The 57,671-nt window shown below is 28.2% G+C and carries 58 protein-coding genes (2 of these 58 only partly in view); 39 read left to right on the forward strand and 19 right to left on the reverse strand.

The annotated features are described in order from the left end of the window. From EAH69_RS00550 to EAH69_RS00560, 3 genes are all read left to right on the forward strand, one after another. Nucleotides 1-267, forward strand: partial view of a DUF3467 domain-containing protein gene (locus EAH69_RS00550; protein WP_121933254.1) — the 3' portion only. 24 nt of this gene lie to the left of the window's left edge; 267 of the gene's 291 nt are visible here — the last part of the coding sequence; its start codon lies beyond the left edge, outside the window; it ends in the stop codon at nt 265-267. Between the two features lie 239 nt (nt 268-506). Then, nucleotides 507-1,826, forward strand: a complete 1,320-nt coding sequence (locus EAH69_RS00555) for a dihydrolipoamide acetyltransferase family protein (RefSeq protein WP_121933255.1) — start codon at nt 507-509, stop codon at nt 1,824-1,826. Nucleotides 1,827-1,914: 88 nt separating this feature from the next. After that, the gene (locus EAH69_RS00560) at nt 1,915-2,421 is read left to right on the forward strand and encodes a hypothetical protein (RefSeq protein WP_121933256.1); all 507 of its coding nucleotides are present in this window, start codon (nt 1,915-1,917) and stop codon (nt 2,419-2,421) included. Here EAH69_RS00560 and EAH69_RS00565 read toward each other — a convergent pair. Continuing rightward, entirely contained in the window at nt 2,405-2,887 is a 483-nt protein-coding gene (locus tag EAH69_RS00565) for a hypothetical protein (protein ID WP_121933257.1), read from the reverse strand. The two genes, EAH69_RS00560 and EAH69_RS00565, sit on opposite strands and share 17 nt — an antisense overlap. A 140-nt stretch (nt 2,888-3,027) precedes the next feature. After that, entirely contained in the window at nt 3,028-4,536 is a 1,509-nt protein-coding gene (locus tag EAH69_RS00570; RefSeq protein ID WP_121933258.1) for a Do family serine endopeptidase, read from the reverse strand. Between the two features lie 177 nt (nt 4,537-4,713). Between EAH69_RS00570 and dapF the strand changes: the two genes are divergently transcribed. Together dapF and mltG are read left to right on the forward strand one after the other, a co-directional pair. After that, nucleotides 4,714-5,490 (forward strand): diaminopimelate epimerase, encoded by a 777-nt coding sequence (dapF, locus tag EAH69_RS00575; protein ID WP_121933259.1) that lies wholly within the window; start codon nt 4,714-4,716, stop codon nt 5,488-5,490. Nucleotides 5,491-5,492: 2 nt separating this feature from the next. After that, nucleotides 5,493-6,512 (forward strand): endolytic transglycosylase MltG, encoded by a 1,020-nt coding sequence (gene mltG / locus EAH69_RS00580; protein WP_121933260.1) that lies wholly within the window; start codon nt 5,493-5,495, stop codon nt 6,510-6,512. A 725-nt stretch (nt 6,513-7,237) separates the two neighbouring features. On the opposite strand, the gene EAH69_RS00590 is transcribed toward mltG, so the two are convergent. The 8 genes from EAH69_RS00590 to panB all read right to left on the reverse strand — a co-directional run bounded on the left by EAH69_RS00590 (nt 7,238) and on the right by panB (nt 15,853). Then, nucleotides 7,238-9,958 carry a TonB-dependent receptor gene (locus tag EAH69_RS00590; RefSeq protein ID WP_121933262.1) on the reverse strand — a complete coding sequence of 907 codons (2,721 nt, stop codon included), beginning with the start codon at nt 9,956-9,958 and terminating at the stop codon, nt 7,238-7,240. Between the two features lie 18 nt (nt 9,959-9,976). Next, nucleotides 9,977-10,750: a GLPGLI family protein gene (locus tag EAH69_RS00595; protein WP_121933263.1), complete on the reverse strand. Its 774-nt coding sequence runs from the start codon at nt 10,748-10,750 to the stop codon at nt 9,977-9,979. A gap of 44 nt (nt 10,751-10,794) precedes the next feature. Further along, nucleotides 10,795-11,397 (reverse strand): bifunctional nicotinamidase/pyrazinamidase, encoded by a 603-nt coding sequence (gene pncA, locus EAH69_RS00600; RefSeq protein WP_121933264.1) that lies wholly within the window; start codon nt 11,395-11,397, stop codon nt 10,795-10,797. Between the two features lie 96 nt (nt 11,398-11,493). After that, complete coding sequence (locus tag EAH69_RS00605; protein ID WP_121933265.1) at nt 11,494-12,279, reverse strand: GLPGLI family protein; 786 nt, start codon at nt 12,277-12,279, stop codon at nt 11,494-11,496. A gap of 68 nt (nt 12,280-12,347) precedes the next feature. After that, the gene (locus EAH69_RS00610) at nt 12,348-13,340 is read right to left on the reverse strand and encodes a glycosyltransferase family 2 protein (protein ID WP_121933266.1); all 993 of its coding nucleotides are present in this window, start codon (nt 13,338-13,340) and stop codon (nt 12,348-12,350) included. Further along, nucleotides 13,337-14,209 (reverse strand): lysophospholipid acyltransferase family protein, encoded by an 873-nt coding sequence (locus EAH69_RS00615; RefSeq protein WP_121933267.1) that lies wholly within the window; start codon nt 14,207-14,209, stop codon nt 13,337-13,339. Before EAH69_RS00615 ends, EAH69_RS00610 begins: the two co-directional genes overlap by 4 nt. Before the next feature lie 24 nt (nt 14,210-14,233). Next, on the reverse strand, nt 14,234-14,920 hold the full coding sequence (locus tag EAH69_RS00620; protein WP_121933268.1) for an RluA family pseudouridine synthase: 687 nt from the start codon (nt 14,918-14,920) through the stop codon (nt 14,234-14,236). Nucleotides 14,921-15,037: 117 nt separating this feature from the next. Continuing rightward, complete coding sequence (gene panB / locus EAH69_RS00625) at nt 15,038-15,853, reverse strand: 3-methyl-2-oxobutanoate hydroxymethyltransferase (protein WP_121933269.1); 816 nt, start codon at nt 15,851-15,853, stop codon at nt 15,038-15,040. Nucleotides 15,854-16,265: 412 nt separating this feature from the next. Here panB and rfbB point away from each other — a divergent pair, with 412 nt between their 5' ends. The 17 genes from rfbB to EAH69_RS00710 all read left to right on the forward strand — a co-directional run bounded on the left by rfbB (nt 16,266) and on the right by EAH69_RS00710 (nt 33,145). After that, nucleotides 16,266-17,303 (forward strand): dTDP-glucose 4,6-dehydratase, encoded by a 1,038-nt coding sequence (gene rfbB, locus EAH69_RS00630; RefSeq protein WP_121933270.1) that lies wholly within the window; start codon nt 16,266-16,268, stop codon nt 17,301-17,303. A 75-nt stretch (nt 17,304-17,378) separates the two neighbouring features. Further along, a complete protein-coding gene (gene rfbA, locus EAH69_RS00635) occupies nt 17,379-18,239 on the forward strand; it encodes a glucose-1-phosphate thymidylyltransferase RfbA (protein WP_121933271.1) in 861 nt (286 codons plus the stop codon). A gap of 42 nt (nt 18,240-18,281) precedes the next feature. Then, on the forward strand, nt 18,282-19,136 hold the full coding sequence (locus EAH69_RS00640; RefSeq protein WP_121933272.1) for an ABC transporter permease: 855 nt from the start codon (nt 18,282-18,284) through the stop codon (nt 19,134-19,136). A gap of 5 nt (nt 19,137-19,141) precedes the next feature. After that, nucleotides 19,142-20,383 (forward strand): ABC transporter ATP-binding protein, encoded by a 1,242-nt coding sequence (locus EAH69_RS00645; RefSeq protein WP_121933273.1) that lies wholly within the window; start codon nt 19,142-19,144, stop codon nt 20,381-20,383. Continuing rightward, entirely contained in the window at nt 20,383-21,681 is a 1,299-nt protein-coding gene (locus EAH69_RS00650; RefSeq protein ID WP_121933274.1) for a glycosyltransferase, read from the forward strand. Before EAH69_RS00645 ends, EAH69_RS00650 begins: the two co-directional genes overlap by 1 nt. Before the next feature lie 19 nt (nt 21,682-21,700). After that, a complete protein-coding gene (locus EAH69_RS00655) occupies nt 21,701-22,570 on the forward strand; it encodes a formyltransferase family protein (RefSeq protein WP_121933275.1) in 870 nt (289 codons plus the stop codon). A gap of 2 nt (nt 22,571-22,572) precedes the next feature. Then, a complete protein-coding gene (gene rffA, locus EAH69_RS00660; RefSeq protein WP_121933276.1) occupies nt 22,573-23,724 on the forward strand; it encodes a dTDP-4-amino-4,6-dideoxygalactose transaminase in 1,152 nt (383 codons plus the stop codon). Beyond that, on the forward strand, nt 23,725-24,327 hold the full coding sequence (locus EAH69_RS14085) for an acyltransferase (protein WP_121933277.1): 603 nt from the start codon (nt 23,725-23,727) through the stop codon (nt 24,325-24,327). 6 nt (nt 24,328-24,333) lie between these two features. Beyond that, a complete protein-coding gene (locus EAH69_RS00670) occupies nt 24,334-25,212 on the forward strand; it encodes a glycosyltransferase family 2 protein (protein WP_121933278.1) in 879 nt (292 codons plus the stop codon). Then, nucleotides 25,203-26,129: a glycosyltransferase family 2 protein gene (locus EAH69_RS00675; RefSeq protein WP_121933279.1), complete on the forward strand. Its 927-nt coding sequence runs from the start codon at nt 25,203-25,205 to the stop codon at nt 26,127-26,129. The genes EAH69_RS00670 and EAH69_RS00675 overlap by 10 nt, the downstream gene beginning before the upstream one ends. Nucleotides 26,130-26,143: 14 nt before the next feature. Then, on the forward strand, nt 26,144-27,010 hold the full coding sequence (locus EAH69_RS00680; RefSeq protein WP_121933280.1) for a glycosyltransferase family 2 protein: 867 nt from the start codon (nt 26,144-26,146) through the stop codon (nt 27,008-27,010). Next, nucleotides 27,010-27,837 (forward strand): glycosyltransferase family 2 protein, encoded by an 828-nt coding sequence (locus tag EAH69_RS00685; protein WP_121933281.1) that lies wholly within the window; start codon nt 27,010-27,012, stop codon nt 27,835-27,837. The genes EAH69_RS00680 and EAH69_RS00685 overlap by 1 nt, the downstream gene beginning before the upstream one ends. After that, nucleotides 27,818-28,717: a glycosyltransferase family 32 protein gene (locus EAH69_RS00690; protein ID WP_121933282.1), complete on the forward strand. Its 900-nt coding sequence runs from the start codon at nt 27,818-27,820 to the stop codon at nt 28,715-28,717. The genes EAH69_RS00685 and EAH69_RS00690 overlap by 20 nt, the downstream gene beginning before the upstream one ends. Further along, entirely contained in the window at nt 28,717-29,592 is an 876-nt protein-coding gene (locus tag EAH69_RS00695; protein ID WP_121933283.1) for a glycosyltransferase family A protein, read from the forward strand. Before EAH69_RS00690 ends, EAH69_RS00695 begins: the two co-directional genes overlap by 1 nt. Nucleotides 29,593-29,615: 23 nt before the next feature. Then, complete coding sequence (locus EAH69_RS00700) at nt 29,616-31,397, forward strand: ABC transporter ATP-binding protein (RefSeq protein WP_121933284.1); 1,782 nt, start codon at nt 29,616-29,618, stop codon at nt 31,395-31,397. Between the two features lie 5 nt (nt 31,398-31,402). Further along, nucleotides 31,403-32,080: an NAD-dependent epimerase/dehydratase family protein gene (locus EAH69_RS00705; RefSeq protein WP_121933285.1), complete on the forward strand. Its 678-nt coding sequence runs from the start codon at nt 31,403-31,405 to the stop codon at nt 32,078-32,080. Beyond that, the gene (locus EAH69_RS00710; protein ID WP_121933286.1) at nt 32,081-33,145 is read left to right on the forward strand and encodes a glycosyltransferase family 2 protein; all 1,065 of its coding nucleotides are present in this window, start codon (nt 32,081-32,083) and stop codon (nt 33,143-33,145) included. It begins immediately after the preceding gene. On the opposite strand, the gene EAH69_RS00715 is transcribed toward EAH69_RS00710, so the two are convergent. Continuing rightward, nucleotides 33,087-34,088, reverse strand: a complete 1,002-nt coding sequence (locus tag EAH69_RS00715) for a glycosyltransferase family 2 protein (RefSeq protein WP_121933287.1) — start codon at nt 34,086-34,088, stop codon at nt 33,087-33,089. The genes EAH69_RS00710 and EAH69_RS00715 overlap by 59 nt on opposite strands. A gap of 75 nt (nt 34,089-34,163) precedes the next feature. Between EAH69_RS00715 and EAH69_RS00720 the strand changes: the two genes are divergently transcribed. After that, a complete protein-coding gene (locus EAH69_RS00720; protein WP_121933288.1) occupies nt 34,164-34,967 on the forward strand; it encodes a glycosyltransferase family 2 protein in 804 nt (267 codons plus the stop codon). A 39-nt stretch (nt 34,968-35,006) separates the two neighbouring features. Continuing rightward, nucleotides 35,007-36,176, forward strand: a complete 1,170-nt coding sequence (locus tag EAH69_RS00725; RefSeq protein WP_121933289.1) for a glycosyltransferase — start codon at nt 35,007-35,009, stop codon at nt 36,174-36,176. 54 nt (nt 36,177-36,230) lie between these two features. Here the strand turns inward: EAH69_RS00725 and EAH69_RS00730 are convergent, their stop codons facing one another. The 6 genes from EAH69_RS00730 to nusB form a co-directional block, all read right to left on the reverse strand. Next, nucleotides 36,231-36,926 carry a response regulator transcription factor gene (locus EAH69_RS00730; protein ID WP_121933290.1) on the reverse strand — a complete coding sequence of 232 codons (696 nt, stop codon included), beginning with the start codon at nt 36,924-36,926 and terminating at the stop codon, nt 36,231-36,233. Nucleotides 36,927-36,930: 4 nt separating this feature from the next. Further along, nucleotides 36,931-38,481 carry a sensor histidine kinase gene (locus EAH69_RS00735; RefSeq protein WP_121933291.1) on the reverse strand — a complete coding sequence of 517 codons (1,551 nt, stop codon included), beginning with the start codon at nt 38,479-38,481 and terminating at the stop codon, nt 36,931-36,933. Nucleotides 38,482-38,506: 25 nt separating this feature from the next. After that, entirely contained in the window at nt 38,507-39,103 is a 597-nt protein-coding gene (gene coaE, locus EAH69_RS00740) for a dephospho-CoA kinase (protein WP_121933292.1), read from the reverse strand. A gap of 65 nt (nt 39,104-39,168) precedes the next feature. Continuing rightward, entirely contained in the window at nt 39,169-39,513 is a 345-nt protein-coding gene (gene yajC / locus EAH69_RS00745) for a preprotein translocase subunit YajC (protein WP_121933293.1), read from the reverse strand. A 17-nt stretch (nt 39,514-39,530) separates the two neighbouring features. Beyond that, a complete protein-coding gene (locus EAH69_RS00750; protein ID WP_121933294.1) occupies nt 39,531-40,022 on the reverse strand; it encodes a DUF1573 domain-containing protein in 492 nt (163 codons plus the stop codon). A 46-nt stretch (nt 40,023-40,068) separates the two neighbouring features. Then, complete coding sequence (gene nusB, locus EAH69_RS00755; RefSeq protein WP_121933295.1) at nt 40,069-41,016, reverse strand: transcription antitermination factor NusB; 948 nt, start codon at nt 41,014-41,016, stop codon at nt 40,069-40,071. A 63-nt stretch (nt 41,017-41,079) separates the two neighbouring features. On the opposite strand from nusB, the gene EAH69_RS00760 reads away from it, so the two are divergent. Both EAH69_RS00760 and EAH69_RS00765 read left to right on the forward strand, forming a co-directional pair. Continuing rightward, nucleotides 41,080-42,837 carry an ABC transporter ATP-binding protein gene (locus EAH69_RS00760; RefSeq protein ID WP_121933296.1) on the forward strand — a complete coding sequence of 586 codons (1,758 nt, stop codon included), beginning with the start codon at nt 41,080-41,082 and terminating at the stop codon, nt 42,835-42,837. 117 nt (nt 42,838-42,954) lie between these two features. Then, nucleotides 42,955-43,344: a PUR family DNA/RNA-binding protein gene (locus EAH69_RS00765; protein ID WP_121933297.1), complete on the forward strand. Its 390-nt coding sequence runs from the start codon at nt 42,955-42,957 to the stop codon at nt 43,342-43,344. Between the two features lie 120 nt (nt 43,345-43,464). On the opposite strand, the gene sucC is transcribed toward EAH69_RS00765, so the two are convergent. Then, nucleotides 43,465-44,658, reverse strand: a complete 1,194-nt coding sequence (gene sucC / locus EAH69_RS00770; RefSeq protein WP_121933395.1) for an ADP-forming succinate--CoA ligase subunit beta — start codon at nt 44,656-44,658, stop codon at nt 43,465-43,467. Nucleotides 44,659-44,833: 175 nt separating this feature from the next. Here sucC and EAH69_RS00775 point away from each other — a divergent pair, with 175 nt between their 5' ends. The 5 genes from EAH69_RS00775 (at nt 44,834) to EAH69_RS00795 (ending at nt 49,317) form a co-directional block, all read left to right on the forward strand. Next, nucleotides 44,834-46,483, forward strand: a complete 1,650-nt coding sequence (locus tag EAH69_RS00775; protein ID WP_121933298.1) for an ArnT family glycosyltransferase — start codon at nt 44,834-44,836, stop codon at nt 46,481-46,483. Nucleotides 46,484-46,503: 20 nt separating this feature from the next. After that, complete coding sequence (locus tag EAH69_RS00780; protein ID WP_121933299.1) at nt 46,504-47,178, forward strand: ABC transporter ATP-binding protein; 675 nt, start codon at nt 46,504-46,506, stop codon at nt 47,176-47,178. Nucleotides 47,179-47,184: 6 nt separating this feature from the next. Further along, nucleotides 47,185-47,949: a TIGR02757 family protein gene (locus tag EAH69_RS00785; protein WP_121933300.1), complete on the forward strand. Its 765-nt coding sequence runs from the start codon at nt 47,185-47,187 to the stop codon at nt 47,947-47,949. 40 nt (nt 47,950-47,989) lie between these two features. Then, a complete protein-coding gene (locus EAH69_RS00790) occupies nt 47,990-48,568 on the forward strand; it encodes a helix-turn-helix domain-containing protein (protein ID WP_121933301.1) in 579 nt (192 codons plus the stop codon). Nucleotides 48,569-48,663: 95 nt separating this feature from the next. Beyond that, nucleotides 48,664-49,317: an alpha/beta hydrolase gene (locus EAH69_RS00795; RefSeq protein WP_121933302.1), complete on the forward strand. Its 654-nt coding sequence runs from the start codon at nt 48,664-48,666 to the stop codon at nt 49,315-49,317. A gap of 33 nt (nt 49,318-49,350) precedes the next feature. Here EAH69_RS00795 and EAH69_RS00800 read toward each other — a convergent pair whose 3' ends face one another. Beyond that, complete coding sequence (locus EAH69_RS00800) at nt 49,351-49,866, reverse strand: hypothetical protein (RefSeq protein WP_121933303.1); 516 nt, start codon at nt 49,864-49,866, stop codon at nt 49,351-49,353. 117 nt (nt 49,867-49,983) lie between these two features. Here EAH69_RS00800 and EAH69_RS00805 point away from each other — a divergent pair, with 117 nt between their 5' ends. The 8 genes in view from EAH69_RS00805 to EAH69_RS00840 are tightly spaced (at most 26 nt apart) and all read left to right on the forward strand, a layout consistent with a single transcriptional unit that may run on beyond the window. After that, nucleotides 49,984-50,850, forward strand: a complete 867-nt coding sequence (locus tag EAH69_RS00805) for a UbiA prenyltransferase family protein (RefSeq protein ID WP_121933304.1) — start codon at nt 49,984-49,986, stop codon at nt 50,848-50,850. Then, complete coding sequence (locus EAH69_RS00810; RefSeq protein WP_121933305.1) at nt 50,850-52,172, forward strand: FAD-binding oxidoreductase; 1,323 nt, start codon at nt 50,850-50,852, stop codon at nt 52,170-52,172. Before EAH69_RS00805 ends, EAH69_RS00810 begins: the two co-directional genes overlap by 1 nt. Beyond that, nucleotides 52,169-52,894: an SDR family NAD(P)-dependent oxidoreductase gene (locus EAH69_RS00815; protein WP_121933306.1), complete on the forward strand. Its 726-nt coding sequence runs from the start codon at nt 52,169-52,171 to the stop codon at nt 52,892-52,894. The genes EAH69_RS00810 and EAH69_RS00815 overlap by 4 nt, the downstream gene beginning before the upstream one ends. Further along, nucleotides 52,894-53,484, forward strand: a complete 591-nt coding sequence (locus tag EAH69_RS00820) for an HAD-IB family phosphatase (RefSeq protein WP_121933307.1) — start codon at nt 52,894-52,896, stop codon at nt 53,482-53,484. The genes EAH69_RS00815 and EAH69_RS00820 overlap by 1 nt, the downstream gene beginning before the upstream one ends. Nucleotides 53,485-53,510: 26 nt before the next feature. Then, complete coding sequence (locus EAH69_RS00825) at nt 53,511-55,019, forward strand: hypothetical protein (RefSeq protein WP_121933308.1); 1,509 nt, start codon at nt 53,511-53,513, stop codon at nt 55,017-55,019. Continuing rightward, nucleotides 55,019-56,140 (forward strand): glycosyltransferase, encoded by a 1,122-nt coding sequence (locus EAH69_RS00830; protein ID WP_121933309.1) that lies wholly within the window; start codon nt 55,019-55,021, stop codon nt 56,138-56,140. Before EAH69_RS00825 ends, EAH69_RS00830 begins: the two co-directional genes overlap by 1 nt. Before the next feature lie 5 nt (nt 56,141-56,145). Then, nucleotides 56,146-57,210, forward strand: a complete 1,065-nt coding sequence (locus EAH69_RS00835) for a glycosyltransferase (RefSeq protein WP_121933310.1) — start codon at nt 56,146-56,148, stop codon at nt 57,208-57,210. Next, nucleotides 57,210-57,671 carry the 5' portion of a glycosyltransferase family 2 protein gene (locus EAH69_RS00840; protein ID WP_121933311.1) on the forward strand. It continues 528 nt past the right edge of the window, so the window shows 462 of its 990 coding nt (coding positions 1-462); it begins with the start codon at nt 57,210-57,212; the stop codon falls past the right edge of the window. Before EAH69_RS00835 ends, EAH69_RS00840 begins: the two co-directional genes overlap by 1 nt.

Here is a 57,671-nt window from a genome sequence, read left to right on the forward strand (position 1 = left end):
GGATTAAACATCGAGTTAAACGAATTAGTAGCTCAAGGAGTTTATGCAACAGGAGCAATCATCAACCACTCAGCATCTGAGTTCGTTGTAGATTTCGTACAATTTATGCCAGGTGCAAGACCAAGCGTAAAATCACGTATCATTTTATCTCCATTACAAGCAAAACAATTAGCTTCTTCATTAGCTGAAAATGTAGCTACATTCGAAAACAATTTTGGTGAGATTAAACAACCTCAACAAAACGGTACAGCAAACTACGAAGCTTAATTAATTTAAAGCTTTTATAAGATAAGGCCGTTGGATTTATATCCAACGGCTTTTTTTATGCCTTTTTTACGATAATGACAATTAATTAGCTAAATCAATAAGTTGTTTTATTGTTTTCGTAATATTAATAAAGATGTATTGCTAATTCATTAAAAATTTAAATTACAGAATTTGAATGCTTTTGTGAAATCATTTAAAAAAATGATTAGATTTGTAGTACAAGCTAAATACATTATATAATGTCTGACTATAAATTAATTTTACCTTCTATGGGTGAAGGTGTAATGGAAGCTACTGTTACAAATTGGATTAAAAATATTGGTGATTCAATTACTGAAGACGAATCGGTTGTAGAGATTGCAACGGATAAAGTAGATTCTGATGTTCCATCTCCAATAGCAGGAATATTAAAAGAAATTTTAGTTCCAGTTGATGGAATTGCTAAAGTAGGTGAACCAATTGCTATATTAACTGTAGAAGGTGCAGTTACAGAACAAGAAGATGTTAAATCTGTAGAAACTGTAATCGAAACTCCTAAAGAAGTAGTTGAAGCTGCGAAAGAAATTCAACAAGAAATTAAATCTGTATTACCACAAAAAAATGATGATTTTAAATCAGATAAATTCTATTCTCCATTAGTTCGTTCTATAGCCAAAGAAGAAGGTATATCAGATACTGAATTAGATTCAATTTCAGGTACTGGAGCTTCAGGTCGAGTAACGAAAGAAGATATTAAAAAGTATTTAACTAATCGTGCAAACGGTGTACAGTCAATAAAAGTTGAAACTCCGAAGGTTAATACGCCTGTTGCTGCTACTCCAGTTCAACCACCTGTTGCTTTTATAGATGGTGAAGACGAAATTATCGAAATGGATAGAATGCGTAAATTAATTGCGCAAAACATGGTTTCGGCAAAACAAGTTGCTCCACACGTAACATCTTTTGTAGAAGTTGATATGACAAACGTAGTGTTATGGAGAGAAAAAAATAAAAAAGAATTCGAGAAAAAGCATGGAGAGAAAATTACTTTCATGCCTATTTTTATAGATGCAGTAACACGTGCAATACAAGATTTCCCAATGATTAATGTTTCTGTTGATGGTGATAAAATCATTAAGAAAAAAAATATTAATATTGGTATGGCAGCAGCTCTACCTTCAGGAAATTTAATTGTTCCAGTTATTAAAAATGCAGATCAGTTTAATTTAGCAGGTTTGGCGAAACAAGTTAATGACTTAGCTGTACGTGCAAGAGGAAACAAATTAAAGCCAACAGATATCCAAGGTGGTACTTACACTATTACAAACATTGGAACTTTTGGAAACGTATTAGGAACTCCAATTATTCCACAACCGCAAGTTGCTATCTTAGCAGTTGGTGCAATTGTTAAAAAACCAGCAGTTATAGAAACTCCTACAGGTGATGTTATTGGTATTCGTCACAAGATGTATTTATCTCATGCATACGATCATCGTGTGGTTGATGGTGCTTTAGGGGGTATGTTTGTAAAGCGAGTAGCTGAATACTTAGAGGCTTTTGATATTAATACTCCAGCTTAATAGATTTTTCTTAACAATATTTTCAAAACCTTTGATTTCGGTCAAAGGTTTTTTTATACCTTTAGTAAACCAAAGCTATTATTCATTTATGGGATCATTCATATCATTACTTATTATCTTATTAGGATTTATTATATTCTGTTCAATTTTCTTTTTTGTAGCTGTTTCGGATGCAAAAGTGAGAGAAAAAAGTACGTTAGAAATTTTAAAAGCGTTACCTAATAGCATTACGGATAAATGGGTAGTTAGATACAATATTGGTAGACCACAAGGAAGATTTTTAAAGATGAAAACTTTCCAAGGAAGTGGTGTGTTATATATTGATAAAAATGAAATTCATTTTGAAGATGTATTGGGAAATGAATCTCACGTTTTTCAATTAAATGATTGTAAAATTTCTTGGGTAGAAAATAAAATCAATGGGATTACAAATTCTTTCAAAATTGTAGATCCAAATCGTGCAATGTTTTTTTATGTAGAAAAAGGAATGTTTGTTGTTAATTCTATCGAAGAAAATGCTTCAACATCCGAATTGTATTCTTATCTAAAAATGCTTCGTAAATCTAATAAAAAGCAATCTAAAATAACTGAGTAGGAAGATGAATTGTTAATCCAGCACGGAAACCATTCATATCCTTAAAGTCTTCGTATTCTCTAAATTCAAATGCATATCCTGCATTAAACTCTAACAAACTTAAAACAGCAAAACCTACTTTTGGTGTAATTGTCCATGGAGAAATGTCAGCGCGTACTGTATAGAAAGCAGAACTGATATTACTTGAATAAGGATCTCCAGGATTATTTTTAAAGTTAAATAAATAACCAAATCCTACTTCAGGAATTACACGAAATTTATCTTTCATGTATCCTAAATTCACATTTGCATTAACTGTGAAAATATTGTCGTTTGGCTGAACTAAATATAAATCTGTTCCAAGTCGACCATAATTTCCATTCCAATATTCATATCCAGCATTTAGTACAAAATATGGAGTTGTTTTCTTTTGTGCATGAACAAAGAAAGAAGTCAAAACGAATAATAATGCAAATAATCTCTTCATGTTGTAAAATTACAATTTATCAGCTAAAGAATTAATATTTATAAGACTGATATTATTCAAAATAAAAATCGGACAATTGCTTTTAGTCAATTGCCCGATTTTTCCTCTGTATAAAAAATCTAAATTTGAATCGTATTTACTTAATCCATTTGGAAACCTTTAGTATAAATTCTACCGTAAAAATCAGCGAATTTAATACTTACACGACCTTTGTGGTTCTTTAAAATCTTCTCTATATCTTGTTGAGAAGAAACTTCTTTATCATTAATAGATAAGATGATAAATTCTTTTTGAACACCAGCTCCAGCTAATTTTCCATTTGGTTCGATATCCTTAACCATAACTCCATAATTAATACCGAAATTATCTTTTTGTCTTTCTGTTAATGGCTCAAAAGTAGCTCCTAAAACTTCAGCAGGAGTTAAATCAGCTTTACTTCTTGTAGAAGCATTTCCTTTAGCATCTTTTAAAGTTAAAGTGAAATCACGCTCTTTTCCATCTCTTAAAACAGTAACGTTTACTTTATCTCCAGGGCGTTTACTACCAATTTGGAAAGATAAGTTAGAGAATGTATTGATTGATTTCCCATCAATTCTTGTAATAATATCTCCATTTTTAATTCCTGCATCAATTGCAGAACCATTATTAGTTACATTTGTAACCATAACTCCTTTACCAGTTTTAATATTTTTCTTTTCCTGAGCATTGTAAGCTTTTACTGCTTGGTCATCAGATAAATCAAAACCTTGGATTCCTAAATATCCTCTTTGTACTAAACCGTATTTTTTAATATCCTCAACAACTTTCTTCACTAAGTTTGCAGGAACGGCAAAACCGTAACCAGCGTAAGAACCAGTTGGTGAAGAAATAGCTGTATTAATACCGATTAAATCTCCGTTTGCATTAACTAATGCACCACCAGAGTTTCCTGGATTAATAGCAGCATCCGTTTGGATAAATGATTCGATTGGAGAATCAGAGTTTTGTCTTAATAAATTGATACTTCTACCTTTTGCAGAAATAATACCTGCAGTTACAGTAGAATTTAAACCGAATGGATTACCAACAGCTAAAACCCAATCACCAACGTTAATTACATCAGAATCTACGAATTTGATGAACGGTAAACCTTTGTCTTCAATCTTTAATAAAGCAATATCTGTACTTGGATCAGATCCAATTAAATCGGCAGTATAAGTTTTTTGATTGTTTAATTTAACTTCAATTTTATTAGCACCCTTAATTACGTGATTATTTGTTACAATGTAACCATCAGCCGAAATAATTACCCCAGATCCAGATCCAGCTGGCTGATTTTCTTCTGATTGTTGTCCACGTCCTTGTTGTCTTTGTTCTGGGAAACCAAAGAAGAAATCAAAAGGATCCATTCCTCTTTGTTGTCTTTGAGACTGCGCTTGGTAATTGTTTACAGCAACAACAGTATTTACCGTTTTATTTGCTGCATCCACAAAACTTGGGGCATTGTAATTATAGTTACCTTTGTAGTCTACAAATTCGAAATCTCCATTTTGTTGATTTGCATTTGTAACTAAAGGATTTTCGATTTTATCTTGTAATAAATAGAAACCTCCTAAAGTAGTCATAGAACTCATAAGTCCTACTAACATGTAGTTTGTATATTTTTTCATTTTGATAAATTAAATTAATTGAGTTTAGTTTTATTGTTTTGTTTATTTCAAATTTAAGACCAAAACTTTAACATATACAACGTGTTTAACTCATATTTAACAATTTTGTCAATTTTATTAAATAATACTTAAGAGTGAAGAAAATTTGTTTATTTTGTAAAAATTAAGAAAAAAGAAGTGAAAATTAAATTCTATAAATATCAAGGGGCTGGAAATGATTTTGTGATGATCGATAATAGAGATGGCAATTTTCCAGTAAATAAAGATACTATTGAACATATTTGTGATCGTAATTTCGGAATCGGTGGCGATGGATTAATTTTATTACAAAACGATTCTGATACAGATTTCAGAATGGTTTATTTTAATTCAGACGGAAACGAAAGTACAATGTGTGGAAATGGAGGACGTTGTATTGTTCGTTTTGCACATGACTTAGAGGTTACAGATGAAAACATGACTTTTAATGCGATTGATGGATTACATCATGCAGTAGTTGATGGTGAAACGATTCGTTTACAAATGATCGATATTAAAGAAGTAGAAGATCACGACAAATATTTATTCATGAATACAGGTTCACCACATCACGTAGAATTTGTTGATAACGTTAAAAATGTTGATGTATATAAAAAAGGTAAAAAAATCCGAAACGGAGCACCATATTACGAAACTGGTTCTAATGTAAATTTTGTTGAAGTTTTACCAAATCAAACGTTAAAAATTAGAACTTACGAACGTGGAGTTGAAGACGAAACTTTAGCTTGTGGAACTGGAATTACAGCGGCTGCAATCGCTTCTTATATAAGAGGATTCGTAAAAGATAATAATATTAATGTAGAAGCTTTAGGAGGAAAATTATCTGTAAATTTTGACGAAAAAAATAATACCTTTGAGAATGTTTGGTTAAATGGACCAGCAAAAAGAGTTTTCGAAGGAGAAATTGAAATTTAAAAATGACTAAAAAGTTAATTTTATTAGCAATCATGTCAGTTTTTACACTGACAAGTTGTGATTTTATAAAAGGTTTTAAAGGAAATACAACAAAAGAGGGAGCAATTTTTATTCCTCGTGGTGCAGATTTTAACCAAGTATTAGACTCAATAAAACCTTATTTAAAAAACGTAGAAGAATTTAAAAAATTTGCTGAATCTGCAGATTATCCAGCGACTATAAAACCTGGAAAATATAAAATTTTAGCAGATGATAGCAGCAGTTCTATTATCGATCGTTTACAAGGAGGAGAACAAGAAGAAGTGAAGCTTCGTATCAAAAACGAACCTACTTTATATCATATGATAGGTTCAGTTTCTCGTCAAGTAAATGTAGATTCTACCGCATTAGCAACTTCTATTATGGAATGGGCTGCTGAAAAAGATACTGCGTTAAATGCAGAAACTGTTAAGCAATATTTTATTCCAGAAACATATTTTGTGTATTGGTCGTTAACGCCAGAAAAGTTTATTGAACGAATGGAAACGCAATACAACAAAGTTTGGAATGCAGATCGTTTAGCAAAAGCAAAAGCTATGAACATGACTCCGCTTGAAGTAACAATTTTAGCATCTATCGTTCAGTTAGAATCATCAGATCATGAAGAAGATCAAAAGCAAGTTGCAAGAGCTTATCTTAATCGTTTAGCGATTGATATGCGTTTAGAAGCCGATCCAACTTCAATTTATGCTCATAAATTAGAAAACGGATTTGATCAAAAAGTTCAACGTGTTTATAAGAAATTAACATGGTCTTCTAATGAGTATAATACATATCGTAATAAGGGATTACCGCCAGCCCCAATTTGTTTGCCAAACGTGCCAATGATTGATGCGGTTCTTAATCCAGCAGATCACGATTATATTTATTTTGCTGCAGATCCTGATAGACCAGGATATCATACTTTTGCAAAGACTTTTGAAGAGCATAAAGTAAATGCTGACAAATACCGAAAATGGGTTAAAGAAAACAATATCAAATAAGTAGAAAGCCACTCGTAGAGTGGCTTTTTTATGTTTATAAACAAGGTTATTAACAGTTGTTAATAATGTTGATAAGTTGATATTTTGTTAGCTAATTTGCAAAGCAAATTAGTTTTTCGAGTTCTTGCACCAAAGTATTTTGTATTAATAGCTTTATAGGAAAGCAATTAGTACAAAATAATCAGGTCATCGATTATGACCGACATCTAAATCTATGACGAATTAAATTAATTATAGAGCTTCCCTTTTTTGTAGAATGTTGTATTTAGTCACTTTAATAGAATCACGGCAATGTTCAATATTTCCTAAACAGATTGAACGATCCAATTGTATAATATGTATTTCTTTATTTTCTGAAAGTTTAATCTTCTCAATGATTTGATTGTTTGTTGGTATTTTTTGAAATAAAAATAAAATACTAAAAGAAATAGAAAGAATAGTGAGACTTTTTTTTATAATACTATTTTTTATATTTGTTATCACCCAGTTATAGAAGATTATTCCAAAAGATATAACCATTGTTAATAATTCTAACGAGTTTAATTCAACTTTTTGAAATTCCCAATTTAGAAATAGTATTTTCTTAAACAATAGAATTGTAAATAATAGAAGAGAGATTTTTGTGATTGTTATTTTCATATTATTAAATAGGTATTTAAAGATACGTTTTAAAATAAAAAAGCTCAGATTAATATCTGAGCTTATAAAGTTTTTATAAAGTTTTCTTAGAACTTATATCTTAAATTAACTAAGAAATATCGTCCTAAAACATCAGTAGTAGTTGTTTGACTAAAGTTATCGTTAAATGAGTTATTAACAATTACATTATTCCCTAAAATGTTACCAGCAACTAATGTGATGTATGTTTTCTTAAAAGCATTGTAGCGTAGAGATGCATTTAATTCTTTCGCTTCGTTGATTCTTTCGCCATCACGATTCTGAATTCTGTAAGAGAAATCTGATTGTAATAATAATTTATCAGTTACATTCCACGCGATATCTCCAAATGGTCTCCAGTTTGCAAATTCTTGCTCGAATTGCGATTCGAATTTCGAGAAAGAAGCATTTAATCCTGCTTTTAATTCTAACTTCTTTTTAATCGTAAATGTATTTGTTAACGTATAATTTTGGCTAAAACTTTTGTTGTTTACATTTACAAAATCAGTATTGTTAATACCTTTTATATAAGTGTATGAATTAGACCAAGAAATATTACCATTAAAACGAGCTTGATACCATTTCTTGAAACGTTTACCTAAGTTTAAATTCGCTCCATAACTTTCTTCTTCGTAATCTGAATTGATTAATGAATTCTCTTGAATTATAGAGAATGCATCCGGATTATTTTCGTCTAAGAAAACTCTGTCCATACGAGAAGCCGTTTGTATACTTTTATCACGTTTTGTGTAAGTTAATCCAGCAAAAACATTAAAGAAATTGAACGAATTAAAGTGATGGAAATTTAAAGATGAATTATGCGTTAATGCTTGTCTTAAATTTTGATTTCCTATAAATACCGAACGATAGTTTTGTAACGTGTAAGATTCTGTTAAATCCTTAGCATGTGGAAAACTATAGTTTTGATTGTAGTTAGCGAATACACTTGTCGCATTATTAAAATTATATTTTAAGTTCGCGTGTGGTAAAATTTTTGTTTCGTCGAATTTCACACTACTTCCATCAACAAAATTTGCCTTTTCATTAAAGAAAGAAACTCCAGCTCCTAAATCAGCCTGAAACTTTCCTAATTTCTTTGTAATCGTAGCATCAGCAAAAGTTTCGTTATAATCAAATTCTGTATCAGAAACCATTGGACGACCATTAATACTTTGAGTAACTAAATTTCCTAAATCATAAATTTTATTGTCAAAATCTTGCATAGAAAAATTAGTTCCAACTTTTAATTTCAAGTTGGTTGTATTGTTTATTAAATGGTTGTAAACAGAATAAATCTGGAAAGTATTTGTTACATATTTCTGATCTTGATTAAGTAAATAACGTCCAGTATTAGATGCTGTTGATTCGAAAATATTAAATATTTTTTCTTCAGAATCCATAAATAAATCTGGCGTTTCTTTTTGGTATTGATGTCTTAAATAGAAACCAATATTATGATCACGACCAACTTTACGGATATAAGATAACGTTTGGCTTAAGCTATAATTTTTACGATCTGTTAAGTTTTTATTGAAACCTGTAAACTCACCATTTCTGTAACGATCAACACCTTGTTCGTCATCATTACCTGTATAGTTTAAGTTTAAACGATATTTAACTTCACCTTTATTATTCGGATTCCAATCAATACGTAATCGACCCATTGCAGATAATAAATTGTTTTTATTTTCTGAACGATCTTCCTCTGTAAATCCATCATTGTATTTACGTTCTACAATGGAATTGTATCTGATATTATTAGTATTAACTAATCCAAATCCAGAAATTTTTAATGATTTCTTTGGTTCATATCCGAAGTGAGCAGCTCCATTGTAGGTATTCATTTCAGAGGCATTTGTATTTCCTCCAAAACTTAAAGCTGAATTTCCTCCACGTAAAGAGTAAATACTTCCTTCAGAACTAAATTCTGAAAATCCTCCGAAGAAGCTAAAGTAATCTTCACGGTCAAAAACTTCTTTTCCGTAGGTATTAAAATCATTGATGACAGTAGCATCCATTTTTTCGGAGAAGTAGAACATTTTTAATTGCGCATCGGCATGTTCGTCGGCATCACCACCAAGTGTTGCATTACCAAATACAAGACTTTTCATATCCTCTTTTAACTCAATGTTTAAAGAAGCTTGTTCGTCCTCTTGTAAAGATGAAGCAAATGGATTTGATTTGAATTTAGTATTCAATTGGATTTTTGAAACCGCATCTGAAGGTAAATTTTTGTTTAAAAGTTTCGTGTTTCCACCTAAAACCTCACGTCCACCAACTGTAATTGTAGTGATTTCTTTTCCTTTGTGGTAAACTTTTCCGTTTTCAACTTCGATTCCTGGAAGTTTTTTCAAGATATCTTCTAAAACCTCTTCGTTTCCAACTTTAAAAGAATCGGCATCATATTCAATCGTATCACCTTTAATTTTGATTGCTTGTTGCGCTTTGATAATTGTTTCTTTTAAAGAAATAGATTCAGAACCGCGAACTAATTTTATCTTTTCGGTTTTATTTCCGTTTAAATCAATTTTCTTGACTAAAGTTTCAAAACCAGGTTGTTCAATTTCAATTTCGTAAGGTTGATTACAAGGAAGATTTAATTCGAATTCGCCATTATTATTTGTGAAGACGAATCCTTTTCCATCATTTTTGGAATCAAATGCAGATACAGAAGCATCAGTAATAGGAATTCCATTTTCATCCAAAACAGTTCCTTTTAATTTACAATCTTGCGCATATGTAAACACAGTCGCAAATTGAAAAAGAATAAAGTAGAGTAAATTTTTCATTTAATTTGGTTGTATATTTTATTGGGTATCGACACCGCTACCCATCATTTCTTTGTATTGTTCTTGTAACTTTTTCATTTCTTCCATGAACTGAGCTTCTGTTACAACAGTACCTTTTGTAGGTAAATTAATTTTTAATTCTTTATCAGAGATTTTAAGATCTTTTAATGTGAAAATCATTTTAGCATTATTGACCTCATATTCCGCTTTTACAATTAAACCTGGTAAACCTCCCAAGTTTTGTGGACCATCTTTAAAAGTAATTTCTGGTGCATACCAAGCATCAACTTTGATAGAATCCATCATTACACCTTCAGCTTTTGTTACTTTATAACCAGCAATCTCAGCTTTTTCTCTTGTTATTTTCCAATTGAAGTTTGGTGCATCTTTAATTAAGTATTGTTTAACTCCCATATCAATTTCTTTGTAATATGAAATTGGAGTAGTAGTTAAATCTTTATAATATGGATTTTTGTCCATAGCAGTCATTTGTTGAACAATCATTCCGCCAGCAGATTGCGAATTTGAAATTTTTTGTTCTAGCTTGAATGTAGAAGTTTTACCATTACTATTTAAGAAATAATTCATAAAAATTCCTGCATCAATTTCAGCTTTTAACATACCTTCAACTTGTGAACGATAAGCTTGAGGTATTTGTTTCATTGTTTCCTCTAAATCAAGTTTCATTTCACAAACGTAAGTTGCTTCTATATTCTGATTTTTATTTTCTTGCGCAAAAGATAAAGTTGTTGTTACTAAGCCTAAAGCAAATGTTAATAATAATTTTTTCATAATTATAGTAATTTATATGGTTAGTAGTTCTTTGTATCAAAACGTTACAAAATATAAGAAGATATTTTTCCGCCTTTAGTCCTAAAATTATCTTTTAAATCAACAAAATTTATTGGATCAATTGCTTTAGTAGATTCGTCTAAAATTGTAGTCTCATATCCTAAAGATAATGCGTCTAATGCTGTATAATAAACACAAAAATCTGCAGCTAATCCACAAACGAAAACTGAAGTTACTTTGCGTTCTTGTAAATAACCATGTAATCCAGTTGCTTTTTTTCGTCCATTATCAAAAAATCCGCTGTACGAATCAATTTCAGGATTAGTACCTTTTCTGAAAATTGCTTCAATTTTGTTGGTATTTAAATCTTTATGAAATTCAGCTCCTTTTGTCGACTGAATACAGTGATCTGGCCAAAGCGTTTGTTGTAATCCATTTAAATCAATTACATCAAATGGATTCATACCATCATGCTGAGAAGCGAAACTCTTATGATTTGCTGGGTGCCAATCTTGTGTTGCGACTACGAGATCAAATTTTTTTTGAAGTTCGTTGATACGAGAAATAATTTTATCACCGTCCGTAACGGCTAAAGATCCTCCAGGAATAAAATCATTCTGGATATCTACAATAATTAGTGCTTTCATTGGTTTGTTTAAATTAATAATTAGGTACTATCAAAATAAAGTCCAATTTACTACTTAGAGTAATTGAACTTTATTATATAAACTATGAACTTAAAATTAATCTCTACGATTTACACCTTGATCACGCATTTGCTCGAATCGTTGGCGTTGCTCTTCTTGTAATTTTTTTAAATCAGCTTCTGTAATTGTAGCTTTTGCTTTTGGAGCTTCTATTGTTTTTGTATCATTTACAGTTTTAATATCTGTAATAGTAATCACTTTTTTTCCTTTGATTGGACCTTGCTCAATTTCTGTAGAAATTTCTAAAATTAATCCTGGTAAACCCCAATAATTTTCAGGACCTGTTTTTGCCGGAATTTTAGTTGTGTACCAAGCTACAATAGTTTGTCCATCAATTTCTGCAGTAGCTTTACGCGCATCATTTCCTAAAATTGTTTTCGTCTCACGCGTCATTTTCCAATCGTAGTTTGGTAATTCATCTTTCACTGTATACGATTTAGAAAACATATTCACTTCTTTCATATAAGATTTCGTCGAAATATCTTTGTATACATTATCTCCAGATCCACCAAAACGCATCATACGCATACCGCCACGACCACCTGGTCCATTTTGTTGATCGTTTGATATTTTTTCTATTGCTTTATAAGCAGATTGATCTCCAAAAATAGTTAATGTACTTTCCTGAGGCTCCTGAATTCTTTTCATCATCTGCTCTTGCATTTCTTTAGGCATTTGTCTACCGTTACCACCACCTGGAGGTTGAAATGTAAAATCTTCAGGAAGAATTAAACGTGAAGAATAAGTAACTTCAAACTTTTCAGTTTGAGCGAAAGAAAAAGCAGAAAGAGCAACTGCTGTTATAGTTATTAATTTTTTCATTTTAATAATTATGATTTTATAACTATAAGACAAAAAAAACTCCGATTAGTTTAATCGGAGTTTTAAAATTATTTTAAATCTTTAAAGTATTGTCTCTTTTTTACGAAATACTGAAACGGGATTAATTCTTTTGTTCCGTAATTTCTAATTTGATGATTTCCACGTTTTTTATACATTTTAGAGAAGTCTCTGTAAAAATGCATATGCGACATAAAGATTGCCCATAAATGTCCAAAACCTTCGTAGAACATAAATACAATAGCAGAAATTCCGTCTAAAGTTAATCTTGAGAAAATAATAGGAAATAACTGATCTTTTGGAAGATTTTTTAAATACATGTTTAAACTATTTCTGAAGTTTAAATACGTTTTTCTTGGATTATTTTTTTGTAAAGTTCCACCTCCTAAATGATAGACTGTAGATGAACCACAATAATAAATTTTACGATTTTCATTTTTCAATCGCCAACACAAATCAATTTCTTCCATATGAGCAAAAAAGTCTTCATCGAAACCTTTTTGACGGAAAAAATCTTCTTTACGAATAAATAAACTTGCTCCGGTCGCCCAAAAACATTCTACCGTATCATTGTATTGTCCTTTATCTTCTTCTAATGTCCAAAATACTCGACCACGACAAAATGGATAACCAAATTTATCCATGTAACCACCACCAGCACCAGCGTACTCGAAATGCGTTTTATTTTTATAATCTAAAATCTTTGGCTGAACAGCTGCGATTGATTGATCTTTTTGGAATAATTCCATAATCGGTTCAGTCCAATTTGCTGTAACTTCAACATCCGAATTTAATAAACAATAAATATCCGCATCAATATGTTTTAAACCTTCATTATAACCTTTTGCAAAGCCGTAATTTCCTAGGTTTTGAACAATTTTAACCGATGGATAATTTGCTTTTAAATATGATACTGAATCATCCATTGAGGCATTATCAATAACATAAATATCTGCATTTTTTGTATGTTGAATCACAAAAGGTAAAAATTCTTCTAATAACTTTTTACCGTTCCAGTTTAATATAGCTACTGCAAGTTTCACGAGAAATCTTCTTTTTTATATTTCCAACGTTTGTGGCTCCAAAGCCAGTTTGCTGGTTGCGCTTTAATCGCATTTTCTAACTTATGGAAAAATATATGTACAATTTCGTTTTCTTCGAATTTAATTCCGTTTTTAGGAGTTATTCTTTCGTAAGAAACGTGGTAATATCCACGACGAACTTTTTGCATGTTACAAAAAATCACACCCAAATCTTTTCGTGTAGCGATTTTATCAAAAGCATTAAAAACTGGAGTTTCTTGGTTTAAGAAATTTAACCAATAATGAATCGCTTGTTTTTTTGGACTTTGATCTGCAATAAATAAATACGCATGTGTTCCGTCATTTGGAGTACGCATCATATATCGCATTATATCTTTCATGTCTACAGCTTCAGTACCTAATCTTTCTCGCGTAAGATTAATTTTATCGTTCCAAAATGGATTTTTAATCTTGTGATAAACTGCTATATCATGTTCGTACTGCATATGTTCTGCTGTACCAGATAAAAATTCCCAATTGAACATATGGCCAGTCATTAACAAACAATCTTTACCTTCCGCTTTTACTTCTTGGAAAGCTTCAACATTTGTATAAGAAATTCGTTTATCGTATTCTTCTTGAGAAATAGACATCGATTTTAGTGTTTCAACTAAGAAATCAGAGAAATTTCTATAGAAATCTTTGTATATCTTATTGATTTCATTGTCCGATTTTTCAGGAAAAGAATTTTTAAGATTAGTTACAATTACTTTTCGTCTATAGCCAATTACGGTATGTAATAAAAAGAATAAAATATCAGAAAACACGTAAAGTACACTTAATGGTAAACGTGAAAATTGATAGATTATAAAATAGAATATATTATTCATTAATAATGAGATCTAATTGTAAAATTACGTATTAAATTTATTGGTTGCTTGCCAAATTTTATCATTCGGAACAGGAGCAATTACAGTCATTTCTTCTTTTTTAACAGGATGTTCAAAAGTAATACGATGTGCGTGTAAACAAATACTTCCATCTGGGTTAGATCTTTTTGCACCGTATTTTAAATCACCTTTAATAGGACATCCAACAGAAGATAATTGTGCACGAATTTGATGAGAACGACCAGTAAATAATTTTACTTCTACACAATGAAAACTATCCAAAGCACCTAAATAAGTATATTCTAAAATTGCTTTTTTGGCATCTCCAGTCGGTTTGTTGTAAACAGTTGTTTTATTATTTTTTGGATTTTTACGTAAGTAATGTTCTAATCGTTCAAAATTTTGAGGTGGTTTACTTTGGACAATTGTGCGGTAAATTTTGTCGATGTTTCTTTTCTGAAACATTTCGTTCATACGAGTTAATGCTTTCGATGTTTTTGCAAAAATTAAAACTCCTGAAGTAGGACGATCTAAACGATGAACCAAACCTAAGAAAACATTACCAGGTTTGTTATCGCGTTTTTTTATATAGTCCTTTAAACTATCGATTAAAGGGATGTCGCCAGTTTCGTCGCCTTGGGCTAATTCTCCGGCTCTTTTATTTATGATAAGAAGATGATTATCTTCGAACAAGATTTCTGGATTATTCATTGAATAAGTTCTGTGAAATAAAAAATGAGTTTTAGAAATTACTCATTTAAAACTTCTACAAAAATAGGAAGTTTATTACGAATAATCTCTAAAACTCAAATCTCAAAAACTTATATATTAGTATTGTTCGTTTGAATTAGGGAAATCTGTAGATTTTATATCGGCAACATATTGTCCAATTGCTTCAACTACTTGATCCTCTAAGTTTAAATATTTACGAACAAATTTTGGTTTGAATTCGTTGTTTAATCCCAACATATCATGTACAACTAAAACTTGACCATCGCATCCGTTTCCAGCTCCAATACCTATTGTTGGGATAGAAATAGATTCAGTTACTTTCGTTGCTAAACCAGCTGGGATTTTTTCCATTACTAAAGAAAAACATCCTAATTCTTCTAATAATTTAGCGTCATCTAACAATTTTTGTGCTTCAGCATCATCTTTTGCACGAACTTTATAAGAACCAAATTGGTAAATAGATTGTGGTGTTAATCCTAAGTGTCCCATTACAGGAATACCTGCATTTACGATACGACGAATAGATTCAGCTACTTCTTCACCACCTTCTAATTTAATAGCATGTGCACCTGATTCTTTCATAATACGAATAGCAGAATCTAAAGCACGTTGTGGATCTGATTGGTATGTTCCGAAAGGTAAATCAACTACAACTAAAGCACGTTTTGCTCCACGAACTACACATTGCGAGTGATAAATCATTTGGTCTAAAGTGATAGGTAAAGTAGTTTCGTGTCCAGCCATTACATTTGCAGCCGAATCTCCAACTAAAATTACCTCTGTACCAGCTTTGTCTACTAATGTAGCGATAGTGAAATCGTAAGCAGTTAACATTGATATTTTTTCACCTTCAAACTTCATTTTTCGTAAAGTTTCAGTAGTGATTCTTTTTATTTCTTTAGTTACAGACATTATATTGTTTGATTGTTTTTGCTAATTTAATTTAAAAATATTTTAATACTAATATTTGTACAGATATATTCAGTACAGTTTACTATTTTCATAATAAAACATTGATTATATTTATTATTTACTAGTATAAACATCTTAATGATAAAATTTAGTTAACTATGAATCATTAGAATGTAATAAATTTGTATGTTTTTGTTTTATTGATTTAAAGTTGATAATCCAAAAATATAGAAGAATATATAACTTATTTTTTTGACTTATAAGTTATTACTTGAAAGTATAATATAAAAAGTAGCTAAGAATATTTGAGTAAATTTAAGTTGTTTTAAATGCTTAGATTTTAAAAGATTAAGGTTATCTTTGAATTAAGAAATTTTATCCTAACAAATATTTCTTAGCCTAAACTTAAACTATGAAAACTATAATAATAACAGGTGGAGCCGGATTTATCGGTTCTCACGTGGTAAGGGAATTCGTATTAAATTATCCGGAGGTTAAAATTGTTAATCTAGATGTGTTAACTTATGCTGGAAATTTAGAGAATCTAAAAGATATTGAAGATAAATCAAATTATCATTTCGTAAAGGCTGATATAGTTGATGCTAAACAAATATTAGAAATTTTTGAAGAACATCAACCAGATGGTGTAATTCATTTAGCTGCAGAATCACACGTTGACCGTTCTATTACAAATCCATTAGATTTCGTAATGACAAATGTAATTGGAACAGTAAACTTATTAAATGCAGCAAAACACATTTGGAAGGATAATTTTGAAGGTAAACGTTTTCATCACGTATCCACAGATGAAGTTTTCGGAGCATTAGGAGAAACAGGTTTTTTTACTGAGGATACATCTTACGATCCACATTCACCTTATTCAGCATCAAAAGCATCTTCAGATCACTTCGTAAGAGCATATCACGATACATATGGTTTACCTATTGTTTTAACTAACTGTTCAAACAATTATGGACCTAATCACTTTCCAGAAAAATTGATTCCTTTATGCATTCATAATATTTTAAACAATAAACCACTACCAATTTATGGTGATGGAAAATATACACGCGATTGGTTATTTGTAATTGATCATGCTAAAGCGATTGATTTAGTTTTCCATGAAGGTAAAAACGGAGATTCTTATAATGTAGGAGGTTTCAATGAATGGAAAAATATCGATTTAGTAAAAGAATTGTGTAAACAAATGGATGAGAAGTTAGGTCGTGAGGCTGGAACTTCGGAACAATTAATCACTTTTGTAAAGGATCGTCCAGGACACGATTTACGTTATGCAATTGATGCAACTAAAATCAACAAAGAGTTAGGATGGAAACCATCTGTAACTTTTGAACAAGGCTTATCAAAAACAATTGATTGGTTTTTAGCAAATCAAGAATGGTTAGATAATGTTACATCTGGAGATTACCAGAAATACTACCAAACATAATATAATTAATAAAAAATAAGTACTGCTTTAAGAAACTTCTTGAAGCAGTATTCTATAGATTCAATATATAATTTTATGAAAGGAATTATTCTTGCCGGAGGATCAGGAACACGTCTTTATCCATTGACCATTGCAGTAAGTAAACAATTAATGCCAGTATATGATAAACCGATGATTTATTATCCTTTATCAACTTTATTATTAGCAGGAATAAAAGATATATTAATCATTACAACACCTCACGATTCGGAACCATTTCAACGTTTATTAGGAGATGGAGCTCAAATCGGATGTAATATTCAATATGCAGTTCAGCCAAGTCCAGATGGTTTGGCACAAGCTTTTATTATTGGTGAAGAATTTATCGGAGATGATTCTGTTGCACTTGTTTTAGGAGATAATATCTTTTACGGAACAGGATTAGAGCAATTGTTAGAAAGTAAAACTACTGTAAAAGGAGGTTGTGTTTTCGCTTACCAAGTTTCAGATCCTGAAAGATATGGTGTTGTTGATTTTGATGAGAATCAAAAAGCACTTTCTATTGAAGAAAAACCATTAGAACCAAAATCTAATTATGCGGTTCCAGGTTTATATTTTTACGACAATCAAGTGGTAGAAATTGCGAAAAATTTAGAACCTTCACCACGTGGAGAACTAGAAATTACTGACGTAAATAAAGTTTATCTTGAAAAAGGTGAATTAGAAGTAGGAATTATGGATCGAGGAACAGCTTGGCTAGATACAGGAACTTTTGAATCTTTACATGAGGCATCTGAATTTGTACGTGTGATTGAAAAACGCCAAGGTGTAAGTGTTTCTTGTATTGAAGAAATTGCGTACAGAAAAGGATTTATTAATAAAGAGCAATTATTATCTGCTGCTGATAAATATGGTAAAAGTGGATATGGAGCTTATTTGAAATCAATAGTGATTTAAATTTTCAAAACCAACCTAACTAACCAACCACTAAACTAACCTATGAATGAATTTAACACTAAGAAATGGACACATATAATACAATCTAAACATAATATTTTATCAATTGATTTTAAGGAGATATGGTATTATAGAGATTTAATTTATTTATTAGTTAAAAGAGATTTTATTATTTCTTTTAAGCAAACTATTTTAGGTCCATTATGGTTTTTTATTAATCCAATTTTAACAACAGTAATGTTCATTGTTATTTTTGGACGAGTAGCTAATTTATCTACTGATGGTGCTCCTATGTTACCATTTTATTTAGCAGGAGTAACATTATGGAATTATTTTTCTTCTTGTTTAACAAGTATTTCTACAGTTTTTAGGGGTAACGCATCTGTCTTTGGAAAGGTTTATTTTCCTAGATTAGTTATGCCTATTTCAATCGTTTTATCAAATCTTTTAAGATTTGGTGTTCAGTTTTTATTATTAATATTAATTGTACTTTATTATTATATAAGTGATGGTTCAGTACAGCCTAATATTTGGATATTAATTACACCTGTTTTGTTATTCTTAATGGCTTCTTTGGCAATGGCGATTGGGTTAATTTTTTCTGCTTTAACAACTAAATATAAAGATTTTAGTATGTTATTAGGTTTCGGTGTGTCATTAGCAATGTATATAACACCTGTGGTAATGCCAGCTTCGGCATTCCCTGATAAATATAAATGGATAATAAATCTAAATCCACTAACAGGAATTTTTGAATGTTTTAAATATGCTTATTTAGGATTTGGAGGATTCAATTTTATTATGCTTTTATATACTACACTTTTCACATTTATTTTTTTGGTCATTGGAATTTTAGTTTTTAATAAAACTGAAAAAACGTTTCTAGATACAGTTTGATTTATATGGCAGATAATACAGTTATTAAAGTTGAAAATGTCTCAAAACAATATAGATTAGGTGAAATTGGGACTAACACGCTACAACATGATTTTAAAAGATGGTATACGAGTATTTTAGGAAAGGAGAATCCATTTCTTAAAATAGGTGAAGAAAATGATAGAACGACCAAAGGTAATTCTGATTACGTTTGGGCACTGAAAGATATAAATTTTCAAATAGATAAAGGGGATGCTGTTGGTATAATAGGTAAAAATGGGGCAGGAAAATCTACTTTATTAAAGTTACTTTCAAGAGTTACATCTCCAACAACAGGTGTAATTAAATACAAAGGAAGAATTGCTTCATTATTAGAAGTTGGAACAGGTTTTCATCCTGATATGACAGGTAGAGAAAATATTTACTTGAATGGAGCCATTCTTGGGATGAGAAGATCCGAAATCACTCGAAAATTTGATGAAATTGTTGATTTTTCAGGAGTAGAAAGATATATAGATACTCCAGTTAAAAGATATTCTTCAGGTATGTATGTGCGTTTAGCATTTGCAGTAGCTGCTCATTTAGAATCCGAAATTTTAATTGTAGATGAAGTTTTAGCAGTTGGTGATTCCGAATTTCAGAAAAAATGTTTGGGTAAAATGGGGGATGTAAGAAAAGGAGAAGGAAGAACAGTATTGTTTGTTAGTCATAACATAGCAGCAGTAAAACAATTATGTGATAAAGGTATTTTAATGCATAAAGGGACTGTTTTAGATCAAGGTTTTATACAACCAATTTTAGAAGAATATGTTTATTTAGATTCTAAATCATCTGATTTTTTTACTTATCAAGAAAATTTAAATCTGATTGCACAGATTTATGAAGTAAAGTTGATTAATCAAAAAGGATTATTGACTAATAATTTTATGCATGAGGAAGATATCAATTTCGAAATCAAAATTAATTGTAGAGTATATGAGAAAAATATTAGAGTAAATATATCTGTTTTAGATATATATGATAATGTTGTTTTTATCAATAGATTCAATTTAACCAAAGGGATTAATGAATTTAAAGGATTGTTAAAAGGAAATGTTTTAATAAGTGGGGCATATAAATTATCAGTAGCGATTGATATTCCTAATGTTAAATTAATAGAAATAATTGTTGGTGGATTACGATTTGACATTGTTGATATTGGTAATGAATTAGCTTTAAAAGGTGATACAGAAAACGGAATAATAACTTCTCCTTTAATTTGGTTGTAATGAAGCATAAAATAGTAGTAATATCAACTGGTGACATAAATGGAGCTTATGAAGCAATGTATAAGGTTTCAAAAATTCTATTAGAGATGGATTATGAAGTTGTGATGTTAGTAAAAGATAAAACTAAATCAGATAACTTTATAAAACCTTATTTAAGAAAAAAACCTAAAAATAATTTCATAACTAAGGTTGTTAATAAAATAAATAATGTTTTTTTCTCCGAATCTTCTGTAAAAAAAATAGAAGCAAAATCAGAATATAGTTTTTTAGATGAAGATGAAAGTTCATCAAATATAGACGTTAACAATTTATTGAAAATTGTAGGTTTTATACCCGATTTCATTTTTGTAGGTATGACTTCTAATTTTATTAACAGCTCAGATATTTATAAGCTTTATAAAAAAACCAATGCCCAGATTTATAATATTACAGTCGATATGTCTTTTTTTACAGGAGGATGTCATTATTCATGGGGTTGCCAAGGGTATGTAAATGGTTGTGATGATAATTGTCCTGCAATTATAAATCAGAGTCAAAAATATATAGCGAAAAAAAACTTTGATACTAAATATAATAATGCTTTAAAGTCTAATTTTAAAGTAATAGCAGCCTCAGGTCTTACATTAGAACAATCAAAAGAATCTAAGATTTATAAAAATCAAAATGAAATATTAAATGTAAATAGTATGATAGATACTAGAGTTATGAACACATTTAATAAGGCTACGGCTAAAGAATATTTCGGTTTCGAAGAGGATAAATTTTATATTTTATCAGGTGCTCAAAATTTAAATGATCCAAGAAAAGGATTCAAATATTTAATAGAAGCTTTACAGATACTTTCAAAAAATTTAAGAGAATATGAAAAGGAGAAAATTATATTAATTTTAGTTTCAAGGGAAGTGAATGATAACTTTAATTCAATTGATTTTAAAACATTAAAAATTGATTATATAAAAGATTACAATAAATTATCATTATTGTATCAAGCTACAAATTTATTCATTAATACATCTATAGAAGAATCTGGTCCAATGATGGTTTCTGAAGCTTTAGCTTGTGGTACTCCAGTTGTTGGATTTGATACTGGTATTTTAGTAAATATGATAAGAAATGATTTTAATGGTTATAAAGTTCCATTAAAAGACAGTGTGTTATTAGCAAAAGCTATTGAAAAAATTATTAAATTGAATAAAGAGGATTATAATAATTTTTCTAAGAATAGTGTATTAATGGTAGAAGAAAATTCTTCATTTGAATATGCTAAAGAAGTATTTAAAAAAATATTGAATTCTTAATTGTAAATCGAATAATATTATGCTTACTATAGGATTATATCTTCTTGGACAAAAAGGCTTAAATGTATTAGAAAATCTATATATAAAATACTCTAATGAAATACTATTTGTTGTTGTAGGAAAGGATGAAAATGTTCAATCTGATTATAGTAAAGAAATAATAGAATTTTGTAATAATAATAGATTAAAATATTACAAAAGAGATGAAATTAATTTACCATTTACGACAATACAATTTGCAATAGGCTGGAAATGGTTAATTCCCGATAGTCAAAATTTAATAGTATTACATGATTCTCTATTACCAAAATATAGAGGTTATAATCCTTTAGTGACTGCATTGTTAAATGGAGATGAAGAAGTAGGAGTAACAGCCATTAAAGCAAATAAAGAATATGATAGAGGAAATATTGTAGGTCAAATTAAATTGAAAATAAACTATCCAATAAAGATAAAATATGTGATTGATGAAATAAGTGATTTATATACAGAATTAGTTTTAACAATTACGAGTAAATATATAGAAAGTGACATAAAGGAAGTTATTCAGAACGAATCTGAAGCTTCTTATAGTATCTGGCGAGACGAGGATGATTTTATTATTGATTGGAATAATGAATCAACCTTTATACACCGTTTTATAAATAGTGTAGGTTATCCTTATAAGGGAGCGAAAACGAAATTTGAAAATAGATTTATAAGAATCTTAGATTCAGAAATAATGACTGATTTAAATATTGTAAATAGAACTCCAGGTAAAATTTTTTCTATTGAAGATGGATTACCTATAATTATCTGTGGTCAAGGATTATTAAAAATTATTTCTGCAGTGGATGAAGATTCTAAACAATCTATTTTATTTAAAAAATTACGAATGAAATTTATTTAATTATGATCCCTTTCAATAAATCATTTATCATTGGTAACGAACTTCTTTATATAGAAGAGGCTGTTAAATCAGGTAAAATTTCAGGTGATGGTATTTTTACAAAAAAGTGTCAGAGTTTCTTTCAAGAAAAATATCAATTTCCTAAAGTATTATTAACTACATCTTGTACTGATGCCTTAGAAATGGCAGCAATATTATCTAATATAACTTCTGAGGATGAGGTTATAGTACCAGCATTTACCTTTGTATCAACAGCAAATGCATTTGTTTTAAGGGGTGCAAAAATAATATTTGCAGATTCATCAATTAAAAACCCAAATATTGATGTTGATAAAATTGAAAACCTAATAACATCAAAAACTAAAGCTATAGTGGTGGTGCATTATGCCGGAATAGCCTGTGATATGGAAAAAGTTATGGAAATAGCTAAGAAATATAATCTTTTGGTAATAGAAGATGCAGCTCAAGCTATAGATAGTTATTATGTGTTTTCAGATGGTACAAAAAGGGCATTAGGTTCAATAGGGCATTTTGCAGCATTCTCATTTCACGAAACTAAGAATATCATTTCAGGAGAAGGAGGAATGTTAGTAATAAATGATCAAAAGTATTTTGACAGAGCTGAAATAATTAGAGAAAAAGGAACAAATAGAAGTGCATTTTTTAGAGGAGAAATAGATAAATACGGATGGGTTGATATAGGCTCTTCATTTTTACCATCAGATATTATAGCAGCTTTTTTATTTGCACAATTAGAAAAATTTGATGTAATACAAAATAAGCGAATTACTATTTGGAATAAATATTTTCATGAATTAAAGGAGTTAAAAGACAAAGGTTTTATAGGAATACCTCAAATCCCAAAGTATGCAACAAATAATGCACACATGTTTTATATAATTTGTAAAGATGAAGCAGAACGATCAAATTTAATTGATGCGATGAAAAGTGTTGAGATATATCCAGTTTTTCACTATACAAGTTTAAATAAGAGTCAGTTTTATTTAGAAACAAATGAATCTATAGATTACATTAATGCTGAAAAATTTTCTGATCGATTATTGAGATTACCCTTTTTTTATGAACTAACTAATCAAGAACAAGAGCAAGTAATTTCAACAATAAAATATTTTTATTTTAAATCTAGAATCTAAATGTTTAAAAAGATAAAGTCAGTTGTATTAAATTATATTTTTGAAAACTTTGAAGAATATAAGAAGCTTAGAGAGGGTAAAGAATTAGAAACTATTAAAAATAAATTTAAAAATTTTGGATTAAATAGTAGAATAACACTACCAATTTTATCTAATGGATTAGAGAATGTTAGTATAGGAAATAATTTTTTTGCTTATGGATATTTAAGAATTGAAACATTTTCAGAATATCTAGATGATAAATTTAGTCCTGAACTTATAATTGGTGATAATGTTAATATAGAACAATATTGTCATATAGGTTGTATAAATAAAGTAATTATAGAAGACGGAGTTTTGATAGCAAGTAGAGTCTACATATCTGATCATTATCACGGAGATACATCATCCTCTAATTTAAGACCTGCTAAACGTAATTTAACATCCAAAGGACCTGTTGTAATTAAAAAAAATGTTTGGATTGGAGAAGGAGCTGTAATTATGCCTGGTGTAACAATAGGAGAGAATTCTATTATTGGAGCAAATGCAGTTGTAACAAAAAGTTTTCCGGATAATTCTATAATAGCTGGTGTTCCAGCTAAATTAATAAAAACCATCAACTAAATTATTATGGAATTGGTCTCAGTATGTATTCCTACATATAATGGTTCACAATTTTTAAAAGAATCATTAGAATCTGTAAAAAATCAAACCTATCAAAATATAGAGGTAATTGTTTCAGATAATTTTTCAACTGATAATACGATGGAAATTGTGAATCAGTTTAAAAAAGAGGTAGATTTTCCGGTTAAGATATTTTTAAAAAAAAGAAAAAGTATTGGTTCAAATTGGAACAATTGTATTAAAAAATCTTCAGGTGATTATATACAATTTTTATTTCAAGATGATATTTTGCTACCAAATTGTATAGAAGAAAAATTAAAATGTATAAAAAAAAATAATTTAAAAATAGTTTGTAGTAAAAGAGAAATAATAGATGATAAAGGTTCTAAAGTAAATTCAGGACCATGGTACGACTCATGTCACGATCTACAAAAATTAAATTTAGGTTTAGACATAGATAATTATTATTTACTTACCAAAAACGATTTAAAGAACATCAATTTTGATTGGTGTAGTACAAATATTTTTGGGGAACCAATATCATTTTTATACAAAAAAGAAATTTTTGAAGAACTAGGTTTATTTAATGTTGATTATGCACAACTTTTAGATTTAGAGTTTGGATATAGAGTTCTAAAAAAATATCCTATAGGTATTATAGGTAAGAAATTATTTAAATTTAGATTACATCAAAATCAAGCTACAAATGTTAATCTAAAGGATAAAATAGAGAGTAGACGAGAAGAGAACAAGATAAAAGAAATTTTAACTAATGATTTTTTAAGATATATGAGTTTTGAATTTCAAAAAAAATATTATTTTGAAAAATATCCAAGAATACATAAGAAATTGATACGTATAAAATATTTCAAATTATGGCTTTAGTATCAGTAATAATCCCAAATTTTAATCATGCTCCTTTTTTAAAAGAAAGAATTGATTCGGTTTTAAATCAGACTTATAAGGATTTTGAAATAATAATATTAGATGATTGTTCAACAGATAATAGCAGAGAAATTATAGAATCTTATAGAGGTAATGAAAAAATATCTAAGATAATATATAATCAAGAAAATTCAGGAAGTACATTCAAACAATGGACAAAAGGTATCAGTTATTCAGAAGGTGATTGGATATGGATAGCAGAAAGTGATGATTGGTGCTCAGAGTTTTTTTTAGAAAACTTAGTTAATGATTTAATTAAAGATTCTTCTATCGCATTTACTTATTGCCAAAGTTATATCTACGAGGAAAATAACACTGTAAGGGTAAATTGGCAGAAAGTTCCTTTTAAATTAAGAATTGAAAAAGAACAATTTTTTAATGAATTTATGCTAAAAGGTAATGCAGTTTATAATGCAAGTATGGTCATATTTAATAAAAAATTATACCATAAGTTAGATTCAAAAGAATACCTAAAATATAAATATAGTGGAGATTGGGTTTTTTGGACTGATATGAGTAGGATGGGGGATGTTATTAGATCTTCAGAAATTTTAAATAATTATAGAAAATCTCATAATTTAAATGTATCAAGTAAAATTATGAGCAACGGTCTAAATTTTTATGAAGACGTTAATGCATTGATTTATTTTGAGAAAAGAGATTATGGAAAAACAGACAGGATAATCAAAAATTATTATTTTGATTATAAACAATTAAAGAAAAAAATTCCTGAAAATTCGAGAATTATTATTGAAAATAATTTTAAAAAATACTTAGGAGTAAAAGACTCTTTAATTTGGGATTTAGAATATATTAAATATAAATTAGTGAATAAATTACATGTTTTGATGAAGTAAAAATTTTATACCTAATGACTAACCTTAAACCAAATTTATCAATCATAATAGCTAACTATAATAATGGACATTTTTTTAAAGACTGTTATACAAGCTTAGTTAACCAAAATGAGACAAATTGGGAAGCAATCGTAATAGACGATTGCTCCTCGGATACTTCAATAGATCTCATTTTACCTTTAATTGAGGGTGACTCAAGATTTCGTTTTTTTAAAAATGAAGTAAACGTTGGGTATCAGCAAACCGTTCGAAAAGCTATTGAATTATGCAGAAGTGATCTATTTGCAAGATTAGATCCTGATGATGCATTAATGCCTAACGCAATTGAAAAATCAATAAAGTTGCATAAAGAATTTCCAGAAGTTGGATTAGTATATTCTAATAACATTATATGTGATGAATATTTAAATCCTTTAACTAGATTAAATGGAAGTTATATCCGTCATAAAGGAAGACAATTAACCAATGAGAAATTTATTTTTGGTGAAGTTGGACATTTTGCAACCTTTAAAAAAAGTATTTATGATAAAACAGATGGTATAGATATTTTTAATAGAAGGGCAGAAGATCAGGATATATATATGAAAATATTTGAAATATCTCCCGTAAAATATATTGATGAAGAATTGTATCTATATAGAGTACATGACGGAGGTGTTTCTACGAATGAAAACAGTGACAAAGCTTTATTTTGGCATTGGGTTGCAATAATAAAATCAGCAGAAAGACAAGGAATAAATCCAGAAGAATTATTTTTTAAGCAATTTGTTCGTATTGAAATGTTAGATCGTGAAATTTACCATATTAATCTAATAAAAAAATCAAGATGGATGAAAATAGGAAGATTTTTAGGGTTTTTTAAACTATACAAAAATTTATAATGATATCTCCTAAAATATCAATTATAGTACCTTGTTATCAGCAAGCTCAATTTCTTGATGATTGTTTAAATTCAGTATTTATACAAACATTTCAGGAATGGGAATGTATTATTATAAATGATGGATCTAATGATAATACAGAAGAAATAGCAAATAAATGGATATCTACTGATAGAAGATTTAAATATCTCTCTCAAGAGAATAAAGGTTTACCTTATGCTAGAAATATAGGAATAACAAAAGCTAAAAGTGAATGGATTTTACCTTTAGATGCTGATGATATTATATCGGAAGATTATTTGGAACTAGCTCAAAGTGAATTTAATAATGGTTTTAAGCTAATTACATGCGTTGGTGAAAAATTTGGGATAGATTCTGGAATCATTAAAATGGAAAATTTTTCGTTAAAAAACTTAGCCACTTTTAATACATTTTTTTCTGCATGTTTCTTTAAGAAAGAGGATTGGGAACGAGTAGGTGGTTATGACGAAACTTTAATTTTTGGATTGGAAGATTGGGATTTTTGGATTTCTATTTTAAAAGATGGAGGAAAAGTTTATAAAATAAATAAAACTTGTTTTTATTATAGAATGAAAGAGCAATCCATGATTACTGAATTAGTCGATGAGAAACGAGTAAAAATGACTCGTATTATTTCTAAAAAGCACATAGATTTTTTTCATGAATATTTAGGTGATTTTCCTTCATTAGCATTAGAAATAAAAATTTTAAGACGAGAAAGGGAAATGTATTACAAAGCATACAAAAGCAAAAGGTATAAATTAGGAAATAGTATTGTTAGTTGGTATGAAAGATTTTTTAAATAAAGTATTTTATAGAGACAAGAATTTGCTCATACGATCAACTACTGATGAACTTATTATTTGGGAGAGTTTAAATTTTAAACAAAAAAAAATAAATAAGGATGTTCCTAAAATAATTTGGAGTTTTTGGTTTGATATAGAATATCCTAAAAGTATAGAAATTTGTTTAAAATCTTGGAAATATCATCATCCAAATTATCAGATTAATTTATTAAATAAAAATAATTTATTAGAATATTTACCTGATTTTAATTTTTCAATTTTTCAGCACCTTAATCATGCAAACTTAAGTGATATAATTAGATTAGAGCTTCTTTATAATTATGGAGGTATATGGTTAGATTGTTCTGTTTTCTTAAATGATAAATTAGATAATCATCTACTAAATTTTTCTAATAACGATCTTGATTTATTGTGTTTTGAAGGTTATAATCATAATAATAAATTATTACCTATAACTGAATCGTGGTTTTTAATAACTTATAAGAATAATCACTTTATTGAAGTATGGTTAGATTTATTAAAAAAATGTTTTATTGATTTTGACTATCAAAATTTTTTCAAAAAAAAATACAATAAAGAATATTTGATGATAGAAGAAAAAAATAGGGACTATCTTTATATTTACATGTCATCTCTAGTTATTTTAAAAGATGTTGAAAATCTAAAGATAGGATTATTAAACTCGAAAGTAAATGGTTTTTTTTATGATTACGAATTCAATTATAATTATGAAAAAATAGGGAAGTATTTTTTATTGAATGCGACATATTCTAATTTTCCTAGTATAATTAAGCTTACAAGTAAAAATAGAAATTCGATAGATGTTCTACTAAAAAATAATATGGTAAAAAAAAATAGCATGTTTGGTAAATATATATAATGATAACAGTTTTTACACCAACTTATAATAGAGCTTATATATTACCCGTTTTATTCAAAAGCTTGCAAAACCAAACAGATAAAAATTTTGAATGGATAATAGTCGATGATGGAAGCACAGATAATACTAAACATATTATTGAAGAGTTTTTGCAGATTGCTTTTTTTAAAATACATTATTTTAAAAAAGAAAACCAAGGAAAACATATCGCAATTAATTTTGCTGTAAATAAAGCAAAAGGTGATCTTTTTTTTATAGTTGATAGTGATGATTATTTAGCTAATAACGCAATAGAGTATTTAAATAGTAAATATTCTTTAATTAAAAATGATAATCTTATAGCAGGAATTGGGATAGCTTACAGATCAATAAAAAATAATAAAAAACTAATGTTGACAAAAGAAATTCCTAATGGCGAAATTTTATCAACATATAATAAATTAACATATAAACTAAATATAAAAGGTGAATTTGCTACAGCATTTAAAACTAGTATACAAAAAAAATACCCATACCCATATTTTGAAGGAGAAAATTTCTTTAGAGAATCATTTGTATATCGCCAAATAGGGAAAGACTATAAAACACTTTATGTAGATGAACCAATTTATTTTGCTGATTATTTATCAGATGGTTTAACAATTGAATCATGGAAAATTTTAAAAAAAAATCCACTTGGAGCATCGTTTTTTTTTAAGGAATTAAGTAAAGAAGATATACCAATCAAAGAAAAATTAATTGCTTTAAATAAATATTGGGATTTTGAATATAACGATATTGAATCTTCAGTATTTTCAAAATTCAAAGGAGTTTCTCTACTATTGTCTGTTATTGTTTTAATAAATAAAAAAATAAATTTTATTAATCTTCATTAATAAAAATAAAAAGTTGAAAATAAATGAAAAATAAACTTATAAATCCATTACAATATTTTCCTTATTTCTATAAATATTTAGGAAATAATATGATATTATTTATTTTTTTAAATATCATGGTTGGTTTATTAGATGGAATTGGTTTAGCAATGTTTATACCACTTTTAGCTATAGTAATGGGGTCTGAACTAGAAGGAGAATCTTTAGGTAAATTGAATTTTATTGTAGATTTTATTGAAGGTTTAGGATTTGGATTAAACATATACGTTGTATTAGCAATGTTAATATCTTTATTTACAATAAAAGGATGTATATATTATTTTAAAGTTATTTGTTTAATAAAATTAAGATTAACATTAATAAAGAAAATAAGATTATCATTAATTAAGAAATTAAGAAGTCTTTCATATGAAGGTTTTACTAAAATAGATCAAGGTAAAATACAGAATAATATGATAGGTGAGACTACAAAACTAATGAGTTCATGTAATCTATATTTTCATGTAATTCAGCATATAGTAATGTTGTTTACATATTTAGTACTTGCGATGTTATCAAATTGGAAATTTGCCTTAATGGTTGGTGTTGGGGGCTTATTAACTAATGTTATTTATAAATATGTAAATAGTAAAACTAAAGGGTTTTCACTGAAGCAAATAGGAGTAAGTAATGAGTTTAATGGATTTTTAATACAATCGGTTCATAATTTTAAATATTTGAAGGCGACAAATTATTTTGATAAATATGAACGAAAATTAACTGATAATATTGAACAGAGTTTAAATATTAATTACAGAATGGGAAAAGTTAGTGGTTTTGGAGAAAGTATTAGAGAACCATTAATTATCATAATTATTGCATCTGTTATTATGATAATGACACTTTTTTTTGAAGGAAATACAGCTTCTGTTTTAACAAGCTTACTTTTAATATATAGAGGTCTTGCTCATTTAGTGACAATGCAAGGATATTGGAATGATTTTTTACCATTATCATCTTCAATAGATTCTATAGAAGATATGTTAAGAGAATTTGATAACAATAAAGAAGAAGTAAATAGTACTATTATTCCTGCAATATCCGATATCAGTGTAGAAAATATAAGTTTATCATTTGGGAGTAAAAAGGTTATAGATGATGTATCACTTAATATATCAAAAAATAAATCAATAGCATTTATAGGAGAAAGTGGTGCTGGTAAAACGACTTTAGCAAATGTCATATGCGGTTTACAAAAACCAAGTGTTGGTACAATAAAAATAGGTAATTTGTCTCTTTATGATTGTAACTTAAATTCATATAGAGATAAGATAGGATACATTACGCAGGAGTCTGTTATTTTTGATGATACAATATATAATAATGTAACATTTTGGTCTGAAAAAACGCCTGAAAATATGGAAAAGTTTTATAAGACAATGGAAACAGTCTCCTTAATGAGTTTTATTAATAATTTAGAATTTAAAGAAGATACTGAATTAGGAAATAATGGATTATTAATTTCTGGAGGACAAAAACAAAGAATTACAATAGCTAGAGAATTATTTAAGGATATTGAATTGTTGATTATGGACGAAGCAACATCAGCATTAGATTCTGAAACTGAAAAATATATTAAAGAAAATATCGATTTACTTCAAGGTAAATGTACAATGATAATTATTGCACATAGATTATCTACAATAAAAGATGTTGATGAAATTTATTTAATGGATAAAGGGAAAATAAAAGAATATGGAAATTTTGAAGAGTTATATACTAAATCAGAAAAATTTAAAAATTTAGTAGAGCTTCAGAAGTTATAAAATATATGGTAATAGGTAACGGATTAATAGCAAATCAATTTTTTGATTATGATAATAATAATGTAATTTTTTTTGCATCAGGTGTTTCAAATTCTTTAGAGTGCGACAAACAAGAATTTTTAAAAGAACAAAATTTAATAGAGAAGACTATAAATAATAATCCTGATAAACTTATTGTTTATTTTAGTACATGTTCTATTTATGATTCATCTAAATATAAAAGTCCCTACGTATTACATAAATTACATATGGAAGAAATTATTAGGGAATCAAAAATAAATTATTTAATTTTTAGAGTAAGTTGTGCAGTAGGAAATGGAGGGAATCCAAATTTACTAATGAATTATCTAATTAATAAATTTAGAAAATCTTTACCGATAGTTATTCATAAAAACGCATCTAGAAATTTAATTGATGTTGAAGATGTGAGAAATATTACATTAAAATATATAGACAATCTGGTATATAACCAAATTGTTAATGTTGCTTATGTAGAAAATTTTCAAATAACAGAAATCATTGACAATATAGAAGAAGTCTTTGACCAGGATGTCACTAAGGAAGTATTAGACCTAGGAGAACATTATTCGATTTATATAAAAGATTTGAATTATAAATTTGAAATTTTAGATAAGAATAAATATTTAAGAAATATGATATTAAAATATTATATGGATAAATAAATGAAGATATCAATTATAGCAACTTTTTATAACTCTGTAGATTTAGGCGATTTTGTAAATAAATCTATGAACTGTTTGCTGAATCAAACTTATAAAAATATTGAATTTATTTGCATAAATGATGGTTCTAAAGATGATACATTATCACAATTAAAAGCTGTATCTAATAAGGATAATAGGGTAAAAGTTTATAACAAAGAAAATCAGGGTTCTGCTCAATATGCAAAATCATTAGGACAGGAAAAAGCTAGTGGAGACTTTATTATGTTCTTTGATCATGACGATATTATATCATTAAATGCAATTGAAGAGGCTGTAAAAGTTTTAAAAAATGATTCAGACCTTGATGCAGTTTCTATGTTAGTAAAAACATACAATTCAAATGGTGATCTAAAATCATTTAAAAATTTAGATATTAATATTTCGTCTGCTGTTCCTTTTGATTATAGAATTATGACTGGGTTAGAAATGTTAGAAAATACTGTAGGGAATTATACGGTGAATTTTAGAGGTTTAATAAGGAATAATATATTCAAATCGATTTCATATAATTTTTCTGAAAAATTGATAAATGCTGATGAAATTGTAGAAAGACTTATATTTTGTAACATTAAAAAAGTATCATCTTGTAAGGGAATTTACAGTCATTACATTTATTACAACTCTTCATTTAAATCATCAAATATTAATAGACTAGATATTATAAAATCAGATGTAATTTTAAGACAAATATTTATTAATTCAGGTGTTTATGAAAATCATAAACTAAAATTCGAATTGTCTGCTTTTAAAAATATTATAAGTAACATCAAGTTATATCATACCTTAAAAAGTAATCTTAATAAAAGTGAGCGAAAAGAGCAACTAAATAAAATAAAAAATGGTTATATTAACTTAAATAGATTTTTTTTATGGAAAAACATGAATTTTATTTATAAATGTTATCATGGATTGTCTTTATCTAGCTTTAACTTTCTAATTTTCTTTTATTCAATAAGAAAATATTTTAGGTGTATCTTGAGATATACCAATTCACACCAATTTTTATGGGTAAATTTTGCTTAATTAGTAATTTTTTTGATTTTAGGTTTAATCTATTATCGGTTAAATCTGAGACTTTAAATGGTATTATTTTTTTCATACGTAAATATATCTCAGAAACATACTCTTTATCGTTTAAATATACCTTTAATACCATAAGAATAATAGTGTTTTTTAAATAGATAACTTTCTCTTTAATAAGTTGTTTTATTATTTTAGATTCATTTTTTTTGTATGATATTTCAAAATATGAAAGTATAGTCAAATAATTTTCAAAATTAATTTTTGTTCTGTTAAATATTACTGATTCTGAATGTAAATAATAATGATATGTAATTTCATCAACTACAGCTAACGAATTTATTTTTTCCATTAAATGTAGCATCCATAGCTCATCTTGTGCATAAAGATTTGGAATAAAAAATAAATTATTTTCTATAATAAAATCTCTCTTAATTAACTTATTCCAAGAAACCGCAGGGATATTATCTTTAACATATTCTACAAAAATTTCATGATTATTATAAATGACTTTTTTTTTAGGTTTTACAGGAAATCCATATGCTTTTTCTGATTGATCAAATGTATTTATCCATTTGTTTTGTCCTACCACAACATCTACTTTTGTTGTAATAGCACAATTAACTAAACTGCTAATACAATCTGGTGTAATTACGTCATCGCTATCTAGAAAAAAAATATATTCTCCTTTAGAGTTCAATATTCCTGTATTTCTAACAGTTGATAATCCATAGTTTTTATCATGATGCAGTAACTTAATCTTTAGATTTGGGTTTCTGACTATGAAATCTTCAATAATAGAAATGCTATTATCCTGAGTAAAATCATTAACTAAAATTATTTCTAAATTATTATATAATTGATTTTTTACTGATAATAAGCATTTATAAATATGTTTTTCACATTTGTAAATGGGTATTGATATGCTTATTAATGGTTGATACATAATGTATTATGTTTTTAATTTACTTGTTAAATTACTTTAAATTAATAAATTTGTAAGAACCAATACGCCTTATTCATGAAATTTTCAATATTAATAGCTCATTACAACAATGATTTATTTTTTAAAGATTGTTACAATTCTATAATTAATCAATCTTATCAAGATTTTGAAGTTATTATTGTTGATGATTATTCTGAAGTTACATCAATTAAGGAGGTGAAAAATTTAATTAAAAATGATATTAGATTTAAATTTTTTCAAAATAGTAGTAATAAAGGTGTTGGGTATACGAAAAATAAATGTATCGAATTTGCATCAGGAGATATTTGTGGATTTGTAGATCCAGATGATGCTTTGAGAAATGATGCAGTTGAGAAAATGGTTGAATTTTTTAAAAAAAAAGATTGTGTAGCAGCATATTCTAAAATGATGTTATGTGATAATCAACTTCAACCAATTAATCCTTTTAATAGAACTAAACAAATTATTAATAGAGATAAATATTTTGTAAATATCAATAATAATATCACTCATTTTTTTTCTTTCAAAAAACATATTTATGATTTAACTGAGAAAATTGATCCTAATTTAAGAAGGGCTGAAGACCAAGATTTATATTTGAAATTATATGAAAAGGGTAGAATTCTTTTTATTGATGATTGTCTCTATAATTACAGGCTACATAAAAATGGTTTGACACAAGGTGAGGACAAGGGTAAGAGTGATTTTTTAAATGTAATTAAAAAAACTTTTAAAAGAAGAAAAATAAATAAATTTCAAAAATTTGAAGATGAAGATTTGTATAATAAACTAATTAAAAAAGAACAATCAATTAATAAGCGGATTATAAGATATTATTTGAATCATTTTATAATTTAATTTAACTAAACTAAACTAAACTAAACTAAACTAAACCTGATGAATTCCTCTAAAAATAAGGTAAATATACTTTTTAAACATCGCTCAATGGAAATGGGTGGGGTGGAAAAAGTGTTATTAAATTTATTAGAAAATCTAGATAAAAATCAATTCGAAATATCATTAGCGTTAAATTTAAATCAAGGTGAATTAAGGAATTTTATACCTTCGGATATTACTACTTATCGGTTAACAAAAGGTAAAGAAGATTTTCCTGAAAATTATATATTAAATAAATTTAACCTCTTTTTAAGAGGTATAAAATTGAAAATATTCAAGTTTTTTCCAATCATTCCTAACAAATTTTTAATTAATAATACTGCAGATATAGAAATTGCTTTAGGATTTACAATGTTTGATGATGTACTTAATTCTTCAAATAAAAATTCTAAAAAAATTGGTTGGTTTCATACAGAAATTTCTTACTTAAAAGATAAAAAATTAGCGATCAAATTATCAAATCAAATTGAACAATTTGATTACGTTTTTTTTGGTTCAATCCAAACATATGAAGATTTTATAAAGGAATTTCCAAATATTATTTTACCACCGAATCAAGTGATTAGAAATCCTATATTTAAAGAAGAAATTTTGAAGAAATCTGAGGAATTTATCCCCGATATTCTATCTAAAGATCTTGTGTTAGTTTCTGTGGGTAGATTAGATTCTCGTAAAGGTCATAATGTTTTAATAGATGTGCATTTAGGTCTCTTGAATAAGGGTATAAAAAATAAAATATATCTAATAGGAGATGGGATTGAAAAAGATAAATTAAATGCTAGAATAAAAGAAAACAAGATAAATGATACTTTTATTCTATTAGGTTCTTTACTTAATCCATATCCATATGTAAAAAATGCAGATATTTTTATATTACCATCTGAATCTGAGGGCTGGCCATTAATTTTAGCTGAAGCATTAATATTAAAAAAACATATTTTAGCTACTGATGTAGGTGGTGTTTCTGAATTAATAACCCATAAAAAAAATGGATATTTAGTTAATTACAATAATGAAGAAATACAGAAAGGAATAGAGGAATTAATAAATGATGAAATCTTATTTCAAAATATTAAGAATGAATTAGAAAATAAATCTGAAACATTTAATAATGAAGAAATTTATAATACAATTGAGGAAGTATTTTTAGATTTATTAAAAAAGAATTAAATAAAAAAACCACAACATTTGTTGTGGTTTTTCTATATAAAAGAATATAATTTCTTATTCCTGTACTAAAAGTCTAAAACCTTCACCGTGGATATTTACAATCTCAACAGCTGGATCTTTCTTTAAATACTTACGTAATTTAGCTATATAAACGTCCATTGAACGTGATGTAAAATAGTTATCATCATGCCAAATACGAGTTAATGCAATCTCACGAGGCATTAAGTCGTTTTTATAAACTGCTAATAAACGTAATAATTCGTTTTCTTTTGGAGATAATTTCTGAGACTTACCATCGTAAATTAATTGTCTTAATTTTGCGTTGAAAGTGAATTTTCCGATTTTGAAATCTTCTTGTTCAAATTTCTCATCTTCTCCAGAATTACGTTGTAATACAGCTTTAATTTTGTATAATAAAACTTCAGAATCAAATGGTTTTAACACATAATCATCTGCACCAATTTTATAACCGTTTAATACGTCTTCACGCATGTTTTTAGCAGTTAAAAATATAATTGGTTGTTCGCTTTTTAATTCTTTGATTTCTTTTCCTAATGTAAATCCGTCCTTTTTAGGCATCATTACATCTAAGATACATAAATCATAATCACTTTCCTTGAATTTTGTTAGACCATCCTCTCCGTCAATCGCGTGAGTTACGTCGAAATCATTTATTACTAAATAATCCTTTAATACACTTCCAAAGCTAGGATCATCTTCTACTAAAAGTAATTTTTGTTTATCACTCATTGATCTATGATTTTAAAGGAATTTTAATGTAAAAAGTACTGCCTTTGTCTGGTTGACTTTCTGCCCAAACTTCACCTCCGTGTAGTTGTACAATTTTCTTAACGTAGGCCAAACCTAATCCATGGCCTTTTACATTATGTATATTTCCTGTTTCTTCTCTATAAAATTGTTCAAATATTTTTTTCAATACAGTTGGCGACATACCAATTCCTTTGTCCTTAACTTCTACAACAAAGTGTTTATCTGTATTATAAGTTTTAACATAAACTTCAGGCTTTCCAGTTGAATATTTACGTGCATTGTCTAACACGTTTATTATGATATTTTCTAAGTGGAAAGGATCACCGTCTACAAAAACTTTATCTGCATTGTATTCTTCAAATATTGTACCATTTCTTTCTTCAACAATAAAACGTATAGGTTCTATACTTTTTTGAACTATACCATTCATGTTTACTTCTTCAATATTCAAGTCCATTTGATTTCTTTCCAGTTTTGCCATTCGTAAAACCATCTCCACGTGAGCGTTCATACGCTTATTTTCCTGTTTGATAAGGTCTGCGTAGTATTTTACTTTTTCTGGTTCAGAAATGATCTTAGAATTCTTTAAAGCATCCGATGCAATATTGATTGTTGCAATAGGGGTTTTGAATTCGTGTGTCATGTTATTGATAAAGTCTGTCTTTATTTCAGATATACGACGTTGCATTTGCATATAATAAATAGCTAAAGCAAAAACTGTCACTATAATCATTGTAAGTATAAATGTTAAAGAAACAATTGGAATAACATCACCTAAAATGACATAATTTTGATCCGGAAAATAAGCTGTCAAGTTGTATTCAGCATGATCATTTCTGTCATAAAATAAAGGAACAGTAAACTTGATGTTTTTTTCTTTGAAATTTTCAGATTTAATATTCGTTAACAAAGAATCTTTTGTTATAACACCAATTCTTGGTGTAGCTTTAATTCCATATTTGTTTAGTTCTTTTTTAAAGATAGAATCTAACATTTTATAAGAAATACGTTTGTCAAGTGGAGTAGTACCAGCATCCCAACGCGCCATATTTTCTATAGTGTAAGTTCCATCCCTCAAAGACTCTTCTAAATTTAGGTTTAAATTTCCTACACCTCTAGAAGCTGAATCTTTGTCAATTTTATAAACTTTTTCTTGTGTATAAATATTTGCTTTCGTTAAGCTGTCGTTATAAGTTCCAGAAATGGGAACCATAGATTTTTCAACAACATATTTTGTTACATAAGCATAAGTAACACCTAAAGAATCTTTAATAATTTGTGACGAAAATGCTTGTGGTTTATCAACACTTGCTTTTAAATCACTATTTATGTTATTTAATTTATAATAATATTTATCAATTTCGTATTTATTAACCTTAGTGGTTGTAGCATTCATTGCTTGATATACGCTGGTATTAAAATTTTCTAATCCTGATCGGAATGTTAAATTAAGCCAGTAAAATTGGATAATCATTAATCCTATCAAAGCAATACTCATGATAGCAATTAAGACTTTGTAAAATCCTTTTCTCATTTAATTGTATTATTATTCAAATTTACTATTTTTTGATGTTGTCAACAATATTTTTCACTTGTTGATATAAGTAATTTAAATCTTGACTATTATCAATAATATAATCTGAATATTCTTTTCTTTCTTCGTCTGTCAATTGATTCGCCATGCGATTAAGAATTTGTTCTCTTGTCAATCCATCCCTTTCAATAGTACGTGTAATCCTAATTTCTTTGTCCGCAACTACAGAAATAATTATATCACAATCCTTATAACTGCCACTTTCTATTAAAATAGCAGCTTCTTTTATAACGTAATCAGTATTTTGCTCTTCAATCCAAGTTTTAAAATCATTAAAAACAGCTGGATGAACAATTGTATTTAATTGCTTAAGCTTTTCTTTGTCGTTAAATGTTTTCGAAGCGATAAAAGGCCTATTCATACCTTCATCATTATAGGCTTCTTCACCAAATACATCTTTAATTTTCTGAATAACTTCAGGATTTTCGTTTTGAAGCTTTCTTGCTCTTAAATCCGAATTGTATAATGGAAATCCCAACTCCTCAAAATATTTTGCGGCTGTTGTTTTACCAGAGCCAATTCCGCCAGTTAGTCCTATAATTTTTGTGGTCGATTTTTTCATAGATTGAAGTTAAAATAAAATGCCGAGGAATTTCCTCGGCATTCTAAATTTTATGAAAGATTTAATTATTTCTTTTCTTCTTCAGTTTTTTCAACTTCTTTTGTTACGTTTTTGCTGTAACGAGCTAAAGTTAATTCTCTTGAAATTGCAGCTTTCTCAAATTTCATTTTTCCAGCTCCAGTTTCAATAATTACGGCATCATCATAGATTTCGTTAATTTTTCCGTGGATCCCAGATGTTGTAACAACTTGAGAACCTCTTTTAATTTCTGCTTGAAAAGATTTTTCTTCTCTTGCTTTTTTCTGTTGTGGACGGATCATGAAAAAGTACATAATCGCGAACATACCACCAAGCATTAAGATGGACATCATTCCACCACTTTCTGCTTGTAAAAATATTGTTTGAATCATTTTATTCTTTTATAAAATTATTGCCCAAATGCTTGTTGAGCATTTTGAGCAGGTTCAGAAGCACCAACAACATTTGCTGAAATGTTAAATTGCTCTGTTCCGTTAGCTGTGTTAGTTACTAAAGTAACTGTTTTTTGTTGTTTTCCGTTCATATTACCAGCAGTATATTCTACCTTGATAGAATCTGTAGCACCAACAGCAATAGGAGTTTTAGGGAATTCAGGTACTGTACAACCACATGTAGCAGAAGCGTCTTGAATAATTAATGGAGATTTTCCATTATTAGTAAATTTAACGTAAGCTTGTACTTTTTCATTAGCTTTAACATCACCAAAATCGTGTGTAGCTTCAGTTAAAGCCATAACAGGAGCAGTTGCAGGATCTACAACATTGCTTGCTTGTTCAGCAATTTCCTGTTCAGAGTATAAATCTGTAGCTTTTTCTTCTTTACAAGCTGTCGTAGACATAACTAATGCAACAGCACCTAATATAAATAATTTTGTTTTCATCTTTTTGATAAATAAGTTTCTCAAATTTAAAAAAAATAAAATTGATTTATAATAAACCTCTACCGTATTTTGGTAAGTTATTGTTCTCTTTTAACTCTTTTAAAGTTTTATCTAAGATTCCGTTAACAAATATCTTCGATTTTTCAGTCGAATAATTTTTTGCTAATTCGATATATTCATTGATAGTAACTTTCGCAGGAATATTAGGGAAGTATAAAAACTCAGTTAAAGCCATTTCTAAAATAATTAAATCGATTGTTGCAATACGATCAATTTCCCAGTTACTTGCTTTATCTTCTACAATTTGACGAGTTTCTTTTTGGTGACGAACTGTTTTACGGAATAATTCTTCAGTAAATTTTTTGTCATCAATATCCTTGTATACTTTAAATAAGCTAATTAAAGGTGATGAAGAGCTACGGAAAGATTTTAATGTCATATGAACCATAGAGTTCGCAATATATAAATCATCAGCCCAGTTTAATTGGATACCTTCAAACCAATCGTGTAGATCCTCGTATTCAGCAATAAACTCTACGAACATGTTTGTGATAAATTCTTGATCTTCTTCAAAAGAATTCACCTCGCTGTTCATATAGTTTTTATATAAATCGCTTTGGATTAATTGGTTAAAAATATTGTTTGGGTAAGTGTCATAGATATCCCAATCATACATTTTGTGATCGTTTGTGTATCGAGATAATTCAATATTTTGGCTTAAAATTTTGAACATCTTATTATTCACAAACTTCATGTTTGGGTTTAAATCTTCTTGAGTTGGAAAGTTCTTGTTTTTAGCAAGTTCAATTTTATTTGAAGCGATTTCTTGTTGAACTTTTACCAAGTTTAGTAAGTAGATGTATAAATCGTAGATTTGATCAATTCCCTTCATCAAATTCTTTTCTACAATTCTCTCGTCACCTTCAGTACCTAAACTGTTGTATGCATAAACACTTTGCATAACTTTTTCGCGGAGTTGTCTTCTTCCCAACATAATTTCAATGATATAACGTCTATTAAGAATGCAAAGGTAAGTAAAAAGATGTAATTTTGTTTTGTGAAATCGCTACAGAAATTAAATAAATTTTTATGGAAGTATAAATGGAGACTATTATTGGGCTTCGTTTTTACAATATCTGCCAACTTTGTGCAGGTGTATTCGGTTACTTTTATTCGTGAGGCAATCAACACGGTAGAAGGATTATTAACAAATTTTGGAGAAAATTCAGAACAAAGTTTAGATTTTCTGAAACAAGGTTTGATGTATGCCAGTTTAGCTTTCTTAGGATTTAAAATTCTTGGAGGTGCATTAACTGTGGGTACACGCCAAATGATAATTGTAACTTCTCGTTTGATTGAGTTTGATTTAAAAAATAAAATCTATCAACACTATCAACATTTGTCTCTCTCGTTTTATAAAAAGAATAAGACAGGAGATTTAATGAATCGTATTACAGAAGATGTTGCTTTGGTTCGTATGTATTTAGGGCCGGGAATAATGTATCCTGTCGATTTATTTTCCCGAGTATTAATTATTGGATACTTTATGTCGCGTGTTGATAAGGATCTTACGTTGTATACGCTTTTACCTTTGCCAATTTTATCTATATTAATTTATAATGTAGCGAACCGAATTAATCAAAGAAGTAAGAAAGTACAACAACAACAATCTACAATTTCGTCATCTGTACAGGATACTTTTGCCGGAATTCGTGTAATTAAATCTTTTAATACAGAAGAATATACAAAAACTAATTACGCAGTAGAGGCAGAAGAATATCAAAAACGAGCATTACATTTATCTCAAATTCAAGCAGCATTTGGTCCTTTAATGGTAATTGTTGTCGGAGTTTCTAATTTGATCATTCTTTATTTAGGTGGATTAAAATATATTAATGGAGATTTAGATATTGGTGCGATTGCTGAATTTTTCCTTTATTTAAATATGTTAATTTGGCCATTTACATCTCTTGGTTGGATTACAACTGTAGTACAGCGTGCCGAAGCTTCAATGACACGTATTAATGAATTTTTAGATCAAAAATCAGAAATTATCGATCATCCAGATAATAAAATGGATATTGAAGGTGATATTGAATTTAGCAATGTCTCTTATGTGTACGATAATACAGGAATAGAAGCGTTAAAAGATGTATCATTTAAAATTAAAAAAGGAGAAACCTTAGCTATTTTAGGTAAAACCGGTTCAGGGAAATCGACCATTGCATTATTAGTTGCTCGATTATTAGAGCCAACCTCTGGAAAGATTTTATTTGATAATATAGATATGCATGATATTAGTGTAGAATCTATCCGAAAACAAATAGGTTACGTGCCACAAGAAGCATTTTTATTTTCAGATTCGTTAGCAAATAATATTCTATTTGGTTCTGATGAAACTGAATTAGATGTAGCTAAGAAGTTTGCAAAAAAAGCTGTAGTGGCTGATAATATAGATCGTTTTAAAGAAAAATATGATACAGTAGTAGGTGAACGTGGAGTTACACTTTCTGGAGGGCAAAAACAACGTGTTTCTATAGCGCGTGCATTAGTAAATGATCCTAATATTTTAATTTTTGATGATAGTTTGTCAGCAGTTGATACTGAAACTGAAGAACAAATTCTGAATAATTTAGCTTCTGATTTTGATGCGAAAACTTCTATTATTATTACGCATCGTGTTTCATCAGCTAAAAATGCAGATCAAATTATTTTCCTTGATGAAGGAAAAATTATTGAATCTGGCTCGCATGAAGAATTGTTAATGAAAAAAGGATTTTATTACGAACTTTTTAATAAACAAATAGCGGATTAGTTTTTTTAGTCAAATGTTAATGAAAATATGTTTTTATTTAACACTTAGCATTTTTATTTGATATTTTTTTTTAGTTTTGTTAGGAAACTGTTAACACATAAACTATTGTTAAGCCATATGAGTGAATTTGATAACCAAGAAAGAATGGAAGCGGACGGAATATTTTCCAAAGTATTGAGAGCCGGAAGACGTACCTATTTTTTCGATGTAAGAGAAACGAGAGCTGGTGATTATTATTTAACTATTACAGAAAGTAAAAAAAATACAAGTGACGATGGATCGTTTTTCTATAAAAAACACAAAATCTATTTATATAAAGAGGATTTTGAAAGTTTTAAAGATATGTTAGATGAAACAACACAATATGTTTTTCAAAATAAAGGAGAAGAAGTAATTTCTGAGCGTCATCAAAAAGATTTTGATACTAAAAAATATAAATCTGAAGAATCAGAAGGTGAAGTGACAAGTATGGAATCTTTCACTGATATTGATTTCGAAGATATCTAATCTTAAAAAAATACATTAATTAAAATACCCCAATTGATTAAAGTCGATTGGGGTATTTTTTTACACAATATAAAAGAAAAAAAGTCATTCGATTTCGAATGACTTTTATGAATGTATTTATTAAGCTACTAATTCTTTTACTTTATCAGCTGCATTTTGTAATGTAATTGCTGAATGGACTTCTAATCCAGACTCATCAATCATTTGCTTAGCTAATTCAGCATTTGTTCCTTGTAAACGAACAATGATTGGAACATTGATTGCGTCTCCCATATTTTTATAAGCATCTAAAATACCTTGAGCAACACGGTCACAACGTACAATACCTCCGAAGATGTTAACTAAGATAGCTTTTACGTTTTCATCTTTTAAAATTATACGGAAAGCTTTTTCAACACGCTCAGCATCAGCAGTACCACCAACATCTAAGAAGTTAGCTGGATTTCCTCCAGATAATTTAATAATGTCCATAGTTGCCATAGCTAAACCTGCACCGTTAACCATACAACCAACGTTACCGTCTAATTTTACGAAGTTTAAACCAGCTTCACCAGCTTCAACTTCTGTAGGGTCTTCCTCTCTAGTATCACGTAAAGCAGCGATATCTGGGTGACGGAATAACGCATTGTCGTCTAAAGTTACTTTAGCATCAACAGCGATGATTTTGTCATCAGAAGTTTTTAATACTGGGTTAATTTCAAACATAGACGCATCGATAGATACGTAAGCGTTGTATAATGAAGTGATAAATTTCACACCTTCTTTAAATGCATTTCCTGATAAACCTAAGTTAAAAGCAATTTTACGTGCTTGGAAACCTTGGATTCCTACAGTTGGATCAATTTCCTCTGTAAAAATTTTATCTGGAGTGTGTTCTGCAACTTCTTCGATATCCATTCCACCTTCAGTAGAATACATAATCATATTTTTTCCAGTTGCACGGTCTAATAATACAGAAACGTAGTACTCCTCAGTTTCAGATTCACCAGGATAATAAACATCCTCAGCGATTAAAACTTGGTGTACTTTTTTACCTTCTGCAGAAGTTTGAGGAGTAACTAAATGCATTCCGATGATATCGTTTGCTCTTTCTTTAACCTCGTCTAAGTTTTTGGCTAATTTAACACCTCCACCTTTTCCACGACCACCTGCATGAATTTGTGCTTTCACAACATGCCATCCTGTTCCGGTTTCTTCTGTTAATTTTTTAGCGGCTTCAACAGCTTCCTCTGGTGTAGTTGCAACAATTCCACGTTGAACTCTCACACCATATTTACTAAGAATTTCTTTTCCTTGATATTCGTGAAGATTCATTTTTTTTGATTTTTCAATTACAAAAATAGAATAATTGTTGAGGTATTCTAAATTTTGATTCATTAATTTTATCAGGTTAACCCAATTTTATTGAATAAATTAAGGTTTTAGAGTAAATAATGCCTTAAAATTGACTAAATATATTTTATGTTTGTGCTGTTATACATATTGTAAAATGAATATTCGTATATTTTTAATTACTGTTTTTATCCTTAATTTACTTCAGGGTATTTTTACACCAATAATAGATGATGAAGCTTATTATTGGCTTTGGAGTACAAAATTAGACTTCGGTTATTTTGACCATCCACCAATGATCGCGTTATGGATTTATTTATCAGATTTAATATTTGATGCTGAAATTGGTGCACGTTTCGTTACTATATTATTTAATACGATAACGGCATTTCTTTTTTGGAAGATTTTAGAACCAAAATCTAAAAAAGAGATTACCTTGTTTTCGATTACTTATTTCAGTTTGATATTTGTTCAAATTTTCTCTTTTATATCAACACCAGATGCGCCATTACTTTTTTTTACTGTAGCTTATTTGTATGTATTAAAAAATTATATCAAAAATCAATCAGTAGTATGGACAACATTTTTAGGTATTTGTTTTGCAGGATTAATGTACAGTAAGTATCATGGTATATTAGTTTTGCTTTTTACTTTAGTTCCGATATTGAATTTTGTAATAAAAAAGCCAACATTTTATGCAGCAGTTGTTTTGTCATTAATTCTATATTCTCCACATTTTTATTGGTTATATCAAAATAATTTCCCTCCAATTTCTTACCATTTTGTAGATCGTAGTGCAGAACAGGTTTTTAGTATAACTCAACCCCTTGTTTATATCTTAACTGCTATATTAGGAGCAGCTGGTTTATTGTTTTTTTATATTGGTAGCGCGTTGAGAAATGCAAATAAGTCTGATTTGTTCCAAAAATCTGTATTCTGGTTAGTTTTAGGTCCATTTTTATTCTTTTTAATATCTACAATAAAAGATACGACACAAGCGCAATGGTTATTGATTAGTTATATAGGAATTGGGATATTATTGTTTGGATACATCAGAAATCAAAAAAACACAAAATTGTTTGAGATTTTAGGTGGTGTAACAATTGGTTTGATGTTAGTAGGTCGAATTGTAATTACAATTCCACACGTGTCACCATTTTATGAAACAAAAACTTTTGGAGAACTTTCTGGAGAACTTTCACATACAGAAATTGTAGCATTCGAAAAATATCAAGAAGCTTCAATTTTTCAGTTTTATAATCAAGATAGACAAGGTGTAGTTTATCGTACATTAGGAAATAGAAATAGCCAGTTTTCTTTATGGGACACTGAGAGTTTATTGAATCAACCATTTACTTATATAACACCTTGGATGGAATCAGGATTAGCTTTTGAAGGATTAAAAAAGAAAGATTATTTTATTAATCCAATAGATAATTATACACCAATACATCATACTGAAGCAATATTTTTAGATATAGAAACTAATGAAGTTGAATTACATCGTAATACTCCGAAGTCATTTAAAATTCAATTAAATGATATTGATATTTCATTATTGAAAGAGAATAAAGTGAAATTAAGTTTATTTATTACTAAAGATCAACAGTATAATATTGTAGATGAAATTCATATTCCTATGGATAAAATGGTTAATCCTTATGAGATTAAAAATGGATTTAGGTTTGATTTTGATTACTCTACTAATTTAGAATTTGGGAATTATTCAGCTTACATTGGTTTATCTCCAAATGGATTGATAGCTAAATACCAATCTAAGCCATTAAAAATTATAGTTACTGAATAGTTTCATATATTTACAGCATCATGATTAAAGCAACAAATATTGTAAAAAAATACGGCGAACTTGAGGTGTTGAAAAATGTTTCATTAGAAATTGCTGAACGTGAAGTAGTATCCATAGTTGGTGCTTCTGGTGCAGGAAAAACAACATTGCTTCAAATTTTAGGGACTTTAGAGAAGAGTTCTGAACCGAATAAATATGATACCGAAATTTTAATAAATGGTCAAGATATAACAAAATTATCGGACAAAAATTTATCAAGATTTAGAAACGAAAATATTGGATTTATTTTTCAGTTTCATCAATTATTGCCTGAATTTACAGCGTTAGAAAATATTTGTATTCCTGCTTTTATACGTAAAACTAATAAAGCTGAAGCTGAAAAAAGAGCAAAAGAATTGATGGATTATTTAGGTGTGTCACATCGTATGAATCATAAACCAACTCAACTTTCTGGTGGAGAGCAACAACGTATTGCGGTAGCTAGAGCTTTAATAAATCAGCCAAAAGTTGTTTTTGCGGATGAACCTTCAGGTAATTTAGATTCTAAGAATGCGGAAGAACTTCATGATCTATTTTTTAACCTTAGAAAAGAGTTTGGTCAGACTTTTGTTATAGTAACTCATAATGAGGAATTAGCGTCTCTAACTGATCGTAAGTTAGTTATGCATGACGGGAAGTTTCAGGAAGAATTTTAATAGAATATGAATTTTAACGAACTAAAAGGTTTTTTAGACGAAAAAGTTAATCAATACAATACGTTAGATTTTATAGAAACTGATCCTGTTCAAATTCCGCATAGATATCAACAAAAAGAAGATATTGAAATTGCAGGTTTCTTAGCAGCAACTATTGCTTGGGGGAATCGAAAAATGATTATCAACAATGCAAACAAAATGATGAATATTATGGGGAATTCTCCATATGATTTTGTAATGAGTTTCACTGAAGATGATTTAAACAAAGCTGATGGATTTGTACATAGAACTTTTAATGCAGAAGATTTTAAGTATTTTATTCGCAGTTTAAAACACATTTACACTACCTATAATGGTTTAGAGAACGTTTTTTCAGAGAATCAAACTACAGATTCTATGCAGGAAGCCATTTCTAAATTTAAAACTGTTTTTTTTGAAGTTGATCCTTTGGATAGAGCAAAGAAACATATTTCTGATCCACTAAATAATTCTGCTGCAAAGCGTATTAATATGTGGTTACGTTGGATGGTTCGTAATGATGCTAATGGTGTTGATTTAGGAATTTGGAAATCGATTCCAACTTCTAAATTATCTTGTCCTTTGGATGTGCATTCAGGCAATGTCGCAAGGAAATTAGGAATTTTGACAAGGAAACAAAATGATGCGAAAGCATTAAAAGAATTAGATACAAAATTAAGAGAAATGGATTCAAATGATCCAGTAAAATATGATTTTGCCTTATTTGGTTTAGGGGTTTTTGAGGGGTTTTAGAATGGATTTGTAAGTGTTTAATAAAAAGAATTAGTCGGATATGTTTAAAGTACTGATTGGAGAAAAATTTAAAGATTTAGTTTTAGAAGAAGGGCTTAAGTTTACGTATGCAATATCTAATTATGGTAGATTAGTAAGGTATACTAATGTGATTGAAGATGGAGCAGAGTTAAAAGGGTCTTTAATTAATGGTTATAAAGTTTTTCGATATAAAATATCTGAGAAGGGTAAAGTAAAAAATTATTCGAAAATGTTTTCTCGTATGGTTGCAGAAAATTTTTTAGAGCAGCCAACAGAAGAACAGAAATATTTATTACATAAAGATTACACTAAGGATAACTGTCAAGCTAAAAATTTATTTTGGGCAACGACAGAAGAGTTTAGAACACATTTTATGGGAAGTCCGTTATATAAAGAAGGAGTTAAGAAATCGCAAGAGACTCGAAAAAAAATGGATGGAAATAAATTAACTACAACTCAAGTTATTCGAATTAAGAAAATGATTTCTGATCCTAATAGAAAAACAAGATTAAAATTGATAGCAAAGCAATTTGGAATTAGTGAAATGCAATTGTATCGAATTAAATCTGGTGAAAATTGGGGACATATTAAGATATAAAAAATAAGAAATATAAACGTCGATACTTAAAAGTGTTGATGTTTTTTTGTTGGTATAAATTGTTATTAATTATATTTTTACCAAAAGTAATTTTTATGAAAGAGTTAAACGGAATTCAATATATAGAAAGAAAACCAGTTGTAGAAACTGAAAATCCACAGTTATTTTTACTGATTCATGGTTATGGAAGTAACGAACAAGATTTGTTTAGTTTTACCCCTGATTTACCTGAAACAGCACATGTGGTTTCGGTTCGTGCTCGTTATGATATTCAGTTCGGAGGATTTGCTTGGTATGATATCAGTTTTGAGAATAACGAAAAATACATGGATATAGATCAAGCTATTGAATCAAGAGAATGTTTAGTTAGTTTTATTGATGCAATTGTAGCTCAAGAAAACTTAGATGCGAAAAATGTTTTTATTGCAGGTTTTAGCCAAGGTGCCATATTAAGTTATTCAATCGCGTTAAATTATCCAGAAAAGGTTAAAAATGTAATGATTTTAAGTGGATATCCAGAATATAAAATTATTGGAGACTTTGATCAATCAAAAGATTTTTCACACTTAAACTTTTTTGTATCTCATGGAACAGAAGATGTAATCTTGCCAATTGAAGCAGGTAGATTAGGAGAAGGTTTATTAAACCAATTAAATATTAAAAACGAATATCACGAATACAGAAGTGGTCACGGAATTGATCGTCAAAATTATTTTGATTTGATGGATTTTATTAAGAAAGCACTATAAAAAAGAGAAGCTAATTTTAGCTTCTCTTTTTTATTATAAATATTTTACTTCAATTGCATCTCCATGATATTCTTTTAAAGAAGCATCGTAGAATTCTATGTTTGTATAACGATAAAGAAGGTTTGTTAATTCTTTTTTCAAAATACCTTTCCCAAATCCATGAATTAAAATTAATCTGATTTGACTCTCTAACATAGCTCGCTCAATTTCGTTAAGAGCAACATCTAATTGTATTTGTAAAATTTCAGAAGTATTTAAGTCTTTCCAGTTATCAACAAGATTCTCGATGTGTAAATCTACTTCTCTTGTAACATAAGGATGGCGATGAGATTTCCTGAAAGTTTTAAACACAGTTTTGGTAACCTCCTTGATTTCGATATCCTTGTAATCATCATAATCTATGTCAATATCTTTAATTAAATCAGATTGATGATATTCATATTCAAAACCAAATTCATCATCAAAGTAAACAAAATCACCTTTTGTTTTTGTAATTACTCCTGAGATATTATCATCTAAAACTTTTACTTTTTGACCAATTTTGAACATGTTGTAAAATTAGTGAAAAATAAAGAGTACCTTATTAATAGTTTAAAGGATTTCAATAATTTATGATATTTATATAAATTAATATTATTTTTGATTTTTAAAACCTAAACTAACTAAATGAAATATTACTTAAAACTTATGCGTGTAAATCAATGGGTTAAAAACCTTTTTGTGTTTATACCATTATTCTTTTCTGGAAATTTTTTCAATATAGATTTAATGATTCAATCTTTCTTTGGATTTATTTTATTTTCTTTTGTAGCGAGTAGTATATATATTGTAAATGACTATGTAGATATTGAAAAGGATAAAAAACATCCTGAAAAGAAGAATCGTCCTTTAGCAGCTGGAACCGTTTCTAAAACGAATGCAATTTTTTTATTCATATTTTTAGTATTAGCGTCCTTAATAGGTAGTATAATTTTAGGGAATTACAAAGTAGGTGTAATATTATTAGCTTATTTTGTGTTAAATATAGCCTACTCATTTAAGTTAAAACAAATTGCAATATTAGATGTAATGATTATTGCGACAGGTTTTTTAATGAGAGTTTTTGTTGGAGGCTATATAGCAGGAATATTAATTTCAGATTGGACAATTCTATTAACATTCACTGCTGCGCTAATTTTAGCATTAGGTAAGCGAAGGGGCGAATTGATTAATTCTGAATTAACTGGGACAACAAGAAAATCTTTAGATGGTTATAACGAGCCATTCGTTAATGCTGCTTTAGTTATAGCGTGCACTGTAACAATTGTAAGTTATTTAATGTTTACATTGTCAGATGAGGTTCAGTCTAAATTTCATCACTACATAATCTATACATTTGTATTTGTGTTTGCTGGTATTCTTAGGTATTTGCAGCAAACATTTGTGTTTCAAAAAACCGAATCTCCAACAAAATTAATTTTTAAAGACGTTTTCCTACAGTTGCTAATTGTAGTTTGGGGAATCACTTTTTTCCTGTTAATTTATTTTAAATAATGAGAATAAATAAATCTAAAAACATAGCAAATTGGGGTTTATATCCTACGATAAAAACTACAGAATATGAACCACAATCTATTGAAGAATTTAAAGAAGTAATTGAGTCTACAAATAAAATTGTAGCTAGAGGAAATGGAAGATGTTATGGAGACGCTTCATTACAAAATGATGTGATTTCGACTCAGAAATGGAATAAATTTATTGAATTTGATAGAGAAATTGGTTTTATAGAAGTTGAATCCGGTGTATTATTATCTGATATTTTAGAAGTTTCAGTACCAGCTGGTTTTTTTATTTCAGTAACGCCAGGTACAAAGTTTATTACAGTTGGAGGAGCAATAGCTTCAGATGTTCATGGAAAAAATCACCATGTTCATGGCTGTTTTTCTGAACATTTAATTTACTTCGATTTGATGATAGAATCTGGAGAAATAGTAAGATGTTCAAGAAATGAAAATCAAGATTTATTCTGGGCTACTATTGGAGGAATGGGATTAACAGGAGTTATTCTTTCTGCTCGTTTTTTAATGACCAAAATAGAAACTGCTTATATAAAGAATGAAGCTATCCAAGCAAATAACTTAGATGAAATTTTTAAATTATTTGAAGAATCAGAATCTTGGACTTATACAGTTGCTTGGTTGGATTGCTTACAAAAAGGAGAAGCTTTAGGGAAATCAATAATGTTACGTGGAGAACATGCAACATTAGCTGAAGTATCTGATAAAATAAGGGAAAAGCCATTAGAAATAAAGAAAAAACCTAAATTAAATATTCCATTTTTCTTTCCAGATTTCGCTTTGAATCCCTGGTCAATTAAGATTTTTAATTGGTTATATTTTAATAAACAGATAAAGAAACACGTTAAGAATTTTGTGGATTATGATCAGTTCTTTTATCCTTTAGATATGGTTCATAATTGGAACCGAATTTATGGAAAAAACGGATTTATTCAATATCAATTCGTAATTCCGAAAGAAAACGGTTTAGAAGGTATGCGTGAAATTTTAAAAGCAATAGCAGAAAGTGGAAATGGCTCTTTCTTAGTTGTTCTAAAATTATTTGGAGAAGGAAATCCAAAAGCTTACAACTCATTCCCTCAACCTGGTTATACCTTAGCTTTAGATTTTAAAGTGAATAAGAATCTTAAAAAGTTAATACAACAATTAGATGAAATTGTAGAAAGGAACGGTGGTAGAATTTACCGAACTAAAGACGCGATGTCTAATCCAATTTTAACAGATTATTTAAAAAATGTTGATTCAGATAAATTTGAATCTTTACAAAACGAACGCATAAATCGATTTAAAAAACAATGATTGTATTAGGTAGTAATTCTGATATCTCTTTAGCTTTTATAGAAAAAGTATTAAAAGAAGGACAACGTTTTCCTAAAGTGTATTTGTTTACTTCAAACGTTGATAAAACGTTGAAATTAGCAAATCATATTGAAGCGAAATTTGATCAAAAATGTGAAATTATTGAATTTGATTTGACGAAAAAGAATAATTATCAAATGATAGAGCATATTGATTCTGATTTGGTATTCTGTGCATCTGGATTTTTAGGTAAAAATACTGAAGAAGGATTATTTGATATTGAAAATACAATGAAAATTGTAGAAATCAATTATTCTAAATTAATCTTTTTGATCAATTTCTTTGCGAAGAAAATGGAAGCGAAGGGAAAAGGAACTATCATCGCTTTAAGTTCTGTTGCTGGAGAGAGAGGTCGTCAATCAAATTTCATTTACGGGTCGGCGAAAGCAGGTTTTACAACTTATTTGTCAGGACTTAGAAATTATTTGTACCATAAAAATGTTCATGTCATGACGGTAATTCCAGGTTTTATGGATACACAAATGACCGCTGAAATAGAAACTCCAAAACCATTAACTGCTCAACCAGCACAAGCTGCAGACATCATTTACAAAGCATACAAAAAGAAAAGAAATGTGGTTTATGTAACCTTTGTTTGGTGGGGAATTATGATGATTATAAGAAATATACCTGAGTTTATTTTCAAAAAACTTAAAATGTAATGAATCGTAATTTATATCTTTTTGATTTTGATGGAACTTTAACAAACAAAGATTCACTTTTTGATTTTTTAAAGTTTAGTTTTCCTTTAGAGTACAAGAAAAATTTCATTTTATTTATTCCACTTTTTATCATCTCAAAATTGAAAATAATAGATCCAGGAAATGTAAAAGAAAAGTTTATTAGTAGTTTTTTAAAGGGGAAATCTTATGTTGAGATAAATCAATTGGCTCAGAATTATTTTACTGAAAATTATCCGTCTTTGATACATATAGAAGCTGATAAGTATATTAAATCTGTAAGTAATTACAACGATAAATTTATCGTTTCTGCATCGTTAGATATTTGGTTGAAGCCATTCGCGGATTATTACGGAATGGGATTAATTAGTACTAAGGCTGAATTTGACGATCAAGGTTTTTTTACAGGTAAATTTGCTTCTGTAAATTGCAATAATCAGGAGAAAAAAAATAGAATCGAAAAAGAAATTGATTTAACATTATACGATGAGGTTATTGCATTTGGTGATACTTCTGGAGATAAGGCGATGTTTGAAATTGCTACTAAAAGTTTTTTCAAACATTTTAATTGATATATTTGTAATACTAAACTTAAACTATGGAAAATTACATTGATAAGAAGAAAATATTTTTTGCTTCTATCATAATAATTGCGCTAAAGTCTATTTTCTTTTTTACAAAACATATTCAAGAAGATGCTTTAATATCTTGGCGAGTTGCCCGTAACATTATTGAATATGGAGTCTATGGGTATAATGGTGTTGAGAAAATTTCGGCTTCAACCACACATTTATATGTATTTGTAGGCGTAATATTTCAGACTATTTTTGGAGAGGGTAACTTCATTTATCCTTTATTAATTTTCAATACAATTTTACTAACAATAGGAATTTATTGGTTAGGTAAGTTATTGCTTAATTCAACTACAAGAATTATTTTATTTATTTTCTTTGTTAGTTTTTTACCGCCTGCAATAAAAATGTCAATTTTAGGAATGGAATTCGGGATGTTATTCTTTTTCTACATAGCTTTAATGAAATTTGGTTTTGTTGAAAGAAAAAAATGGGCATTTGTATTATTACCTATATTAATTCTTTGGACAAGAATAGATACTTGTATATTTCTAGGTTTGTTATTTATTTATGATGTTATTCAGCAGCGTAAATGGAATACAGCTTTAATGATTGGTGGTATTTTAGCTGTTCTTTCAGTAGTATCATTTAATTGGTTTTATTTTGGAGAGATCGTTAATAATACGATTACATCTAAAAGAGATAATTACCCAAGTTTAGAATTTCAAGATAGATTAGAAGCAATTAAATTTTTTACACCAAATTACTTCGGTATAATAAAATTTCCAACTTCAATTTTTAACTTTTCTACTCCGTTATTTTTTATAGTTTCAGCAATTTCAATGTTGTTTTTATTTAAAAAATGGGGAGAAAATAAAAAAAAGGTTTTAGCTTTCTTATTCATTTTTGGATTTATTAAGTCGTTAATTTTTGGATATGCTAATGCTTGGTTTGATTGGTATTTTTGGATTCCTCAATTAGTATTATTTATACCTATAATTTTAATTGTTTTAGATTCAAATAAATTTAAAACATATTCTCTCGTTTACTTTATTTTAATATTTATTCCATTTACAGCATATCAAGCTGTACATTCAATTGCTACTGGTCACGGTGAATGGAATCATGCACGTAAAATAGGTTTATATTTAGATTCTATCGAAAAAGATAAAGACAAATATATATTCTTAGAACCTGCAGGTTATATTCCGTATTTTTCAAAATTAAAAGTGATTGATTACGTAGGTTTAGTAGATAAAAGATTAACAGAAGAAAAAATTGTTGAGAATGGTATAGGAATAGGATTCTCTAATTTAATAAATAAGGCTAAACCAGAATATATTTTAGAAGATTTTAAACCGATGTTTAAAGGAGAATTAGTTGATAAATCAATTTATGAAGATTATGAATTAATTAAAGAATTTAAAATAGCAGATGTAGCTAAATCGGATAATCCTATTTTGGATAAAATATATAAATTTAAGCCATCAGGACGAGATTTTTATTTATATAAACGTAAATCTGTTACTGAATAATGGCTGATAAAAAGAAAATACTTATTAGAATAGGTTCACTTCGTCATGGAGGTGCTGAAAAAACTTTAGTGACATTTTTAAAGAATATTTCCTCAGATAAATATGAAATCGATTTATTATTGAATTTATATTCAGGAAAATATTTAAATGATGTACCAAAATGGATAAATATTTATTATCTAAATAAAGGGGAAATGATTACTACAAATAGAATTCAGGATATTCCTCAAAAAGCATTTAGAGTTATTTATCAAGAGGTTTTAAAAAAGTATCCTAAACTTCTATATAAGTATATTTTATATAATAAAGAATATGATATAGAGTTCGCAGCAATTCAAGGGATTGGAGAAGATGTATTGAATTCGCCAATAAAAAATTCAAAGAAAATTTTATGGGTTCATAGTGATTTATCTAACGTGCCTGAGTTTACAAATAGTAAAATAAAATCATTTTTCAAATTTGACCACATCTTGGTTATTTCAGATAAAATAAATCAGTTTTTTCTTGATTTAGCAAGTTCTGATGATGAAAAAAATAAAATAGTAAGGATTATAAATCCTATTGATACTACTGAGATCTTAGAACTTTCTAAAGAAAAGATAGATATGGTGAAAGATAACAGTATTAAAACATTTATATCTGTAGGAACTAATTTAGAGCATAAAGGATATGATAGACTTGTTAAGATTCACAAAAACTTATTGAATAAAGGTTTAATTCATAAAATATTAATAGTAGGAGAGTGTTCTGATAAAATGAAACAATTAATTAATCAATATAAAGTTGAAAAGAGTTTTATTTTATTAGGATATCAAAAGAATCCATATCCTTTTTTTGAGCTAGCTGATTATTATGTGTTGTCTTCTAGAATAGAGGGGTACCCTACAGTTGTCTTTGAAGCACTTTTATTAAATAAATTTGTTTTAGCTACTGATGTTTCAGGTGTTCGTGATATGATAGTTAATGGAGATAATGGTATTGTTGTAAATAATACTGATGTTGATTTAGAGAATGCTATGGAATATTTGATCAAATCAGATATAAAAAAGGCCGATAATTCTTCTAAAAATTTATATAGTTTAAAAGACTCGGTTACTACTATTGAAAACTTATTAAACTGACCAATTTGAAAACAATATTATTTATTTTACCTGATTTGAATCAAGGAGGTGCAGAGCGAGTAATAACTACACTTTGTAATGAATTAGATAGAAAAAAGTTTTGTCCAAAATTAGTATTGTTCAAAAAAGAAGGTTATTATTTGAATCATTTAAAAAATGATGTTGAAGTTATTGAATTAAATGTTTCAAGAATAAGATATTCTATTTTTAAAATAGTCCCTTTAATTCGAAAACTAAAGCCAGAAATAGTTTTTACCGGTTGGGGAGAAATTTCAGCTTTTTTAGCTCCGATAATTTCATTATTTCCAAAAACTAAATTTATAACAAGAGAAACTAATGTTGTTTCTGAACACGTAAAGAGAAAAGAAATATTATTTTTTTACCGTTTTTACAACAATTTTAATCAGATTATTGCGCAAAGCGATGATATGAAAAATGATTTAGTAAAAAACTTTCAAATTTCGGAAAATAATATCGTAAAGATCAATAACCCAGTAGATTTTGATTTGATTAATGGTTTAAAAGATCAAGTTATAGATTTAGGTTTTAAATCGAGCTATAAAAATATAGTTGCTATAGGTAATTTATCCCCACGAAAAGGATTTGATCTATTGTTAAATGTAATGAATGAATTGAAAGATGAAAATATTCATTTGACAATTTTAGGTGATGGAGCTTTCAAAGAAGAATTATTTCATCAAAAAGAACATTTAGAATTAGAAAATGTAACTTTTAAGGGTAATGTACCTAATCCATTCATTTATTTAAAACAAGCAGATTTATTCATTCTCTCTTCTAGATATGAAGGGTTTCCTAATGTATTATTAGAAGCAGGTGCATGTGGTACTTTTAGTTTAGCTAATAACGCTCCAGGTGGTATCAATGAAATTATTGAAGATGGAATTAATGGAAGAATATTTTCTATTGAGGATACTACAGGGTTTGCTTCTGAAATTAAAAATATTTTAGATAAAAATTATAATAAAGATCTAATAGTGAATAGTATTTATTCTCGTTTTAGTAAAGAAATAATTATTAAAAAATACGAATCGATTTTCGAAAATATATAATGATTAATCAGCCCAAAATTTCAATTATTGTTCCTGTTTATAACACAGAGAAATATCTTGCTAAATGTTTAGATTCTATATTAAATCAAACATTACAAGATATTGAAATTATTGTTGTTAATGATGGTTCAAAAGATCAATCACAAAGTGTTATAGATAGATATGCTATTAAAGATCATAGAATATTTTCAATTTATAAAGAAAATGGAGGGTTGAGTGATGCTCGCAATGTTGGACTTGATAACTCAACAGGAGAGTTTATAGCTTTTATCGATTCTGATGATTATATTGAATCGGAAATGCTTGAAAAAATGTATGAATTAACAAAACGACATAATTCAGAAATTGTTTTGTGTGATTTAGTAAAAGTTGATGAAAATGGTAAAGAATTTAGAGATTTACCACAGTCACCACAATTACCCGAAAAAATTGTTTTAAAAAACGATTTAACAATTTTTGGT

The sequence above is a fragment of the Faecalibacter macacae genome, from assembly GCF_003687725.1.
Taxonomy (GTDB): Bacteria; Bacteroidota; Bacteroidia; order Flavobacteriales; family Weeksellaceae; genus Empedobacter; species Empedobacter macacae.

Bases quoted from the DNA above. Each gene is read 5' to 3' on its own strand.
- EAH69_RS00555 (WP_121933255.1), top strand. From the start codon at position 507: ATGTCTGACTATAAATTAATTTTACCTTCTATGGGTGAAGGTGTAATG.
- EAH69_RS00560 (WP_121933256.1), top strand. From the start codon at position 1,915: ATGGGATCATTCATATCATTACTTATTATCTTATTAGGATTTATTATA.
- EAH69_RS00565 (WP_121933257.1), bottom strand. From the start codon at position 2,887: ATGAAGAGATTATTTGCATTATTATTCGTTTTGACTTCTTTCTTTGTT.
- EAH69_RS00570 (WP_121933258.1), bottom strand. From the start codon at position 4,536: ATGAAAAAATATACAAACTACATGTTAGTAGGACTTATGAGTTCTATG.
- mltG (WP_121933260.1), top strand. From the start codon at position 5,493: ATGACTAAAAAGTTAATTTTATTAGCAATCATGTCAGTTTTTACACTG.
- EAH69_RS00590 (WP_121933262.1), bottom strand. From the start codon at position 9,958: ATGAAAAATTTACTCTACTTTATTCTTTTTCAATTTGCGACTGTGTTT.
- EAH69_RS00595 (WP_121933263.1), bottom strand. From the start codon at position 10,750: ATGAAAAAATTATTATTAACATTTGCTTTAGGCTTAGTAACAACAACT.
- pncA (WP_121933264.1), bottom strand. From the start codon at position 11,397: ATGAAAGCACTAATTATTGTAGATATCCAGAATGATTTTATTCCTGGA.
- EAH69_RS00605 (WP_121933265.1), bottom strand. From the start codon at position 12,279: ATGAAAAAATTAATAACTATAACAGCAGTTGCTCTTTCTGCTTTTTCT.
- EAH69_RS00615 (WP_121933267.1), bottom strand. From the start codon at position 14,209: ATGAATAATATATTCTATTTTATAATCTATCAATTTTCACGTTTACCA.
- EAH69_RS00620 (WP_121933268.1), bottom strand. From the start codon at position 14,920: ATGAATAATCCAGAAATCTTGTTCGAAGATAATCATCTTCTTATCATA.
- panB (WP_121933269.1), bottom strand. From the start codon at position 15,853: ATGTCTGTAACTAAAGAAATAAAAAGAATCACTACTGAAACTTTACGA.
- rfbB (WP_121933270.1), top strand. From the start codon at position 16,266: ATGAAAACTATAATAATAACAGGTGGAGCCGGATTTATCGGTTCTCAC.
- rfbA (WP_121933271.1), top strand. From the start codon at position 17,379: ATGAAAGGAATTATTCTTGCCGGAGGATCAGGAACACGTCTTTATCCA.
- EAH69_RS00640 (WP_121933272.1), top strand. From the start codon at position 18,282: ATGAATGAATTTAACACTAAGAAATGGACACATATAATACAATCTAAA.
- EAH69_RS00645 (WP_121933273.1), top strand. From the start codon at position 19,142: ATGGCAGATAATACAGTTATTAAAGTTGAAAATGTCTCAAAACAATAT.
- EAH69_RS00650 (WP_121933274.1), top strand. From the start codon at position 20,383: ATGAAGCATAAAATAGTAGTAATATCAACTGGTGACATAAATGGAGCT.
- EAH69_RS00655 (WP_121933275.1), top strand. From the start codon at position 21,701: ATGCTTACTATAGGATTATATCTTCTTGGACAAAAAGGCTTAAATGTA.
- rffA (WP_121933276.1), top strand. From the start codon at position 22,573: ATGATCCCTTTCAATAAATCATTTATCATTGGTAACGAACTTCTTTAT.
- EAH69_RS14085 (WP_121933277.1), top strand. From the start codon at position 23,725: ATGTTTAAAAAGATAAAGTCAGTTGTATTAAATTATATTTTTGAAAAC.
- EAH69_RS00670 (WP_121933278.1), top strand. From the start codon at position 24,334: ATGGAATTGGTCTCAGTATGTATTCCTACATATAATGGTTCACAATTT.
- EAH69_RS00675 (WP_121933279.1), top strand. From the start codon at position 25,203: ATGGCTTTAGTATCAGTAATAATCCCAAATTTTAATCATGCTCCTTTT.
- EAH69_RS00680 (WP_121933280.1), top strand. From the start codon at position 26,144: ATGACTAACCTTAAACCAAATTTATCAATCATAATAGCTAACTATAAT.
- EAH69_RS00685 (WP_121933281.1), top strand. From the start codon at position 27,010: ATGATATCTCCTAAAATATCAATTATAGTACCTTGTTATCAGCAAGCT.
- EAH69_RS00690 (WP_121933282.1), top strand. From the start codon at position 27,818: ATGAAAGATTTTTTAAATAAAGTATTTTATAGAGACAAGAATTTGCTC.
- EAH69_RS00695 (WP_121933283.1), top strand. From the start codon at position 28,717: ATGATAACAGTTTTTACACCAACTTATAATAGAGCTTATATATTACCC.
- EAH69_RS00700 (WP_121933284.1), top strand. From the start codon at position 29,616: ATGAAAAATAAACTTATAAATCCATTACAATATTTTCCTTATTTCTAT.
- EAH69_RS00705 (WP_121933285.1), top strand. From the start codon at position 31,403: ATGGTAATAGGTAACGGATTAATAGCAAATCAATTTTTTGATTATGAT.
- EAH69_RS00710 (WP_121933286.1), top strand. From the start codon at position 32,081: ATGAAGATATCAATTATAGCAACTTTTTATAACTCTGTAGATTTAGGC.
- EAH69_RS00715 (WP_121933287.1), bottom strand. From the start codon at position 34,088: ATGTATCAACCATTAATAAGCATATCAATACCCATTTACAAATGTGAA.
- EAH69_RS00720 (WP_121933288.1), top strand. From the start codon at position 34,164: ATGAAATTTTCAATATTAATAGCTCATTACAACAATGATTTATTTTTT.
- EAH69_RS00725 (WP_121933289.1), top strand. From the start codon at position 35,007: ATGAATTCCTCTAAAAATAAGGTAAATATACTTTTTAAACATCGCTCA.
- EAH69_RS00730 (WP_121933290.1), bottom strand. From the start codon at position 36,926: ATGAGTGATAAACAAAAATTACTTTTAGTAGAAGATGATCCTAGCTTT.
- EAH69_RS00735 (WP_121933291.1), bottom strand. From the start codon at position 38,481: ATGAGAAAAGGATTTTACAAAGTCTTAATTGCTATCATGAGTATTGCT.
- coaE (WP_121933292.1), bottom strand. From the start codon at position 39,103: ATGAAAAAATCGACCACAAAAATTATAGGACTAACTGGCGGAATTGGC.
- yajC (WP_121933293.1), bottom strand. From the start codon at position 39,513: ATGATTCAAACAATATTTTTACAAGCAGAAAGTGGTGGAATGATGTCC.
- EAH69_RS00750 (WP_121933294.1), bottom strand. From the start codon at position 40,022: ATGAAAACAAAATTATTTATATTAGGTGCTGTTGCATTAGTTATGTCT.
- nusB (WP_121933295.1), bottom strand. From the start codon at position 41,016: ATGTTGGGAAGAAGACAACTCCGCGAAAAAGTTATGCAAAGTGTTTAT.
- EAH69_RS00765 (WP_121933297.1), top strand. From the start codon at position 42,955: ATGAGTGAATTTGATAACCAAGAAAGAATGGAAGCGGACGGAATATTT.
- sucC (WP_121933395.1), bottom strand. From the start codon at position 44,658: ATGAATCTTCACGAATATCAAGGAAAAGAAATTCTTAGTAAATATGGT.
- EAH69_RS00775 (WP_121933298.1), top strand. From the start codon at position 44,834: ATGAATATTCGTATATTTTTAATTACTGTTTTTATCCTTAATTTACTT.
- EAH69_RS00780 (WP_121933299.1), top strand. From the start codon at position 46,504: ATGATTAAAGCAACAAATATTGTAAAAAAATACGGCGAACTTGAGGTG.
- EAH69_RS00785 (WP_121933300.1), top strand. From the start codon at position 47,185: ATGAATTTTAACGAACTAAAAGGTTTTTTAGACGAAAAAGTTAATCAA.
- EAH69_RS00790 (WP_121933301.1), top strand. From the start codon at position 47,990: ATGTTTAAAGTACTGATTGGAGAAAAATTTAAAGATTTAGTTTTAGAA.
- EAH69_RS00795 (WP_121933302.1), top strand. From the start codon at position 48,664: ATGAAAGAGTTAAACGGAATTCAATATATAGAAAGAAAACCAGTTGTA.
- EAH69_RS00800 (WP_121933303.1), bottom strand. From the start codon at position 49,866: ATGTTCAAAATTGGTCAAAAAGTAAAAGTTTTAGATGATAATATCTCA.
- EAH69_RS00805 (WP_121933304.1), top strand. From the start codon at position 49,984: ATGAAATATTACTTAAAACTTATGCGTGTAAATCAATGGGTTAAAAAC.
- EAH69_RS00810 (WP_121933305.1), top strand. From the start codon at position 50,850: ATGAGAATAAATAAATCTAAAAACATAGCAAATTGGGGTTTATATCCT.
- EAH69_RS00815 (WP_121933306.1), top strand. From the start codon at position 52,169: ATGATTGTATTAGGTAGTAATTCTGATATCTCTTTAGCTTTTATAGAA.
- EAH69_RS00820 (WP_121933307.1), top strand. From the start codon at position 52,894: ATGAATCGTAATTTATATCTTTTTGATTTTGATGGAACTTTAACAAAC.
- EAH69_RS00825 (WP_121933308.1), top strand. From the start codon at position 53,511: ATGGAAAATTACATTGATAAGAAGAAAATATTTTTTGCTTCTATCATA.
- EAH69_RS00830 (WP_121933309.1), top strand. From the start codon at position 55,019: ATGGCTGATAAAAAGAAAATACTTATTAGAATAGGTTCACTTCGTCAT.